The sequence below is a fragment of the Saccharopolyspora shandongensis genome, from assembly GCF_900106995.1.
In the GTDB taxonomy this organism is placed as follows: domain Bacteria; phylum Actinomycetota; class Actinomycetes; order Mycobacteriales; family Pseudonocardiaceae; genus Saccharopolyspora; species Saccharopolyspora shandongensis.
Genome location: NZ_FNOK01000076.1, coordinates 1 through 40,500, shown reverse-complemented (window position 1 = coordinate 40,500; position 40,500 = coordinate 1). Strand labels below are relative to the sequence as shown.

Annotated in this window: 42 protein-coding genes; 16 read left to right on the top strand and 26 right to left on the bottom strand. The window is 70.5% G+C overall.

Features of this window, described 5'->3' with window-relative positions; all coding sequences use genetic code 11:
* Positions 1–273, bottom strand: a 273-nt coding sequence (locus tag BLW84_RS42025; protein ID WP_177226991.1) for a helix-turn-helix domain-containing protein, incomplete at its 3' end; no start/stop codon positions are given.
* Positions 274–385: 112 nt separating this feature from the next.
* Positions 386–1,387: a lipoyl synthase gene (gene lipA / locus BLW84_RS42020; protein WP_093277702.1), complete on the bottom strand. Its 1,002-nt coding sequence runs from the start codon at positions 1,385–1,387 to the stop codon at positions 386–388.
* Between the two features lie 102 nt (positions 1,388–1,489).
* Between lipA and BLW84_RS42015 the strand changes: the two genes are divergently transcribed.
* Positions 1,490–2,323, top strand: coding sequence for a hypothetical protein (locus tag BLW84_RS42015; RefSeq protein WP_143061306.1), 834 nt, complete (start codon positions 1,490–1,492; stop codon positions 2,321–2,323).
* Here BLW84_RS42015 and BLW84_RS42010 read toward each other — a convergent pair.
* Positions 2,316–2,738: a VOC family protein gene (locus BLW84_RS42010; RefSeq protein ID WP_218157694.1), complete on the bottom strand. Its 423-nt coding sequence runs from the start codon at positions 2,736–2,738 to the stop codon at positions 2,316–2,318. The genes BLW84_RS42015 and BLW84_RS42010 overlap by 8 nt on opposite strands.
* 106 nt (positions 2,739–2,844) lie before the next feature.
* On the opposite strand from BLW84_RS42010, the gene BLW84_RS42005 reads away from it, so the two are divergent.
* The gene (locus BLW84_RS42005; RefSeq protein ID WP_093277694.1) at positions 2,845–3,633 is read left to right on the top strand and encodes an MmyB family transcriptional regulator; all 789 of its coding nucleotides are present in this window, start codon (positions 2,845–2,847) and stop codon (positions 3,631–3,633) included.
* A gap of 98 nt (positions 3,634–3,731) precedes the next feature.
* On the opposite strand, the gene BLW84_RS42000 is transcribed toward BLW84_RS42005, so the two are convergent.
* Complete coding sequence (locus BLW84_RS42000; RefSeq protein WP_093277691.1) at positions 3,732–4,223, bottom strand: hypothetical protein; 492 nt, start codon at positions 4,221–4,223, stop codon at positions 3,732–3,734.
* Positions 4,224–4,341: 118 nt separating this feature from the next.
* Here BLW84_RS42000 and BLW84_RS41995 point away from each other — a divergent pair, with 118 nt between their 5' ends.
* Positions 4,342–4,938, top strand: a complete 597-nt coding sequence (locus BLW84_RS41995) for a TetR/AcrR family transcriptional regulator (RefSeq protein WP_093277688.1) — start codon at positions 4,342–4,344, stop codon at positions 4,936–4,938.
* A gap of 49 nt (positions 4,939–4,987) precedes the next feature.
* On the top strand, positions 4,988–5,989 hold the full coding sequence (locus BLW84_RS41990) for an LLM class F420-dependent oxidoreductase (protein ID WP_093277686.1): 1,002 nt from the start codon (positions 4,988–4,990) through the stop codon (positions 5,987–5,989).
* A 42-nt stretch (positions 5,990–6,031) separates the two neighbouring features.
* On the opposite strand, the gene BLW84_RS41985 is transcribed toward BLW84_RS41990, so the two are convergent.
* From BLW84_RS41985 to lpdA, 6 genes are all read right to left on the bottom strand, one after another.
* Positions 6,032–6,505: an ArsR/SmtB family transcription factor gene (locus BLW84_RS41985; protein ID WP_093277683.1), complete on the bottom strand. Its 474-nt coding sequence runs from the start codon at positions 6,503–6,505 to the stop codon at positions 6,032–6,034.
* A gap of 14 nt (positions 6,506–6,519) precedes the next feature.
* The gene (locus BLW84_RS41980) at positions 6,520–7,626 is read right to left on the bottom strand and encodes a serine hydrolase (protein WP_093277681.1); all 1,107 of its coding nucleotides are present in this window, start codon (positions 7,624–7,626) and stop codon (positions 6,520–6,522) included.
* A 74-nt stretch (positions 7,627–7,700) separates the two neighbouring features.
* Complete coding sequence (gene lipB, locus BLW84_RS41975) at positions 7,701–8,447, bottom strand: lipoyl(octanoyl) transferase LipB (protein ID WP_093277679.1); 747 nt, start codon at positions 8,445–8,447, stop codon at positions 7,701–7,703.
* Between the two features lie 43 nt (positions 8,448–8,490).
* Complete coding sequence (locus tag BLW84_RS41970) at positions 8,491–9,378, bottom strand: TIGR01777 family oxidoreductase (RefSeq protein ID WP_093277677.1); 888 nt, start codon at positions 9,376–9,378, stop codon at positions 8,491–8,493.
* A gap of 308 nt (positions 9,379–9,686) precedes the next feature.
* Entirely contained in the window at positions 9,687–11,426 is a 1,740-nt protein-coding gene (gene sucB, locus BLW84_RS41965; protein WP_093277674.1) for a 2-oxoglutarate dehydrogenase, E2 component, dihydrolipoamide succinyltransferase, read from the bottom strand.
* 54 nt (positions 11,427–11,480) lie between these two features.
* Positions 11,481–12,851: a dihydrolipoyl dehydrogenase gene (lpdA, locus tag BLW84_RS41960; protein WP_093277671.1), complete on the bottom strand. Its 1,371-nt coding sequence runs from the start codon at positions 12,849–12,851 to the stop codon at positions 11,481–11,483.
* A gap of 264 nt (positions 12,852–13,115) precedes the next feature.
* On the opposite strand from lpdA, the gene BLW84_RS41955 reads away from it, so the two are divergent.
* Positions 13,116–13,460 (top strand): oxidoreductase, encoded by a 345-nt coding sequence (locus tag BLW84_RS41955; protein ID WP_093277669.1) that lies wholly within the window; start codon positions 13,116–13,118, stop codon positions 13,458–13,460.
* 46 nt (positions 13,461–13,506) lie between these two features.
* Here BLW84_RS41955 and BLW84_RS41950 read toward each other — a convergent pair whose 3' ends face one another.
* Together BLW84_RS41950 and BLW84_RS41945 are read right to left on the bottom strand one after the other, a co-directional pair.
* A complete protein-coding gene (locus BLW84_RS41950; RefSeq protein WP_093277666.1) occupies positions 13,507–14,007 on the bottom strand; it encodes an OsmC family protein in 501 nt (166 codons plus the stop codon).
* A 146-nt stretch (positions 14,008–14,153) separates the two neighbouring features.
* Complete coding sequence (locus BLW84_RS41945) at positions 14,154–15,647, bottom strand: leucyl aminopeptidase (RefSeq protein WP_093277664.1); 1,494 nt, start codon at positions 15,645–15,647, stop codon at positions 14,154–14,156.
* Positions 15,648–15,841: 194 nt separating this feature from the next.
* On the opposite strand from BLW84_RS41945, the gene BLW84_RS41940 reads away from it, so the two are divergent.
* Together BLW84_RS41940 and BLW84_RS41935 are read left to right on the top strand one after the other, a co-directional pair.
* Positions 15,842–17,089: an APC family permease gene (locus BLW84_RS41940; protein ID WP_093277662.1), complete on the top strand. Its 1,248-nt coding sequence runs from the start codon at positions 15,842–15,844 to the stop codon at positions 17,087–17,089.
* A gap of 8 nt (positions 17,090–17,097) precedes the next feature.
* Positions 17,098–17,772 (top strand): ribonuclease FAU-1 family protein, encoded by a 675-nt coding sequence (locus BLW84_RS41935; RefSeq protein WP_093277660.1) that lies wholly within the window; start codon positions 17,098–17,100, stop codon positions 17,770–17,772.
* Between the two features lie 45 nt (positions 17,773–17,817).
* On the opposite strand, the gene BLW84_RS41930 is transcribed toward BLW84_RS41935, so the two are convergent.
* Positions 17,818–18,114, bottom strand: coding sequence for a hypothetical protein (locus tag BLW84_RS41930; protein WP_093277712.1), 297 nt, complete (start codon positions 18,112–18,114; stop codon positions 17,818–17,820).
* 156 nt (positions 18,115–18,270) lie between these two features.
* Between BLW84_RS41930 and BLW84_RS41925 the strand changes: the two genes are divergently transcribed.
* Positions 18,271–19,374: a branched-chain amino acid aminotransferase gene (locus BLW84_RS41925; RefSeq protein ID WP_093277657.1), complete on the top strand. Its 1,104-nt coding sequence runs from the start codon at positions 18,271–18,273 to the stop codon at positions 19,372–19,374.
* Positions 19,375–19,919: 545 nt separating this feature from the next.
* On the opposite strand, the gene cobS is transcribed toward BLW84_RS41925, so the two are convergent.
* From cobS to BLW84_RS41905, 4 genes are all read right to left on the bottom strand, one after another.
* Positions 19,920–20,672, bottom strand: a complete 753-nt coding sequence (gene cobS, locus BLW84_RS41920; protein ID WP_218157693.1) for an adenosylcobinamide-GDP ribazoletransferase — start codon at positions 20,670–20,672, stop codon at positions 19,920–19,922.
* Positions 20,669–21,760, bottom strand: a complete 1,092-nt coding sequence (gene cobT / locus BLW84_RS41915) for a nicotinate-nucleotide--dimethylbenzimidazole phosphoribosyltransferase (protein WP_177226990.1) — start codon at positions 21,758–21,760, stop codon at positions 20,669–20,671. Before cobT ends, cobS begins: the two co-directional genes overlap by 4 nt.
* A gap of 18 nt (positions 21,761–21,778) precedes the next feature.
* The gene (cobU, locus tag BLW84_RS41910) at positions 21,779–22,324 is read right to left on the bottom strand and encodes a bifunctional adenosylcobinamide kinase/adenosylcobinamide-phosphate guanylyltransferase (protein WP_093277655.1); all 546 of its coding nucleotides are present in this window, start codon (positions 22,322–22,324) and stop codon (positions 21,779–21,781) included.
* A gap of 110 nt (positions 22,325–22,434) precedes the next feature.
* On the bottom strand, positions 22,435–23,073 hold the full coding sequence (locus BLW84_RS41905) for a DUF3043 domain-containing protein (RefSeq protein ID WP_093277652.1): 639 nt from the start codon (positions 23,071–23,073) through the stop codon (positions 22,435–22,437).
* A 226-nt stretch (positions 23,074–23,299) separates the two neighbouring features.
* On the opposite strand from BLW84_RS41905, the gene BLW84_RS41900 reads away from it, so the two are divergent.
* On the top strand, positions 23,300–23,665 hold the full coding sequence (locus BLW84_RS41900) for a HesB/IscA family protein (RefSeq protein WP_093277650.1): 366 nt from the start codon (positions 23,300–23,302) through the stop codon (positions 23,663–23,665).
* A gap of 63 nt (positions 23,666–23,728) precedes the next feature.
* On the opposite strand, the gene BLW84_RS41895 is transcribed toward BLW84_RS41900, so the two are convergent.
* Both BLW84_RS41895 and BLW84_RS41890 read right to left on the bottom strand, forming a co-directional pair.
* Entirely contained in the window at positions 23,729–24,061 is a 333-nt protein-coding gene (locus BLW84_RS41895; protein ID WP_093277704.1) for a glyoxalase superfamily protein, read from the bottom strand.
* 223 nt (positions 24,062–24,284) lie between these two features.
* Positions 24,285–24,497 carry an RNA-binding S4 domain-containing protein gene (locus BLW84_RS41890; RefSeq protein WP_093277647.1) on the bottom strand — a complete coding sequence of 71 codons (213 nt, stop codon included), beginning with the start codon at positions 24,495–24,497 and terminating at the stop codon, positions 24,285–24,287.
* Positions 24,498–24,802: 305 nt separating this feature from the next.
* On the opposite strand from BLW84_RS41890, the gene BLW84_RS41885 reads away from it, so the two are divergent.
* Positions 24,803–26,251: an alpha-amylase gene (locus BLW84_RS41885; RefSeq protein WP_093277644.1), complete on the top strand. Its 1,449-nt coding sequence runs from the start codon at positions 24,803–24,805 to the stop codon at positions 26,249–26,251.
* 137 nt (positions 26,252–26,388) lie between these two features.
* Here the strand turns inward: BLW84_RS41885 and BLW84_RS41880 are convergent, their stop codons facing one another.
* The 5 genes from BLW84_RS41880 to BLW84_RS41860 form a co-directional block, all read right to left on the bottom strand.
* Positions 26,389–27,579: a sialidase family protein gene (locus BLW84_RS41880; protein WP_245761755.1), complete on the bottom strand. Its 1,191-nt coding sequence runs from the start codon at positions 27,577–27,579 to the stop codon at positions 26,389–26,391.
* A gap of 132 nt (positions 27,580–27,711) precedes the next feature.
* The gene (gene mmuM, locus BLW84_RS41875; RefSeq protein ID WP_093277639.1) at positions 27,712–28,611 is read right to left on the bottom strand and encodes a homocysteine S-methyltransferase; all 900 of its coding nucleotides are present in this window, start codon (positions 28,609–28,611) and stop codon (positions 27,712–27,714) included.
* 61 nt (positions 28,612–28,672) lie between these two features.
* Positions 28,673–29,569, bottom strand: a complete 897-nt coding sequence (locus tag BLW84_RS41870) for a sugar ABC transporter permease (RefSeq protein WP_093277636.1) — start codon at positions 29,567–29,569, stop codon at positions 28,673–28,675.
* Between the two features lies 1 nt (position 29,570).
* Entirely contained in the window at positions 29,571–30,494 is a 924-nt protein-coding gene (locus tag BLW84_RS41865) for a carbohydrate ABC transporter permease (protein WP_093277634.1), read from the bottom strand.
* A 229-nt stretch (positions 30,495–30,723) separates the two neighbouring features.
* Entirely contained in the window at positions 30,724–31,956 is a 1,233-nt protein-coding gene (locus BLW84_RS41860; protein WP_093277631.1) for an extracellular solute-binding protein, read from the bottom strand.
* 193 nt (positions 31,957–32,149) lie between these two features.
* On the opposite strand from BLW84_RS41860, the gene BLW84_RS41855 reads away from it, so the two are divergent.
* From BLW84_RS41855 to BLW84_RS41845, 3 genes are all read left to right on the top strand, one after another.
* Positions 32,150–33,172, top strand: coding sequence for a LacI family DNA-binding transcriptional regulator (locus BLW84_RS41855; protein WP_093277629.1), 1,023 nt, complete (start codon positions 32,150–32,152; stop codon positions 33,170–33,172).
* 162 nt (positions 33,173–33,334) lie between these two features.
* Positions 33,335–34,921: a glycoside hydrolase family 13 protein gene (locus BLW84_RS41850; protein WP_093277626.1), complete on the top strand. Its 1,587-nt coding sequence runs from the start codon at positions 33,335–33,337 to the stop codon at positions 34,919–34,921.
* Positions 34,922–34,983: 62 nt separating this feature from the next.
* Positions 34,984–35,829, top strand: coding sequence for a M23 family metallopeptidase (locus BLW84_RS41845; RefSeq protein WP_093277623.1), 846 nt, complete (start codon positions 34,984–34,986; stop codon positions 35,827–35,829).
* Positions 35,830–35,977: 148 nt separating this feature from the next.
* Here the strand turns inward: BLW84_RS41845 and asnB are convergent, their stop codons facing one another.
* On the bottom strand, positions 35,978–37,906 hold the full coding sequence (asnB, locus tag BLW84_RS41840) for an asparagine synthase (glutamine-hydrolyzing) (RefSeq protein WP_093277620.1): 1,929 nt from the start codon (positions 37,904–37,906) through the stop codon (positions 35,978–35,980).
* A 276-nt stretch (positions 37,907–38,182) separates the two neighbouring features.
* Here asnB and ctaC point away from each other — a divergent pair, with 276 nt between their 5' ends.
* The 3 genes from ctaC to BLW84_RS41825 all read left to right on the top strand — a co-directional run bounded on the left by ctaC (position 38,183) and on the right by BLW84_RS41825 (position 40,049).
* The gene (ctaC, locus tag BLW84_RS41835) at positions 38,183–39,121 is read left to right on the top strand and encodes an aa3-type cytochrome oxidase subunit II (RefSeq protein ID WP_093277617.1); all 939 of its coding nucleotides are present in this window, start codon (positions 38,183–38,185) and stop codon (positions 39,119–39,121) included.
* Between the two features lie 42 nt (positions 39,122–39,163).
* A complete protein-coding gene (locus tag BLW84_RS41830) occupies positions 39,164–39,562 on the top strand; it encodes a cytochrome c oxidase subunit 4 (protein WP_093277614.1) in 399 nt (132 codons plus the stop codon).
* Between the two features lie 202 nt (positions 39,563–39,764).
* Positions 39,765–40,049 (top strand): Lrp/AsnC family transcriptional regulator, encoded by a 285-nt coding sequence (locus tag BLW84_RS41825; protein WP_093277612.1) that lies wholly within the window; start codon positions 39,765–39,767, stop codon positions 40,047–40,049.
* Between the two features lie 71 nt (positions 40,050–40,120).
* On the opposite strand, the gene BLW84_RS41820 is transcribed toward BLW84_RS41825, so the two are convergent.
* Positions 40,121–40,500 (bottom strand): IS3 family transposase (locus BLW84_RS41820; protein WP_143061305.1); only part of this gene is annotated, 380 nt, incomplete at its 5' end.

The following is a 40,500-nucleotide window of genomic DNA, read 5'->3' as shown; positions in this document are numbered from 1 at the left end:
CCACGTCTCGATCAGCTTCGGCGACGACAGATCGAACTCACAAGCGAGATCGGTCTTCGTCTCACCAGCAAGGAAACGCCGCACCACCTCGAGCTTGAACTCGACGGTGAAAACCCGCCTGGACGGCTTACTCACCAGCGCCGCACCCCCGCGAACCCGCCACCGGCCATACAACCGGGCCACCGCCGGGCGAGACACACCAAGCCTGGTCGCGACCGCACGATCCGCCCAACCGTCATCGAACAACCCTATCGCCGCGGCACGCTGCTCCACGCTCAACGAACTTCGCCCAGCCATACAACCGCTCCCCGGAGATCGGAACTGAATTCCTCAGTCCAACCTCCGGGGACCAGTTCACCCGGCGGTGCCCTTCACGTGGAAAGCGTCAGCGGTTGAGGAGGCTGGTGGCCTCCTGGGCCGCGGTGCCGGCCTGGGCCAGGTGGGACAGGTTCTCCGGCAGCGGCATGCCGCGGTGCACCGTGGCCTTGGCGTACAGGCGGCCGGCGCGGTAGCTGGACCGCACCAGCGGACCCGCCATGACGCCGGGGAAGCCGATCTCCTCGGCGGCCTTGGTGTGCTCCACGAACTCCTCCGGCCGGACCCACCGGTCCACCGGGTGGTGCCGCGGGCTGGGCCGCAGGTACTGGGTGATGGTGATGATGTCGCAACCCGCGTCGTGCAGGTCCTGCAGCGCCGGGCGCACCTCGTCGGGCGTCTCGCCCATGCCCAGGATCAGGTTCGACTTGGTCACCAGGCCGGCCTCGCGGGCCAGCGTGATCACCTTCAGCGACCGCTCGTAGCGGAATGCCGGGCGAAGCCGCCGGAAGACGCTCGGCACCGTCTCCAGGTTGTGCGCGAGCACCTCCGGCCGCGAGCCGAACACCTCGGCGAGCTGGTCCGGCTCCGCGTTGAAGTCCGGGATCAGCAGCTCGACGCCGGTGCCCGGGTTCATCGCGTGGATCTGCCGGACCGTCTCGGCGTACAGCCACGCGCCGCCGTCGGGCAGGTCGTCGCGGGCGACCCCGGTGACCGTCGAGTAGCGCAGCCCCATCGCCTGCACCGACTCGGCGACCCGGCGCGGCTCCTCGACGTCCAGCTCGGCCGGTTTCCCGGTGTCGATCAGGCAGAAGTCGCATCGGCGGGTGCACTGCTCTCCGCCGATGAGGAACGTCGCCTCGCGGTCCTCCCAACACTCGAAGATGTTGGGGCACCCCGCTTCCTCGCAGACGGTGTGCAGGCCCTCGCGGCGGACGAGGCCCTTCAGCTCTTGGTACTCGGGGCCCATCCGTGCGCGGGTCTTGATCCACGACGGCTTCTTCTCGATAGGCGTCTGGCTGTTGCGGGCTTCCAGCCGCAGCAGCTTCCGGCCCTCCGGCGCGACAGTCACGTCGACAGGCTACGCCCCTGACACAACCGGTTCGAGAAGGTGGGAGGGGTCACTACCAGGCGCTACGGGTTCGCGCGATCTCACGCGTCATACTGCACAGTCGTGTCGACAACCTCTTGGGCAGTTCGCCTCAGATGGGCGCCGTGGTCCCGCGTCGTGCGGCTGCACCTCGCCGGAGATCGCTGGCCGCGGCTGAGCGAGGGGCCGATCTCGGTGGCGCTCCGGCTGGCCTGGCTCCTGCTGCTCGTGCCCGTGCTGCTGGGCTGCTGGCTGGAGCTGCTGCTCGTCCTGGTGCTGCTGCCGTTCGCGCTGATCGCGCGGGCCGCCGGGACGGGATGGCGGTTGGAGGTCAGCAGCCGGGGTTGCCGGGCGGGTGTGATCCGGGTGGGCGGCCTGGCCGCGGCTCGCCGGCTGCGCCGGGTCCTGCGCGAGCATCTGGGCACCCATCCGGGGCTGGACGACGCGCGTGCTCTGCTGGCGGCCGAGCAGGCCGAGCTCCAGCCGGTGGAGATCAGCGCGCGGCGGTGGCGGCTGGTTTCCCACCAGCTCAGCCCCTACGGGCGCCGGCGCTGGTTCCTGTGGCGCCGCAGGCTGTCGTTCGAGGACGCGATGGACAGCCTGCCCAGCGGTTTCGGCGACGATCCGATCTCGGCGATCATCGCCATCCCGTTCCTGCTCTGGTTCGCGGTGCTGTTCACCGGCGCGACGCTGGAGCTGCTCGCGGAGATCGCGGTGCTGCCGCTGGTGTTCGTGCTCAAGCTCTGCCACGTGCTGCCGTGGCCGGTGGAGCTCGTGCGGCAGGGCTCGGTCGAACCGCAGGCCCAGGTCCGGGGCATGGTCGCGTCGGTGCGTGCCCGGCGGGCGCTGACCGCCGGGCACGCACTCCGGTTGCCGCTGCCCAGCCTGGTGCGACGGGCGCCGCAACCGGTCAGCTGAGCTCGTGGGCCGCGGGCCGGTGGTGGACGTACTCGATCACCGCGCCGTCCGGGTGGCGGACCGTGAAGCCCTCGCCGACGGGGGCGCGGAACCGCTGCTGGACGAATTCCAGCCCTTCTGCCCGGAACCGCTCCTCGTAGGGGTCGATGTCGGGGACCAGCAGGGTGCCGACGGTCCGGCGGAACGGCGCCAGCGACTCGTCGGTGCCCGCGATGATCAGGAAGCCGCCGACCGCGGTGAGCGCGAGGTCCTTCTCCGGGTACGGCATGACCATGTCGCGCTCGACGCCGAGCAGCCGCTCGTACCAGGCCGTGGTCGGTTCGAGCTGTTCCGCGGCGACGAACACCCGCACGAACGTCCGGGGCTGCGGCAGGTTCGAGGAATCGGGGTCGCGGCGCCAAAGCTGTTGGGGCACGGGCAGTTCCTTTCGGTTCCGGGTGGACGCGACCCAGCCTGTCCGGCTGCCGGGATGCCGACCAGCAGCCGGTTCATGCGGTGATCACAGGTCATAGGCTGGCGACGTGAGCACCGCAGCGGACCCCCGGCGTCGCGAGCTCGGCGCGTTCCTGCGCGCGAGCCGGGAGCGGCTCGATCCGGCCGATTTCGGGCTCCCGGCGACCGGGCGGCGGCGGACGCCGGGGCTGCGCCGCGAGGAGGTCGCGGCGGCCTCCGGGGTCGGCCTGGCCTGGTACACGTGGCTGGAGCAGGGGAGGGTGCGGACCTCGCGCGAGGTGCTGCAGGCCCTCGCCGGTGCCCTTCGGATGGGGCGCGACGAGCGGCGGCACCTGTTGGCGCTGGGCGGTTTCGTGTCCGACGACGCCGACGACGACGGGGTGGTCGAGCGGCTGCGGCCGATGCTGGACAGCTGGCCGCTGACGCCGGCGCTCGTGCTGAACCACCGGTTCGACGTCCTGGCGGGCAACGACGCGTACGCGACGGTGTGGCCGGAACCGGAACTGTCCGGCCGCCCGAACCTGCTGCTGGCATTCGCCGGGAGCGAGCGGCTGCAGGACCTGCTGGTGCCGGAGGAGCGGTTCCTCTACGAGCTGTTCCTCCGGTTCCGGGCGCGTGCCGACCGGTTCCCGGGCGACGACGTCGTGGACCGGTTGCAGGAGCTGCGCCCGGACCTCGCGCACTGGTGGAGTTGCCGGGCGGTCCGAGAGTTCGGCGGCTGGCCGGTCACGGTGGCGGTCGACGGCCGCCGGCTGCGCTTCGAGTGCTCGCTGCTGCAACCGGACGGTTCCGCGCTGTTGCTGGTGCAGGCTCCGGCGGACGCGGAGACCCGCCTGTGGATGCAGCACCGCGCCTGATCGTCGGGGAGCTGTTCCCGCTGGTCAAAGAGTCGTGAGTACTTTGGATCGCTATGGCGCTCCAAAGTGCTCACGAGCGGTGACCGGCTCCGGGGCGGTCAGAAGCTCGGGATCAGCTTCCGCAGTCGGCCGCCGATGCACTGCGGGGACGGCTCTGGGGTGATGCGCACCAGCTGCCGGAACGCGCGGCCGACGCGGGCCACGTCATCGACCGGTTCGGTGTGCTCGGCGAGTCCGGCGGCGACGGCGAGCAGCCGGTGCTCGCGGGCCATGTCGCTGCGCAGCACCGGATCCGATTCGTGCCGGTCCAGGAGGTCGCGGAGCACGGGATTGGCCTCCGCGGTGCGGCGCCACGCGGCGGTGACGGCCTGAACCCGGTCGGCGTGCGGGGTGTCATCGGTTTCGGCGAGCGCGACGCCGATGCGGCCGGTCAGCTGCTGGGTCCACTTGTACTGCAGGGCGCGCAGCGCATCGGTGGCGTCGAGGAAGGGCGCGGGCACATGGGTGAGGGCCTCGGACGGGTTTCGGCTCGCGTCGTCGAGCACCGTCTGGATCGCCTGTTGCCGCCGGCGGAAGTCGTTCCAACTCATCTTCGCTCTCCGGGATCGGGCCCGGGGTGATACCCCAGGTGTGCGGCATACCGAGAGTATGTTGGTGTACCGACGGTACCACGAGTCCGTACCGCCGGTATGTCATAGGGTTGTGAGCATGGCGACAGCTCGACCACGACGCGTGGAGTACTCGGAAAGCACCAGGCAGGCGCTGGTGGACTCCGCCGTCGAGCTGTTCACCGAGCACGGCTACGCGGGCACCTCGCTGGACGAGATCGCCAAGCGCGCCCGGGTCACCAAGGGCGCGCTCTACCACCACTTCGGCGGGAAGCAGGCGCTGTTCGAGGCGGCCTTCGACGCGGTGGAGACGAGCATGGTGGCTCGCCTCGCCGAGGTCATCTCCACCGGCAGCCCCTGGGAGGCCACCCGGTCCGGGCTGCGGGCCTTCCTGGAGGTCTGCCTGGAGCCGTCCTACCAGCGCATCGTCGTGCAGGACGGGCCCGCGGTGATGGGCTGGGAGCGGTGGCGGGCGGCGGAGGAGGCCTACACCTTCGGCGTTGTCCGGGGCGTGGTCGGGACGCTGGTCGAGTCGGGGGAGATCGCCCCGCTGCCGGTTGAGGCCCTGGCCCGGGTGGTGTTCGGCTCGCTGTCGGCGGGCGCCACCGCGATCGCCGGATCGAAATCGCCCAAGCAGGCCCGCGCCGACATCGGCGAGTGCATCGAGCGGGTCCTCGACGGGCTGCGGAACACGTGATCGGGCGGCGGTCGGCACGGGCACAACCCCGCTACTAGCCTCGGGAACCGTGAGCGAACACTTCAAGTTGCGGATCTTCACCGAGCCCCAGCAGGGCGCGACCTACGACGACTTGCTGCGCGTGGCCAAGCACGCGGAAGCCACCGGCTACGACGCGTTCTTCCGCTCCGACCACTACCTGAAGATGGGGGCGGTGTCCGGCGAGCCCGGCCCGACCGACGCCTGGGTGACGCTGGCCGGGCTGGCCCGCGAGACCAGCCGGGTTCGGCTCGGCACGCTGATGACAGCCGGCACCTTCCGGCTGCCCGGTCCGTTGGCGATCTCGGTCGCGCAGGTCGACCAGATGTCCGGCGGGCGCATCGAGTTCGGCCTCGGCACCGGCTGGTACGAGGAGGAGCACGCCGCCTACGGCATCCCGTTCCCGCCGCTGAAGGAGCGGTTCGACCGCTACGCCGAGCAGCTGGAGATCATCACCGGGCTTTGGGGCACCCCGGCCGGCAAGCACTTCAACTACGACGGCCGGTACTACCGGATCGAGGAGTCGCCGGGGCTGCCCAAGCCGGTGCAGCAGCCGCGGCCGCCGCTGCTGATCGGCGGGCAGGGCAAGAAGCGGACGCCGGAGCTGGCCGCCCGGTTCGCCGACGAGTTCAACCTGCCGTTCGTCGGCCTGGACGCGGCGGCGGAGCAGTTCGAGCGGGTGGCGGCGGCGTGCGCCGCGATCGGCAGGCCGCAGGAGGAGATCGTGCGGTCCGCGGCGCTGGTGCTGTGCGTCGGCAAGAACGACGCGGAGGTCTCGCGCCGGGCCGACGCCATCGGCCGGGAGGCCGAGGAGCTGCGCCTCAACGGCCTGGCCGGGACGCCCGACGAGGTCGTCGCCAAGATCGGGGCCTGGCGGGAGCGCACCGGCATCACCCGGCTCTACCTCCAGGTCCTCGACCTCGCCGACCTCGATCACCTCGACTTGGTCGCCGCCGAGGTCGCCCCAGCTCTGACCTCCGCGCCGGACCTACCCGGTGGGTTCCCGCGATTTCGATGGAAATCAGAGCTCTGATCTCCATTGAAATCGCGGACCACGGGTCGGGTGCCCCCTGGGTCAGCGCGTTGCGAGTTGGCCCGCGATGTCGGAGGCCGCGGTGAGCAGGATCAGGGCCGGGATCGTGGCCTGGGCGCGCAGCCGGTAGGTGCCGCGTTTGTCCTGCTCCACCAGGCCGCACGCGGTCAGGCTCTTCAGGTGGTGGTAGAGCTGCCCGGTGGAGCCCAGGCCCGCCGCTTCCTGTAAGGCGGCGGCGGGCTGGGAGCCCTGCTGGGCCAGCAAGCGCACGATCGCGGCCCGGGCCGGGTGGCCGAGCGCGGCAAGCACGTCCGTGCGCGGGCCGTCGTCCATGCCGAGCACCCAGGCCGGGTCGACGTGGATGCGCCACTCCAGCTCGACCGGTTCGACCAGGCTGCCCTGGTACTGCACGACGCCGCCGCTGGGCTCGACCTCGTCGACCCGTCGGGTGCCTTCGAGGGCGGCGACGCGCTCTTCCAGCGCGGCGATCCGCCGGTGCAAGTCCTCCGATGTCACCGGACGAGCTTGCCTCAGCCGGCCAGCGCCCGTGCAAGCCGGTCCCGCCACTCCGGCTGCTGCATCGCCAGCAGCAGCGGCAGGCCCGGATCGCCGGTGCCGACCTGTTCCAGCGCGATGTCGCCGTGCGCGAGCAGGGCGCCCCACGCGACCGTGCCGTCCTGGCGACGCACCGACATCCCGCAGGTCAGGACTCCGGGCAGGCTGCCGCCCTTCATGCCGATCCCGAGCACGCCCGGCGGCAGGTGGCCGCTGAGCGGGCGTTCCAGGTGGGTGCGGGCGGCCTCGGCCGGGACACCGCCGGTGGCGATTGCGCGGTGCAGCGAGGCCAGCTGCCTCGCGGTCGACGACATCGTCTTCGAGCCCCACCTGAGCTGCTGGCCGTACGGCGGCAGGCCGTCGCGCATCAGCCGGTCCAGCACGCGTTTGCGCAGGTCGGCGTCGTTGCTGTAGCGCTGCTCCAGGGCGTAGCCGAAGATTCGCCGGGCCGGGGTGGGCAGCTGCGCCGGTGGCGCGAACTCGGGCAGCAGGAACAGGTACTCCGCGCACATGGAGCGGATGTCCGGCCGCGCCCAGCCGCCGGCCGCCGCGGCCTTGCGCAGCGCGGCGTCGCCGAGGCGGTTGCGCAGGAAGTCGGGGACCGCGCTGTCGCTGAACATGATCATGGCCGAGGCCATGTCGTCGAGCGTGACCCGGTGGTCGGGGTCCGCCGCGTACAGGCCGGTGGAATCCGTGGGGATGCCGAGGTGCTTGAGCGTGGTCGCGTGCGCATAGCCGTCGGTCGGCACGTAGCAGCGTTCCCAGTCGCCGAGGCGGATCTGCTCCTTCGGGTCCAGCTCGCCCTCGGCGACGGCGGCTGAGTAGGCGGCCAGGTGCACGACCTTGACGGCCGAGGCGAGCGGCTGTGCGGCGTCCGCGCGGTGCAGCAGCCGGTTGCCGCGCCCGTCGTCGACCACGAGGCCGAGCCCGTCGCGGTTCGCGCTGATCCAGGTCAGCCAGCCCTCGGGAGTCGCCAGGTCAGGCGGGGTGGTGGCCGGTTGCGCGACGGCCGAGGGCGCGGCCAGCAGCAGCGGCATGGCGGCCCCGGTGGCGGCGAGCAGGCGGCGGCGGGACAGCGGCATGACATCCACTCCTCTAGTAGTCCGTAATTCCAGAATACTAGAGAAGTGGATTTTCGTTCGTCAGCTGGCCCCGATCAGCGCAGGCTCGGGTCCAGCGAGAGCGTCACCCCGGCCGCGGTCGGCTGCTCGCGCGGGATGTTGCGCTCGCTGACCGGCAGCGTCCCGTCCAACGCGTCCCGCACGGCCTTCTCGACCAGCGGCATCGCCTCGGCCACCTCGACCGTCCGGCCGAGCTCCGCGCTCAGCGAGGTGGTGCCCGCGTCGGCGATGCCGCACGGCACGATCCGGTCGAAGTTGGTCAGGTCGGCGTTGCAGTTCAGCTCCAGCCCGTGCATCGTGATGCCGCGCTGCACCCGGATGCCGATGGCCGCGATCTTGCGCTCCTGGCGGCCGTCGTCGGCCGGCAACCAGACACCGCTGCGGCCCTCGACCCGGCCCGCGTTCAGCCCGAACTGGTCGCACACCCAGATCAGCGCCTGCTCCAGGCGGCGGACGTAGTCGACCACGTCGATCGGGTCCGCCAGCTGCACGATCGGGTAGCCGACGATCTGCCCCGGGCCGTGCCAGGTGATCTTGCCGCCGCGGTCGACGTCGATGACCGGCGTCCCGTCCGTCGGGCGGTCCTCCGGCGAGGTGCGCTTGCCCGCCGTGTAGACCGACGGGTGCTCCAGCAGCAGCAGGGTGTCCGGGTTCAGCCCCTCGGCGCGGCCGTTGACCAGCTCGCGCTGCAGGTCCCAGGCGGAGAGGTAGTCGATGGTTCCCAGGTTGCGCACGGCCATCGGATCGGCGGATGCGCGGCACGAAGTGTTGGCACGACTCACGCGGCCAGGCTACGCCCCGGGTCCAGCGGAGACGCCCGAAGGCTCACGACGAGACGGCCGCCGCCAGCGCCGCCCCGATCGACGGGTGCTGGAACGCGAAACCCTCCGACTCCAGCACCGTTGGCAACGCGCGCTGCCCGGTCAGCGCCTGGTCGGCGAGCTCGCCGAGGGCGATCCGGAGCGCGAAGCCCGGCACGATCCACGGCGCCGGTCGCCCCAGCGCCTCGCCCAGCGCGCGGGTGAACTCCGCGTTGGTGACCGGCGCCGGGCCGGTGAGGTTGACCGGGCCGGACACCTCGGGCCGCTCCAGCACGAACCGGATGGCGCCGACCTCGTCGTCCAGCGAGATCCACGACATGTACTGGGTGCCGCCGCCGAGACGACCGCCGAGCAGCATCGAGAACAGCGGCCGGAGCTGACCGAGCAGCCCGCCGGAAGGGGCGAGCACCAGACCGGAGCGCAGCCGCACCACGCGCACGCCGGCGTCCGCGGCCGGCTTGGTCGCCGCCTCCCAGTGCTGGCACAGGTCGGCGAGGAAGTCGGAGCCCGGCTCGGACGTCTCGGTCACCGGCTTCGAACCGCTGTCGCCGTAGAACCCGACGGCCGACCCGTTCGCCAGCACCGGGACGCCCTGCTCGGCGACGGCCTTGGCGAGCACCTCGGTCGGCCGCACCCGGGTGTGCACCAGCTGCCGCTTGCGCTCCGGGCTCCAGCGCCTTTCGCCGATGCCCGCGCCGCAGAGGTTCACGACCGCGTCGGCGCCGTCCAGCGCGTCCGCGTCGAGCTGCCCTCCTTCCGGATCCCAGCCCCGCTCGTCGGGGGCGGTCGGGAGCCGGCGAACCAGCCGGACCACCTCGTGCCCGGCCTGCCGCAATGCGGCTACCAGGGACGTGCCGATCAACCCGGACGAACCGGCCACAACCACGCGCATGCCAGGAATCGTCCCGCACCGGCGGGCGCGGTGCGAGCGATTCCGCCGGGATCGAAGCGAAAGGGCCGCCCACCGAAGAGGTGAGCGGCCCTTTCGCTATCGCCGGATCACAGGTTCTGCTTCATAAGCTGCGGTAGCCGCTTGCGGTGTGGGACGCAGCTTGCACCGCTGCGGGTTCTCAGACGTCTTCTCGCGAGGACAGCCCCGACGTGGTGAATTGGCATTCATGAGGTCGGGGATCCCACAGCGAGAAGGCGCCTGAGGTTCCGCCACCTGCACCGCTGAGCAAACCGCCTTCGAAACAGCTCTTACAGGCCGAGGTCGGCCTCGAAGGCGCCTTCTTCCAGTCGCTGCTTGAGCGTGGCGAGGAAGCGGGCGGCGTCCGCGCCGTCGACCAGCCGGTGGTCGTAGGTCAGCGCCAGGTAGACCATCGAGCGGATCGCGATCGTGTCGCCACCGTTCTCGTCGGCGACCACCACCGGGCGCTTCACCACGGCGCCGGTGCCGAGCATGCCCACCTGCGGCGGGTTCAGGATCGGCGTGTCGAACAACGCGCCGCGGCTACCGGTGTTGGTGATGGTGAAGGTGCCGCCGGAGAGCTCGTCCGGCTTGATCTTGTTGTTCCGGGTCCGCGCCGCCAGGTCGGCGATCTTGCGGGCCAGCCCGCCGAGGTTGAGGTCCCCGGCGTCGTGGATCACCGGCGAGACCAGGCCGCGCTCGGTGTCCACCGCGACCGACAGGTGCTCGGCACCGTGGTAGGTGACCTGCTTGTTCTCGTCGTCGATCGAGGCGTTCAGCTTCGGGTGCAGCTTCAGCGCCTCGGCCGCGGCCTTGGCGAAGAAGGGCAGGAACGACAGCTTGACGCCCTCGGCGGCCTCGAAGTTCGCCTTGGCGCGGTCCCGCAGCCGGGCGATGCGGGTCACGTCGACCTCGATCACCGTGGTCAGCTGCGCCGCGGTCTGCAGCGACTCGACCATCCGGCGGGCCAGCAGCTGGCGCAGGCGGGACATCTTCTGCGTCGTGCCGCGCAGCGCCTTGGCCTCCGCCGACGGCTCGGCGGACGGCACCGGAGCGGCCGGTGCAGCGGCGGCGGGGGCGGCAGTGGCGGCCGGCGCCGGAGCCTGCTTGGCGTCGATCGCGGCCTGCACGTCCTGCTTGCGGATCCGGCCGCCGACACCGCTGCCCTTGATCGCGGACAGATCGATGCCGTGCTCGTTGGCCAGCTTCCGGACCAGCGGCGTCACGTACGGCGCACCGCCGACCGAAACCGGCTCGACAGGCGCGGCCGGGGCCGGAGCCGCAGGCGGCGCGGCCGGAGCGGGGGCCGGGGGCGCAGGCGGGGCCGGCGGCGCGGCGGGAGTCGGCGCGGCAGCAGCCGGAGCCGGAGCCGGAGCCGGCGGGGCGGGCGGCGCAGCCGGGGCCGGAGCCGCGCCAGCGGCGCCGATCACGGCGAGCTTGGCGCCGACCTCGACGGTGTCGTCCTCACCGGCGGCGATCTCCAGCAGCGTGCCGGCCACCGGCGACGGGATCTCGGTGTCGACCTTGTCGGTGGAGACCTCCAGCAGCGGCTCGTCGACCTCGACGGTCTCGCCGACCTGCTTGAGCCACCGGGTCACGGTGCCTTCGGTGACGCTCTCGCCGAGCGCCGGCATGTTGACGTCCGTGCCGGTCGCGCCGCCGGCCGGAGCCGGGGCGGCAGCGGGAGCGGGCGCCGGGGCCGCCGGCTGCGGCGGGGCGGGCTGCTCCGCGGCGGGTGCCGGGGCTGCGGGCTCGGCCGGGGCGGCGGCCGGAGCGGGCGCCGCTGCTTCGCCGCTGTCGGCGATCACGGCGAGCTCGGCGCCGATCTCGACGGTGTCGTCTTCCTGGGCGACGATGCGCTGGAGCACGCCGGCGGCGGGCGACGGGATCTCGGTGTCGACCTTGTCGGTGGAGACTTCCAGGAGCGGCTCGTCGACCTCGACGGTCTCGCCCTCCTGCTTGAGCCACCGGGTGATCGTTCCCTCGGTGACGCTCTCGCCGAGTGCCGGCATCTGAACGGAGAAGGCCATCTGTTGCTGACTCCTCGTGGTGTGGCGGGGTGCTGGCTGACTATGGAGCCGACGTCAGCCGTGCACGTGCAGCGGCTTGCCGGCCAGGGCGAGGTGTGCCTCGCCCAGGGCTTCGGTCTGGGTGGGGTGGGCGTGCACCAGGGGAGCGACGTCCTCTGGCAGTGCTTCCCAGTTGTAGATCAGCTGCGCCTCGCCGATGAGCTCACCGACGCGGTCGCCGACCAGGTGCAGGCCGACCACCGGGCCGTCCGTGGCGCGGACCAGCTTGACCGCGCCCTGGGTCTTGAGGATCTGGCTCTTGCCGTTGCCGGCCAGGTCGTAGGTGAACGTCTCGACCGAGCCGTACTGCTCCTTCGCCGCGGCCTCCGTCAGGCCCACCGAGGCGACCTCGGGGTGGCAGTAGGTCACCCGCGGGATGCCGGCCTCGTCGATCGGCTGCGGGTTGAGTCCCGCGATGTCCTCGGCGATGAAGATGCCCTGCTGGAAACCGCGGTGCGCCAGCTGCAGGCCGGGCACGATGTCGCCGACGGCGTAGACGCCCGGCAGGTTGGTGCGCAGCCGCTCGTCGGTGCGGACGAAGCCGCGCTCCATGTGCACGCCGGCGGCGTCGAAGCCGTGCCCGGCGGTGTTCGGGCCGCGGCCGACCGCGACCAGCAGCAGGTCGGCGTCGTAGGTCTCGCCGTTCTCCAGGCTCACCGACACACCCGCGGCGGTCGGGGTCGCTCCCGTGAACTTCACGCCGGTCTTGAACTTGATGCCGCGCTTGCGGAAGGCCCGCTCCAGGCGCTTGGAGACGAATTCGTCCTCGTTGGGCACCAGGTGCGGGAGGGCTTCGACGATGGTCACGTCGGCGCCGAAGGAGCGCCACACGCTGGCGAACTCGACGCCGATCACGCCGCCGCCGAGCACGACGACCTTCTCCGGGATGAAGTCGAGGTTCAGGGCCTGCTCACTGGCGATGACCCGGCCGCCGAGCTCCAGGCCCGGCAGCGTCTTGGAGTAGGAGCCGGTGGCCAGGACGACGTTCTTGCCGGTGTACCGGGTGCCGTTGACCTCGACGGTTTTGGCGTCGACCAGCGTCCCGGCGCCCTCGACCAAGGTCACCTTGTGGGCCTTGGCCAGGCCCTGCAGGCCCTTGTACAGGCCGGCGACGACGCCGTCCTTGTACTTGTTGACGCCGTCGATGTCGATGCCCTCGAGGGCGGCGCGGACGCCGAACTGGTCGGCGTCGCGGGCGGAGTCGGCCACCTCGGCGGCGTGCAGCAGTGCCTTGGTCGGGATGCAGCCGCGGTGCAGGCACGTCCCACCGAGCTTGTCCTTTTCGATAAGGACGACGGACAGGCCTAGCTCGGCCGCGCGGAAGGCGCAGGCGTAGCCGCCCGAACCGCCGCCGAGAATGACCAGATCGGCGGACGTGTCGGTCACTTCGCACTCCTCGACAGGCATCGTTGACTAGCTGATGGCGTCGCCGGAACAGGACGTTCACGGGCGCCTGAGAGCCATCTTGTCACCACACGACGGGCGTACGCGACGTGGGCCGGGTGATCTGCGCTGCACTGCCGTGGATCACAACCGCGAGGTCGGCGCCGATCAACCAGGAGTGAACGCTTTTCACACACGCCCCATGTGGGCGATGGCATCATCGAAACGTCTGCTGTTCCACATCCGGAGCGACGGGAGGCGAGTCCGGTGGGCCTGTTCGACCGGTTCCGCAGGAAGCGTTCCGGTGTGATGCGCGGCGCAAGCTCGGCGGACACCGAGCACCTGATCGGCTGGGCCGCGCAGCGCCGCGGCGTCGAGGGGTACCTGGAGCCGCGCACGACGGTGACCGAGACGACGCTGATGCTCATCGCGCACGACGGTGAGTGGACCCGGCGGCGGGTGGACGGCCCGGCGGCGGCGCACCGGCTGACCCGCAAGATCGGCATCCCGCTCTACGAGGTGGCCAAGGTCGGCTACCCGCAGCGGATGCGGGACTACCAGGCCCGCCAGCGCATCCTCCGCGACCGCGATCGCAAGGCCTCCGACGGCTAGGGCCGTTCGCCGTGGATGCAGGGCGAGTCAGGAACGGCTTCGATCGTCAGTTCGCGATTCGGGTGGTCGGGGTGCAGTTGACCGGGAAGGTCACCGACTTCGCGATGTAGCAGAGCTCGTGGGCGCGCTCGTGCAGCGCCTCCGCCACGTCCACGCTCGCCCGGTCGGCCACCGTGACCTGGGGCGCGAGCCGCACCTCTTCGAACTGGCCGGAGCCGTCGGGGTTCTCGGCGAGGATCCCGCGCGCCTGGTCGTGGTAGCCGGTGACCACCACGCCGCAGTCCGCGGCCAGGTGCAGGAACCAGAGCATGTGGCACTGCGACAGCGATGCGACCAGCAGTTCTTCCGGGTTGTACCGGTCCGCGTCGCCGAGGAAGACCGGATCCGCGGATGCGTCGATGGCGTCCTTGCCCGCCGCGCGCACCTCGTGGGTGCGTTCGTAGCTGCGGTAGGAGCTGGTGCCCTGTCCGGTGTTGCCGGTCCACACCACGTCGACCTGGTAGCCGTGCCGGGCCGTGCTGGGCGCGGCCGGTTTCGTATCGGTCATCGACCCATCGTGACACCGCGGTGCGGGGCAGTGGTGATCCTTTTGAGTTTCACGTCACAAATACGCCACCTCGGCGGAGTAGGACTACTCGCCGCGCGGGGCCGTGGATCGGCGGACCCACGACCCCGTCGGGACGGGTGCTCCGGTCAGCCCCGGTCGGCGATGTCGGCGAGGACCGCCGCGATGGTGCGGACCGGGACGCCCGTGCCGCCCTTGGGCGTGTAGCCCCACGGCGCGCTCGTGTTGTACGACGGGCCCGCGATGTCCAGGTGCGTCCACTGCACGCCGTCGGCGACGAACTCCTCGATGAAGATGCCCGCGGCGAGCATGCCGCCCCAGCGGTGCCCGGTGATGTTCGCCAGGTCGGCGAGCTTGGAGTCCAGGTCGCCGCGCAGCTCCTCCGGCAGCGGCATCGGCCAGCCGCCCTCGCCGACGGCCTGCGACAGCCGCGCCACCCGGTCCCGGAAGTCCTCGCTGCCCATCACGCCGGGCGTGCGCTTGCCCAGCGCCACCACCTGCGCGCCGGTCAGCGTGGACGTCTCGATCAGGTAGTCCGGCTCGTCCTCGCAGGCGCGGGTGATGGCGTCGACCAGGATCAGCCGGCCCTCGGCGTCGGTGTTGAGCACCTCGACGGTCTTGCCGCCGTACATGGTCAGCACGTCGCCCGGGCGGTACGCCGTGCCCGACGGCATGTTCTCGGCCATCGGCACGGTCGCGGTGATGTCCAGCGGGTAGTTGAGCCGGGCGGCCAGCAGCATGGTGGCGATCACCGCGGCGGCCCCGGACATGTCCGAGGTCATCTCCTCCATGCTCGCGGCGGGCTTCAGCGAGATGCCGCCGGTGTCGAAGGTGATGCCCTTGCCGATCAGCGCGACCTTCTTGGCCGCCTTCGGGCCCTTGTGCCGCAGCCGCACCAGGCGCGGCGGGCGGGCGGAACCGGCGCCGACGCCGAGGATGCCGCCGAAGCCCTGCTTGCGCAGCGCGTTGTCGTCGAGCACCTCGACTTCGAGGCCCGCGGCGCGCCCCAGTTCGGCGGCGCGCTCAGCGAAGGACGCCGGGAACAGGTCGTTGGGCGGGGTGTTGATGAAGTCTCGGGCGGTGTTGACGGCCTCGCCGATCGCGGCGGCGCCCTTCAGCGCGTGCGCGTTCGCGTCCGCCTTGGCGTCGCCGACCAGGAAGTCCACCTTGGACACCGGGGCGTCGCCCGACTGCGACTTGTACTCGGTGTAGGCGTAGGCGCCCATCACCGTGCCCTGCACCGCGGCCGAGAGGTCAACAGCGGACAGCGCCGTGGCGGCGTGCTCGACGCCGCCGAGCGCGCGGGCCGCGGCGCCGGACGCCCGGCGCACCGCTTCGCCGGAAACCCCGCCGTTGGCCGCGGGCTTGCCCAGCCCGACCGCCACCAGGATCCCGGCGCGCAGCTTGTCGCCCGCGGGCAGCTTGACGACCTCGTCCGCCTTGCCGGTCGCGCCCAGCGAGACGAGGACCTTCGCCAGGTCTCCGCCGTACGCGGCGGCGACCTGGTCGGTGCCGGGCGCGAGCCGCAGGCCGTCGGTGCCCTGGACGGTTCCGACGACGAGCGCGTCCGCGGTCAGCTTGGCCACCGCCGTGTCGGTGAGGGCGAGTTTCGGGGTCGTCACGTGGTCATCCTCCGGGTAACGCGTCAACGCTGCGGTGTCAGCAAAGCTCTTCGCACTCTAGAACGCTCGGCAACTGCGAATTCGACCAGGACAGCGGTCGGCGTTGCGGTGCGCTCGGGCACTCGGTCGTGACTACTCTCGCGTCAGCCGACAGGCGGCTGCACGCATCGGCGTTCGTCTGTAAGGGTGGTCCCGTGGCCCAACAGGTTGAATCGGCCGGCCGACTCGCATCTGGCCTCGGTGCGATCCCGCTCGCGCTCGGCGGGATGCTCGGCGCCGGGGTGTTCGTGGCACCGGCGCCGGCGGCCGCCGCGGCCGGACCATGGCTGCCGTTCGGGCTGCTGATCGCGCTGGCGGCCGTCGTGTGCTCGGCGTCGTCGACCGCGTACCAGGCCGAGGCCTACCGCGTGCCCGGCGCGGTTTACGTGTGCGTGCGGGCCAGGGTGGGCGTGGTGCCGTCGCGGGTCGGGGCCAGCGCCTACCTGGCCGGGCAGGTCGCCGGGATGGCCGCGATCGCGCGCGTGCTGGGCGACTTGTTCCTGCCCTCGGCCGCGCCGCAGGTCGCCGCGGTAGCGGTGCTGCTGGTCGTGCTCTCGGCGACGGCGGGGCTGCGGATCCGGGGCGCGGCCGCCTGGATCTGGCTCGCGCTGACCGTCGCGGTGCTCGGCCTCGTGGTGGTCACCTGCTTCGCGATCGAACCCGTGCCGCCGATTGCGGCCGGGCGCCCGCTGGCCGACAGCGCGGTGGGCATCACCGGCGCGGCCGCGGTGCTTTTCTTCGCATTCCTCGGCTTCGAGCGGTTGACCGCGCCCGCCGCGGAGCAGGACCGGTTCGCCTGGTCGTCGATGAAGCGCGGCATCGCGATCTCGTTGGTCGCACTCGTCGTGGTGCTGTCGGCGGTGACCGCTGCGCTGGTCCACCAGCTGGGCTGGTCGCGGTTGGCGTTGACGCCGATGCCGATCCGCGAGGTGCTGACCGCCGCCGCGGCCGCCGATCTCGCGCCGCTGGTCGGCGTCGGCGCGGCGGTGGCGCTGCTGCCGGTGCTGCTGGGCGCGCTGGAGTCGTTCCGCGGGACGGCGCTGGCCCTCGTGCACGACCGAGACCTGCCGAGCCTCTTAGGCCGCACCGGCAGCGCCGGGACGCCTTACGTGCTGGACCTGGCTGCCGGTGTCGCCGCTGCGGCGATCGCACTGCTGGTGGAGCCCATTCCGGCGATGGCGTTCGCGGCCTGTTGCATGCTCGTGCACTACGCCTTCGCGAACGCCGGTGCCCGGCTGCTGCTGGCGGACGGCGGGCCCTGGCCGATGCGCGGGGCCTGCCTGGGGATGGGGCTCTCCGTCGTACTGGCTATGAGCATGCCGATTTCTGCGATGCTTGCGACGCTTGTTGTCGTTGTTGTCGGTCCTTTGGCGACGGGAGGTGTGTCCCGTCGCTGGAGATGAGGCGGGTCATGCTCAAGACGAGTGTTGCCAACATTCCCCTGAAATCCACCGGCGTATCGCATAAGTGGGCGCCTGGCGACGAAGTTCACTACAACTTCTGGCGGCTGGACGGTTCGCTCGGCACCGTCCACCCGGCACGGGTGGTCGAGGACGACGGCGCCCACCTGCTCTGCTGGGTTCTGGACGGGACGCCGATCCGGGTCACCACCTCCCCGGACGGTCGCTCGCCGCGCCAGATGCCGTTGGCGGAGCGCTTCAACGGGCCGCGGGTGCCAGCCAGGTCGACCTGGCACGGCACCTCGACGCTGCGCCTGGTGTACGAGCACCGCTGGGCGTCGGTCTGGTGGTTCTTCGAGCCCGATGGCACCTTCCGCAACTGGTACGTCAACCTCGAAGTGCCGCTGGGCCGGGACGCCACCGGCGTCCGGCGCGTCGACGGCGTGCTCGACGTCGAGGTGTTCCCCGACGGCTGCTGGTCCTGGAAGGACGAACACGAGCTCGCCGACGCGCTGGCCGCGGGCCGGTTCGACGAGCAGCACCTGGACCGGCTCCGGTCGGAGGGTGAGCACATGATCGCGCTGGCCGAAGCGGGCCGGTTCCCGTTCGACGGGACCTACTGCGACGCCGCGCCCGATCCGAAGTGGGCACTTCCGTCCCTCCCGGAGGGACTGCTGATCGCCTGATGCACCCGGGCCGGGTGCCTTCCCGAAGGCGCCCGGCCCGAGGTGTCAGAGCGAGATGAACAGCAGGATGCCGATGACGGCGACCAGGGCGCCGATCCCGCCGACCGAGCCGCCGCGCAAGTCCTTCGGGAAGAACGACTTGTGCTTGTTGCGCCACCAGTAGGCCCAGCCGGCCGCTCCGGCGATGCCCAGGATCAAGCCGAAGATGTCGAGCCACGAGTAGCCGAGCATCACCAGCATGCCGCCGCCCAGCGGCAGCAGCGCCGCCAGGGTGGCGGCCAGCACGTCTTGCGACGTCGTCGTTGGCCCCACCGGGACCGGGGTGTTCTGGGCGTGCGTCATGGTCACATCATAGGCGTCGGCAGGTACGGTTCCACCGCCTCGCATCACGAACGGTGGCGTTCCTTCAGCGGTGAGTAAGCGGACGACGGATATTTGGACGACCAAGTTCCGTAGATCGGGTTTCCACTGCTCCGAGGCGCGCGATACGGTACGCGCATGACTGAAGCGCTGTCATTCACCCGGACCCCCAACCCGCAACCGGCCAGCGACGAGCGCCGTGCGGAAGTATTGGCGAATCCGGGATTCGGACGGTACTTCACCGACCACATGGTGACCATCAAGTGGACGGACGAACGCGGCTGGCACGACGCCGCCGTGGAGCCCTACCACTCGCTGCAGCTCGACCCGGCGACCTCGGTCCTGCACTACGCGCAGGCGATCTTCGAGGGGCTGAAGGCCTACCGCCAGCCCGACGGTTCGATCGCGGCGTTCCGCCCCGACGCGAACGCGCGGCGGTTCCAGCGTTCGGCGCAGCGGATCGCGATGGCCCAGCTGCCCGAGGAGTTGTTCGTCGAGTCGCTGCGCGAGCTGATCGCCGTGGACGGTGCCTGGGTGCCGACCGCCGAGGAGAGCTCGCTCTACCTGCGGCCGTTCATGATCTCCACCGAGATCGGCCTCGGCGTCAACAACCCGGCCAACGCCTACCTCTACGCGGTGATCGCCTCGCCGGCCGGCTCGTACTTCGCCGGCGGCATCAAGCCGGTCACCGTGTGGTTGAGCCACGAGTACGTGCGCGCGGCCCCCGGCGGCACCGGCGCGGCGAAGTTCGCGGGCAACTACGCGGCGTCGTTCGCCGCGCAGGCCGAGGCCGTGGAGAAGGGCTGCGACCAGGTGGTGTGGCTCGACGCGTGCGAGCGGCACGTCGTCGAGGAAATGGGCGGCATGAACCTGTTCTTCGTGTTCGGCTCGGGTTCGGACGCGCGCCTGGTGACCCCGGCGCTCAGCGGCAGCCTGCTGCCCGGCGTGACCCGCTCGTCGCTGCTGGAGCTGGGCAAGGAGCTCGGCATGCAGGTGGAGGAGCGGAAGGTCACCGTCGAGGAGTGGGAGAAGAAGGCCGCCACCGGTGAGCTCACCGAGGTCTTCGCCTGCGGCACCGCCGCGGTGATCACCCCTGTCGGCCACGTCAAGCACCGCGACGGCGAGTTCACCGTCGCCAACGGCCAGCCGGGCGAGGTGACGATGAAGCTGCGCGAGCGCCTCACCGGCATCCAGCACGGCACCGTCGCCGACACACACGGCTGGATGACCAAGCTCGGCTGACGGCCACGGGTTGTCCGCAATTTCAATGGAATTGCGGGAGTTGTCCACAGCCTTCGGCGTGTCGGGTGTCGGCACGCCGAAGGTCCGCAATTTCCATTGAGCGTTTTTCATCCTGGTGAGCCCGCAGTCGCGGGTCGCAAAGCTGCACGTCGATGGGGTGTCGCATGCGCCGCAGGCGCATAGCCCACCTACGACACCTGCACCGCCGCGGGTTCACGGCGCCCACCCCTTCGGGGCTCCCTCGGCGAGGACGGCCCCTCCGCCGTGTATCGGACATACATCAGGAGGGGCACCCACAGACCAGGGAGCCTCTGAGGTTCCGCCACCCGCACCGCCACGCAGAACGAGGTTGGAAAAACCTCATTGAAATCGAACCTTCGATTTCATGTGCCTTTTTCATCCTGGTCCGCGGCGTCAGGCCAGGTCTCGAATGCGCAGGGGTCGTGAGTGCCCATGGTTGCCATAGCAGCCATGGCCACTCACGACCCAGGACACAGGCCTTCCGCGTAGAGGATGAAAAACGCTCGATGGAAATTGCGGTCCGGTCAGGCGATGGGTGTGGCGAGGACCGCCGTTGTCGCGAGGACTGTCGTTGTCGCGAGTTCGGAGGCGGCGCCTAGGACGTCTCCGGTGATTCCGCCGAAACGGCGCCGCGTGTGCCAGGTGAACGCGAGCAGCAGGGCCGCGGCGAGGACGACGGCGAGGGCCGCCTGCCAGCCGAAGCCGACGCCGGCCACCGCGAGCAGGGCGAGCCACCAGGCGGTGACGAGCCACGTCGGCTGGCTGCCCGCCACCAGCGCACCCATGCCTTCCGGGCGCGCGGCAGGCACCCCGGTCCGGCAGCACAGCACGAATCCGGCGCGACCGACGGCGCAGGCCAGGACGAGCGTCAGCGGCGCGTGCACCAGCTCGGCGAGGCTGGCCGCCTGGACGCCGAGCACGAGGATCAGCGCGACCACCGCGAACGGCCCGGCCCCGCCGTCGCGCATCACGGTCAGCGCGCGCTCCGGCGGCCCGTAGCAACCGAGACCGTCCACTGTGTCCGCCAGGCCGTCCACGTGCATGCCCCGCGTGACCAGCACCAGGACGCCGACGGTGAGCAGCCCGGCCAGCAGCGGGGGAGCGCCGAGCGCGGTCAGCGCCCAGAGCGCGGCGGCGCCGAAAGCGCCGACCAGCGCGCCGACGAGCGGAGCGAAGGAGATCGCCTGGCGGCAGGTGGGGTCGTCGACGCGCTGCGCCGGTACCGGCAGCACGCTCAGCCACGACACCGCCAGGCGCAGGCCGTCCAGCACCGTCACGCCGTCGGGCCGGTGGCCTCGGTCGGACCGACGACGCCGGCTTCGGCGAAGGTGGCCATTTCCCGCAGCACCCGCACCGCGGCGGTGACCACCGGCAGCGCGGTGAGCGCTCCGGAACCTTCGCCGAGCCGCATCTGCAGGTCGAGGATCGGGTTGAGGTCGAGGTGGTCGAGCACCAGCGGCCCGCCCGGTTCGGCGGAGCGGTGCCCGGCGAGCCACCACTGCCGGGCGCCCGGCGCGAGCTCCTCGGCGACCAGCGCCGCCGCGCCCACCACGACCCCGTCCAGCAGCACCGGCGTGCGCCGCACGGCCGCCTGCGCGAGGAATCCGGCCAGCGCGGCGATGTCGGCGCCGCTGGAGGTCCGCAGCAGCGCCACCGGGTCGTTGAGCACCTTCCTGGCGCGGCGCAGCGCGTCGCGGATCGCGGCGGTCTTGCGCATCCAGGCGTTGTCGTCGATGCCGGTGCCGCGGCCGACGACAGCCACCGGCTCGGTTCCGGTGAGCGCGGAGATCAGCACCGCGGCCGGGGTGGTGTTGCCGATGCCCATGTCCCCGGCGATGAGCAGGTCGGCGCCGGAGTCGATCTCCTCGTCGGCGATGGTGCGCCCGGCGTTGATCGCGGCGTCCACCTCGGCGGCGGTGAGGGCGTCCTCCCGGTCGATCGAACCCGACCCGCGACGCACCTTGTGCGCGCTGACCACCGGCGGTGTGTCGGTGTTGACCGCCATGTCCACCACGCGCACCGTCGCGCCTGACCCGGCGGCCAGCGCGTTGACCGCCGCGCCGCCGCTGAGGAAGTTGCCGACCATCTGGCCGGTCACGTCGCTGGGGTAGGCCGAGACGCCGTGCGCCGCGATGCCGTGGTCCCCGGCGAAGACGATCACGCGGGGGCGGGCGAACGGGCGCGGCGGGCAGGTGCCCTGCCGGGCCGCCACCCAGACGCCGAGTTCCTCCAACCGCCCCAGCGAGCCGGCGGGCTTGGTCAGCTGCTCGTGCCGGGCGACCGCCTGCCGGCGGGCCTGCTCGTCGGCAGGCGGCACCGCCGGGAACCCGATCGGGCCGGACTGGTTCTGGTCGTCGGTGGACAAGCGAAAACCTCCGTTGAATCAGCGCAGCCGGAGCGGGAGCCCGGCGACGAGCAGGACGACCTCGTCGCAGACCTCGGCCAGCCGGGCGTTGAGCGAGCCGAGTTCGTCCCGGAACAGCCTTCCAGACCTGGTCGCGGGAACGACCCCGAGGCCGACCTCGGCGGAAACGAGCACGACCCGCGCGGAACACCGGGCGACGGCCTCGACGAGCGCGGCGCAGTGCCCGGCCACGACGTCGAGAGCGGCCGGATCGCGATCCCACGCACCGGCGTCGTCGAGCACCCCGGTCAACCAGGTGGCCAGGTCATCGACCAGCACCGTCGCGCCGGGAGGTGCCCCGGCCAGCACGCGCAGCAGCGAATCGGCGTCCCCGGCCTCGACGGTCTGCCAGGTGTCGGGCCGCCGGGCGACGTGCGAAGCGATCCGCTCGGCCCACTCGAGGTCGTCCGGATCCCGCCGCGCGGTGGCGACGTAGGTGACAGGCGCATCGGCCTGCGCCAATCCCTCGGCGTGCGCGGACTTGCCGGACCGAGCCCCACCGAGCACCAGAGTGCGCACACCCACCAGCTAGACCTCCGGTCCCGTACCTACGACGTCGCCGCGACGCTACCCGGAACCAGGCGTGGAAGATCGGCTCGCCTCGGCCGGGTGCGACGCCCGCGGTAGTGCCGGGATCAAGCGACCTTGGCGATGTCCTTGGGGGTGTAGCGGGGGCGGGGGACCCGGAGCTTGCGGATCTGCATCGCCCGGGTGAAGGCGTACCAGCCCAGGGAGAACGGGCGGTCCTTGGCGTCCGGGTACTTCGCGCGGACCCGCTTGTTCACGTAGCGGCCGAGCAGGGTGCCCTCGACGACCATCATCACCAGCAGCACCATGCAGAACAGCGTCGCGTACTGCTGGATCACCAGGTTCTGCGCCAGCGTGGTGGCGAACACGATCAGCACCAGCGGCATGAACAGGCCCATCAGGTGTCGCCGGGTGTCGACGAGGTCGCGGACGTACGCGCGCACCGGGCCCTTGTCGCGGGGCATCAGGTAGCGGTCGTCGCCCTGCATCATCCGCTCGCGGCGTTCCTTCGCCGCCTGGCGGCGCTCGTCCTTGTTGCCGCGTGCCCGCTTGACCGCCTCGCGCTGGGTCTTCGGCGGCGGCGGGACCGGGCCGCGCCGCTTGCCTTCCGCCTCCCGGCGCTTCGGCGTCGGCTTCCCCTTCTTGGGGGTGTGATTGGGGGCATGCTCCGCCGCAGCCGGACCGGTCTCGGTATCGGACTCGGTGGTGGCGGTCTGCTCAGCGCTGCTACGGCGAAGGAACCTCACTCCAACAGGGTATTCGACGCCACGGCCGGGGCTGCAGCAGACCGGACAGCTACGGCGGAACAGACATCGGGCGGCCACATCACACCAGCTAGGCGGGTGGCTGTGCCACCATGGGCGGAGGAGACAAGACAAGCTCCCCCGGGCGGCGCCCGTGGGAATAGCCCGAGCCCTGGTGTGGTTGCACCACACGCCGGAATCGGATGAGCGAGACCTCTAGGGAGAGTCCATGACCGCGCCGAACACCACGACCGAGAGCGAGGCGCCCGCCCACGGTGTCACGTTGACCGACTCGGCTGCCCACAAGGCCAAGGCCCTGCTGGAGCAGGAGGGCCGCGACGACATGCACCTGCGCATCGCCGTGCAGCCCGGCGGTTGCGCGGGCCTGCGCTACCAGCTCTTCTTCGATGAGCGGAGCCTCGACGGAGACGTCCGGCGCGACTTCGAGGGCCTGGGCGTGGTCGTCGACCGGATGAGCGCTCCCTACCTGCAGGGCGCGGTGATCGACTTCGTCGACTCCATCGAGAAGCAGGGCTTCACCATCGACAACCCGAACGCCGGTGGTTCGTGCGCCTGCGGCGACTCGTTCCACTGATCGAGCAAGCCGATCTGGCATGAGGCCGGTGCCCGTGGGCACCGGCCTTCTTGCTTTTCAGGCTCAAGCCGGCGGCGCGCCCACCCGCAGCCGGTTGCCGTCGGGGTCGCGCAGTTCGATCTCGCGGCCCCAGTCGGCGTGCTCGATCTGGGCGCCGAACGCCTCCGCGACGGCATCCAGGTCGCGAACCCGGAGGTACACCAGCGTGTCCGGGCGGGCGTCGCCCTCGTGCTCGGACAGGAACAGCTTCAACGCGCCGCGGGCCACCTCGACGAAGGCGGGCAGCCCGGGTTCGAAGCGGTGTTCCCACTGCGCGGCGAAGCCCAACCGCTCGTACCACTCGACCGCGGTGGCGGCATCCGCGACGCGGAGGATCGGGATGACTTCCTCGTTCATGCCGCCATCGTCCCAGCCGGCGCCGCCGGTCACGCGGGATCGGGCAGACCCGCGATGTAGGCCGTGATAGCTCACCTGTGCCCCGGACGAGCTGCCGGATCTCGGGGTGGCCTGCACGATCGTCGGCGGCCGCATCGTGCACGAGGCGCTGTGACCGCGAAGGGCGCCCTTGCCGAGTAGTTCGGCAAAGGCGCCCTTCGTCTTCCGCCTGAGGTAGCGGCCGTCAGCGGGTGACCACCCGGACGATCTCGCCGCCGAGGAGCACCTCGTCGCCGTCGACCAGCTGCTTGCCGCGGCGGGTCTCGACCGCGCCGTTGACCTCGACCTGGCCGTCCTCCAGCAGCTCCTTCGCCTCTGCTCCGTGCTCGACGAGGCCCGCCAGCTTCAACAGCTGTCCGAGCCGGATCATGTCGTCCCGGATCTCCACTTCGCGCATGCCGCCATTGTCCGCCGCGCGCCCGGTACGCGGCCGGGCCGGGCACGGCGCTGCGCTCGGTGCACGCACGGTCACCCAGTGCTGCCGGTTTGCCGCTGAGCGGTGTTGTGGCTGCGGAAATGGCGTCTCCTCGCGCTGCCTTGACCGAGATCGATCCGCCTCGTGTCCACATTGGACCAGTCAAGCATTGTTGCAATAATTTGCAAGGATTTAAGCAGGTGAATGCTGGTTCAGATGGTGTATTGACTTAACATCTGCAAGAAAATGTGATCGTAGACGACCCGCTCGACGCAGAGGAGGTTGTCATGCGAATGCCGTTGTTGCTGCTGGCCGCGGTGCTCGGCGGCACGGCCCTGGTGCCCGCCGCGGCGGACCTGCCGGCGGCGCCCGCCACCGCGCCGGTGCGCGGTCCGATCGTCCAGATGTTCCAGTGGCCGTGGGATTCCATCGCGCAGGAGTGCACGAGTTTCCTGGGCCCCAAGGGATTCGGCGCGGTGCAGGTGTCGCCGCCGCAGGAGCACGTGGTGCTCGCCGACGCGGGCTACCCCTGGTACCAGGACTACCAGCCGGTGAGCTACCAGCTGCGGTCCCGGCGCGGCAACCGGGAGCAGTTCGCCGCGATGGTGCAGACCTGCAACGCCGCGGGCGTGCAGATCTACGCCGACGCCGTGGTCAATCACATGAGCGGCACCGGATCGGCCGGCAGCGGGCCGGGCAGCGGCGGCTCGTCCTACTCGAAGTACGACTACCCGGGCGTCTACTCGGACGCCGACTTCCACGGCTGCCGCCGGGACATCGCCAACTACGACGACAAGTGGGAGGTGCGCAACTGCGAGCTCGTCGGGCTGGCCGACCTCGCGACCGAGTCCGAGTACGTGCGCAACACCGAGATCGCCTACCTCAACGACCTGGTGGGCCTGGGCGTTTCCGGGTTCCGGGTGGACGGCGTCAAGCACCTGCCGCCGGAGGACGTCGGCGCGATCTTCGGGGCGCTGCAGGACGTTCCGGGGACGGGCGCCAAGCCGTACGTCTTCCAGGAGGTGATCGCGGACGGCACCACGACGGCGGGGGAGTACGCCGGCAACGGCGACGTCACCGAGTTCGCCTACTACGGCACGGTCGCCAACGCGTTCAAGAACGGTTCGCTGGCGGGGCTGGCGAACCTGCCGGACCAGATGCCGCTGCCCAGCGAGCAGGCCGTGGTCTTCATCGACAACCACGACACGCAGCGCAGCTCGCCGACGCTGACTTACAAGGACGGCGTCGCCTACGACCTGGCCGTCGCGTTCGAGCTGGCCTACCCGTACGGGACGCCGCAGCTGATCTCCAGCTTCGCCTTCGACAACCCCGACGCCGGCCCGCCCGCCGCCGCGGACGGCACGACCGAGGCCGCCGGCTGCGACAACTCGGCGTGGGTGTGCGAGCACCGGCGCACGATCATCGCGGGGATGGCCGGGTTCCACGCCGCGGTGCAGGACGCGGAGCTCACCGGCTGGTGGGACAACGGCAACGGGCAGATCGCGTTCGGCCGCGGTGACGCCGGGTTCGTCGTGATCAACCGGGAAGGCGGCGAGCTGTCGCAGGCCTTCCAGACGTCGCTGCCCGCGGGGACCTACTGCAACGTGATGACCGGCGAGCTCTCCGGCGGGTCGTGCACCGGCGATGCGGTGGAGGTCGGCGGGGACGGCAAGTTCACCGCCACCGTCGCCGCCAACTCCGGTGTCGCGCTGCACGCGGGCGCGAAGCTCGGCTGAGCTCCCGGAACCGATTCGTCCACAGTGGATGCGGGGCGCCCGTGGCGGCGCCCCGCGTTCGTCACCCGGGCGGGCGCCGCGCGGTGGTGATCTTCCGGACGACCACCGGCGTGACGGACTTTCCGCGCCAACGGATTTCAGCGCGCCAGGTCGTTCTCGCTGAACCTCGCGTAGCGGATCGTCTGGTTCGCGTCGCCGGAACTCTGCGAGCCCGCCTCGTAGAGCAAGCCGGCCCAGCCGCCGCCCAGGTTGATCAGGTCCGAGTAGGCCGACCAGGTCGCGTCCACGACGGTGCCGACCTCCTGCCAGGTCGCGCCTTCGTCCGACGACGTGCGGATGCGCATCGTGTGGCGGCGGTGGTCCATGTCCGGATTCGTGTTGTACGGCCCGGAGAACAGGATCAGGTTGCGCGGGTCGCCCGCCGTCGTCGCGCGCAGGCGCACCACCGAGCCCTGCACGACCGGGCCCTTCAGCTGCGGCACGACCTGGAACGGCGCGCGGAACGTCTCGCCGCCATCCGCGCTGACCGCGTGCGCCCGGTTGCCCTCGGCGATCGTCGTCCCGGAGTTGTCCTGGTTCCGGGCCGCCGCGTAGATCTCGGCGTCGACCGTTTCCAGCAGACTCAGCTCCTGCGGCTTGATGGCCTTGCCGGTCCGGTCGTCCAGCGCGCCGAGCCGCCAGTTCGTCCCGCCGTCGTCGCTGTAGACGATCCCGGCGCCCTTCACGCCGCCCTGGCCCTCGAAGTTGATGCCCGCCACCATGCGGTTCACGTGCTCGCCCCGCGTCATCTGCAGGCCGTGGCCCGGACCGGTGGCGTACCAGGTGTTCCACTCCGGCTTCGTCAGCTGCGGCTGGGCCACCGGCTTGGCCCACTGCGTACCCTGCGGGTTCGTGCTGTGCTGCAGGAACGGCGTCCGGGTGCAGCCGTTGCCGTTGCACTGCGGACCCGGGTTGTGCGTCGTCAGCAACGAGATCCGGCCGGTGGCGCGGTCCACGATCGGCACCGGGTTGCCGCGGGTGTCGCCGGCGCCGTCGGTGACCAGCTCCAGCGCCCGCCACGTCTTCCCGTCGTCCGTCGAGCGCTTGAGCACCACGTCGATGTCGCCGGTGTCGTCGCAGTTGTTGTGGCGGCCTTCCGCGAACGCCAGCAACGTGCTCCGGTCCTGGGTGCGCACCAGGGCCGGGATGCGGAAGCAGTTGTAGCCGCCCTCGCCCTTCGTGAAGATCGTCTTCCCGGCGATCGCCAGGGGTTCGCTGGTCGCGGTCGTCTGGGCGGCGCCCAGCAGCAGCAGTGCGGCCCCGGCCGCCGCCCCCGCGAGCTTCGTCATCCGGCGCATGCGCGTCCTTTCGCCGACGAACGGATAACGCATTGCACCGCAGATCCGGTATGTCGGAAAAGAACTTGCCGTTGAACTGTCCGGTAAATGTTTGGCCGGGGTGGCGATCGGCCCAGTACCGGCTCAGTCGGCCGGATCAACCAGCGCGTCCGCCACAGCCGCGATGTCATCCGGGCGCACCCGGCAGCAGCCGCCGATCACCTGGGCGCCCGCCGCGCGCCAGCCACGGGCCTCCTCGGCCGACAGCCGGGTGCGGCCCGTCCACTCGCGCCGCTGCGCATCCCAGCCCTCGCCGCTGTTGGGGTAGACGACGATCGGCTTTTCCGTTGCCGCCCGGGCGATCTCGATCGCGGGCAGCACGTCGTCCGGCGCCGAGCAGTTGACGCCGACGGCGATGATCGCGTCGCTGCTCTCCGCCACGGCGAACGCCTCCGCCAGCGGCTGGCCCGCGCGGGTCCGGTCGCCGCTGATGGTGAACGACAGCCAGGCCGGGACGTCCAGGCCGGCGATCGCGTCCACCAGCGCCTCCGCCTCGTCCACGTCCGGAACGGTCTCCAGCGCGAAGACGTCGGGGCGGACCTCCGCCAGCACCTCCAGCCGCGGCCGGTGGAAGTCCTGCAGCCGCCGCTTCGTCAGGCCGTAGCGGCCCCGGTACTCCGAGCCGTCGGCGAGCATCGCGCCGTACGGACCGATCGACGCAGCCACCCAGCGGTGCCGGCCTGGCTCGACCTCGCCGGCCAGCCGGGCCAGCTCCACGCTCCGCCGCATCAGCTTCGCCGCGTCGGCGCGTTCGATGCCGTGCTCGGCGAAGCCCTCGAAGCTCGCCTGGTAGCTCGCCGTCGTCGCGATCTCCGCGCCCGCCCGGAAGAACGCGGCGTGCGCCGCGACGATCTCCTCCGGCGCGTCCGCCAGCAGACGTGCCGACCACAGCGCGTCGGACAGGTCGTGGCCCTGCGCTTGCAGCTCGGTGGCCAGGCCGCCGTCCAGGATCACCGATGCGCCGCTGAGGCTGAACGCGTTCATGCCACCCACCCTAGTGCGGATCGGGCCGCGGGCCGGACAAGCGATCACGCTCCGTCGCGGCTCAGCCCTTGACGCTGCCCGCCGAGAGGCCGCTGACCAGGAAGCGCTGGACCAGGTAGAACACGATCACCGCGGGCACCGCGACCAGCACCGAAGCGGCCGCCAGGTGGCCCCACTCGGCGCGGTTCTGCTGCACGAACACCTGCAGGCCCACCGCCAACGTCTTCGACCGGTCGCCGGCCGACAGGAACGCCGACGCGAACGCCACCTCGCTCCAGGCCACGATGAACGAGTAGAACGCCGTCACCGCCAGCCCGGGTTTGGCCAGCGGCAGCACCAGCCGCCAGAACACGCCGAACGGCGACAGCCCGTCCACCCGGCCGGCTTCGTCGATGTCGCCGGGGATCCCGTCGAAGTAGCCCTTGAGCATGTAGGTGCAGAACGGGATCGCGGTGCTGCAGTACACCAGCACCAGCCCGAACGCACTGCCCTGCAGGCCCAGGCCCAGCAGGATGTTGTAGAGCGGCACGATCAGCACCGCGAACGGGAACATCTGCACCACCAGGAACGACAGCAGCAGCCAGCGCCGCCCCGGGAAGCGGTACCGGCTCGCCGCGTAGGCGGTGGTGGCCGCCAGCAGCACCCCGAGCACCGTCGTCAGCGCCGCGATGAGCACCGAATTGCCGAACCAGCTCAGGAAAGCGCCCTTGGCGCCGGCGAGCACGTCCCGGTAGTTGTCCAAACTGGACTCGTTGAACAGCGTCGGGGTGGCCTCGATCGCCTTGGCGTTCGGCTTGAACGAGACCACCAGCACCCAGAACACCGGGAACACCGCGATCAGCGACGCGACGATCAGGGCCGAGTGCAGGCCGATGCTCGCCGCGGTGGACCTCCGGCGCGCCCGGCCCGGCTCGGCGGCCGCGGGCGCCGCCCGCAGCGATGCTGCTTCGATGGTCATGTCAGAGCACCTCTCCCCGCCGGGCCATCGCGCGGCGGTAGATCGTCGCGAACACCAGCAGCACCGACAGGATCAGCACGCCGTAGGTGGAGGCGATCGCGTAATCCCGGGTCGCGCCGGCGAAGAACCGCTCGAAGGCGTAGCTGACCAGGATCCGGGTGTGCGGGTTGTTCCCGGTGATCAGGTAGATGACCGGGAACATGTTGAACGTCCAGATCACGCCGAGCAGCACCACCGTGCCGGACACCGGCTTCAGCCCCGGCAGCGTCACGTGCACGAAGCGGTGCCACGGCGCCGCGCCGTCCATCTCCGCGGCCTCGTACAGGTCCGCCGGGATGGCCTGCAACCCACCCAGCAGCGCCACCATCATGAACGGCACGCCCAGCCACACGTTCACGACGATCACCGACACCAGCGCCAGGTCCGACTGCCCGAGCCACACCTGCGCGGGCAGCCCCACCGACTCCAGCGCCCAGTTGATCAGCCCGTACTCGGCGTTGAAGAGGTACCGCCAGGCGAACGCGCTGATGAACACCGGCACGGCCCACGGCAGGATCAGCAGCACCCGGTACAGCCCGCGCAGCCGCATCCGCCGGTTGAGCAGCATCGCCAGCGCCAGCCCGATCGCGTAGTGGCAGGCCACGCACGCGGAGGTCCAGATCAGCGTGCGCACCAGCGTCGACCAGAACGAGCCGTACGCCGGATCGCCGGAGAGCACGTTCAGGTAGTTCGCCGGCCCGACGAACTCGTAGCTCGCCTCGCGGTCCAGCACCGGGTTGGCGATGTTGGTGTCGTTGATGTCGGTGAACGAGAAGAACAACCCCTGCAGCAGGGGGAACACCACGAGCAGCGCGAGCACCGCGACGACCGGCGAGACCATCGCGTAGACGAACCAGTGCCGCGCCAGGAGATTCCGCAACCGCATTGAAGCCGCCTCAGGACTTGTTGGTGGATTCGGTTGTCTTTGCCTTTGAAGCGGCGCAGCCGCTTGGCCCACCTACGGCGCTTGCACCGGCGGGTTCTCAGACGTCGTCCGGCGAGGGCAGCCTGGTCGTACGTAAGTCGGGGCTCCCGCAGTCCAGGCGGCGTCTGTAACTCCCGCAGGGGGGCGCTGCCCGCACCGCCACGCGAAAGGAGTCTGGAAATACTGGTATTCAGCGCAGCGCGTAGTCGGTCAGGACCGAGGTCTTGTAGGTCTGCGCCGTTTCGTCCAAGGCCGTCTGGACGTCTTTGCGCCCGGACAGGATGTCGGCGTAGGAGGTCTGCAGCGGTTCGAGGAGCTCGCTGTTCTCCGGGATCCACGGCCGGGAGTGCGCGTTGGTCGCCAGCGGCCGGAACGCGGACACCACCGGGTTCTGCGCCACCGCGGGCACGTCGTAGGCGGACTTGCGGGTCGGCAGCAGGCCGAGCTTCTCCGCGACCTTCGCCTGGTTCTCCGCGCTGCTCATGCACTGGACGAACTTCACCGATGCCTCGGTGGCGTCGCTGCCCTGCCGGATCACGTAGTCGTGGCCGCCCACCGGCGACGGCGTCGCGGAGCCCGGAACCGGGGCGATGCCGAGGTTCGACGGGTCGGCGAACGGCTCCGATTCGGTGAACTCCGAGACCGCCCACGGCCCGTCGATGACCATCGCGACCTCGCCGCTGGTGAACGCCGCCTTCATGCTGCTGTAGGAGTTCGGCTGGTCCAGCGCGGTGCGGGCGGCCTTCGCGTCGATGAGGTCCTTGGCGACCTGCACCCCGCGCACCGCCTCCGGCGCGTTCACCGTGATCAGCCGCGCCTCGGTGTCCACGAGGTCGCCGCCGAAGGCGTAGATGAACGGCAGCGAGTAATACTCGTCGTTGTTGATGAACAGTGCTCGGTCGCCGCCGAGCTTCGGCGCGATGGCATTCAGCTCGTCCCAGCTCTTCGGCGGGGTCACGCCGGCCTCCGCGAGCTGCTTCTTGTTGTAGAACAGCGCAAGCGCGTCGGTGACCTGCGGGACGCCGTAGGTCTTGCCCTGGTACTTGGTGGATTCCAGCGGTGCGGCGAGGAAGTCGCCGGTGTCGGTGGCCAGCGGGGTGCCGGAGAGGTCCTGGATCAGCCCGGCCTGCGCGAGCTGCGCGACCCAGCCGACGTCGGCGCGCAGCACGTCGGGGCCCTGCCCGCCCTGCGCCGCGGTCTTGTAGTTGTTCAGCGCCTGGTCGAAGGCGACCGCCTCGACGCGCACCTGGTAGCCGCCGGTGCGGCCGCACTCGGTGGCGACCTCGCCGAACACCGCGCTCTCCGCGGATCCGCTGGTGTCCCAGAAGACGACCTCGCCGGCGTTCCCGGCGTCGCTCCCGCAGCCGGCGGTGAGCGCGCCGACCAGGCCCAGGGCGGCGGCGACCGTGGCCCTTGATCTCATGTCCGGACCTCCTGTTTGCAAAAATTTGCGAACGACTGGCGTTAAATTCCATACCCGAAATGTGACGCAAGTCAAGGTGTTCAGGTATAAATGGGTCGCGGGACAGCGAGGTTCGTTGCGCAGTGATTGCAAAATATTTCGGCCGTGTGCAGGATTGTGTCGGCAGACGGTCCCGGTGCGGAGGAGCGGAGCAGTGGCGGGTCTGGCCGATATCGCCCAGGCGGCAGGGGTGAGCGTGTCCACGGTGAGCCGGGTGCTCAACCGCAAGGCCGGCATCAAGGAGGAGACCCGGCAGCGCGTGCTCGAAGTGCTCAGCCAGATGCCGCACACCGCGCGCGGCGTCGGCGCCCTGCGCCGCACCGGCGTCGTCGGCCTGCTGGTGCCGGAACTGTCCAACCCGGTCTTCCCGGCGTTCGCCGAAGCCCTGGAAAGCCGCGCCGCACTGGCCGGTTACGCGACGCTGCTGTGCAACACGCGCGCCGCGATGACCGAGCGGGAGTACGTCCGGATGCTGGTGGCGCGGGGCGTCGAGGGCATGATCTTCGTGTCGCCGGAGATCGCCAACCCGGACAACGACGAGCGCAAGAGCCGCAACTACTACGAGGAACTCGGCGCCGAAGGCGTTCGGATGGTGTTCGTCAACGGCGGCGCGCCGAGCCTGGACGTCCCGGACATCACCGTCGACGAGCACCTCGCGGGCTACGCCGCCGCGACGCACCTGCTCGAACTCGGCCACCGGCGGATCGGTTTCGTCAGCGGCCCGGCCCGCGCGCTCCCGTCCCGGCTGAAGCGGGCCGGCTGGTCCGCGGCGCTGGAGGAGGCCGGTGTCGAACCGGTCGCGGAGCTCGTCGCGAACGCGCCGTTCGGCGCGGAGGGCGGCGCCGAGGCGATGGGGCGGCTGCTCGACGGCCCGCGGCCGACCGCGGTGCTCTGCTCGTCGGACGTCATGGCGCTCGGCGCGATGCGCGAAGCCAAGCGCCGCGGGCTGAGCACCCCCGAGGACCTCTCGGTGGTCGGCTTCGACGACATCCCGCTGGCCGCGTACTGCCAGCCCGCGCTCACCACGCTGGCGCAGCCCATCCACGACATGGCCGCCGCGGCGGTCGACGAGCTCGCGCGCCAGCTCGACCCGGACGAGCCGGGGCGCGGCTCGGCGGGCTTCAGCCGAATGTTCCGCCCGAACCTCATCGTCCGGGAATCCACCCGGCGGATCTGACCTCGACGAGGTGGCGTTTTCGCGCGAAACCGTCACCTGGCGTGCGTGGGAACGCCGTTTTCGCGCGAAAACGGCGCCTCGCGACCTGCCCGATCTCGCCCACCGAGCGGCCCGACCGCTGCGAAGGCACGACCTGAAGCAAGTCCGAAGACGGGAGCAGGGATGTCTCAGAACTGGTGGCGGGATGCCGTCGTCTACCAGGTTTACGTGCGCAGCTTCGCCGACAGCGACGGCGACGGCATCGGTGACCTGGCCGGGGTGCGCGACCGGTTACCGCACCTGGTGCGGCTCGGCGTCGACGCCGTCTGGCTGACCCCGTTCTACCCGTCCCCGATGGCGGACGGCGGCTACGACGTGGCCGACTACTGCGACGTGGACCCGATGTTCGGCACGATGGCCGACTTCGACGAGCTGCTCGCGCAGGCGCATTCGCTCGGGCTGCGGGTCCTGGTCGACGTGGTGCCCAACCACACCTCCGACCGGCACCCGTGGTTCGCCGAGGCGCTGGCGGCCGCTCCCGGCGCCGCGGCCCGGGACCGCTACGTCATCCGGGACGGGCGGGGCGCGGCCGGTGAACTCCCGCCCAACGACTGGGAATCCATCTTCGGCGGTCCGGCGTGGACCAGGCTCGCCGACGGCCAGTGGTACCTGCACCTGTTCGCGCCGGAGCAGCCCGACCTGAACTGGCGCAACCAGCAGGTGCGCGAGGATTTCCGGAAAGTGCTGGCGTTCTGGCTGGACCGCGGCGTCGACGGCTTCCGGATCGACGTCGCGCACGGCATGATCAAGCACCCGGACCTGCCGGACACCGGGCTGGACAAGCAGATCTCCCTGCTGGGGCGCGGCGAGCTGCCGTACTTCGACCAGGACGAGGTGCACGAGATCTACCGCGACTGGCGGCAGCTGCTCGACTCCTACGAGGGCGCGCGCATCGGGGTGGCCGAAGCGTGGGCGTCGACCAGCGAGCGACTGGCGCGCTACGTCCGGCCCGACGAACTGCACCAGGCGTTCAACTTCGCGCTGCTGGAAGCGCCGTGGTCGGCGGCCGGTTTCCGGACCGTGGTCGAGGAATCGCTGGCCACCACGGCCCGGGTGGGCGCCACCACGACGTGGGTGCTCGGCAACCACGACGTGCCGCGACCGGTGACCCGCTACGGCGGCGGCGAGCTGGGAATCCGGCGGGCCCGCGCCGCCGCCCTGTTCAGCTTCGCCCTGCCCGGCTCGGTGTACGTCCACCAGGGCGAGGAACTCGGGCTGCCCGAGGTGCTCGACCTGCCCGACGAGGCGCGGCAGGACCCGATCTGGGAGCGCTCCGGCCGCACCGAGCGGGGCCGCGACGGCTGCCGGGTGCCGATCCCCTGGTCCGGCGAGCGGCCGCCGTTCGGCTTCAGCTCGGCGGACGGTTGGCTCCCGGCGCCGGGGGAGTGGGCGGAGTCGACTGTGGCCGCGCAGGACGCCCGCGACGGCTCGGTGCTGCGGAACTACCGCGACGCTTTGGCCCTGCGACGCGGGAATCCGGCGCTCGGCGACGGCGCCTTGCAGTGGCTGGACGCACCGGGAGAGGTACTGGCCTTCCACCGGGAACCGGGCTTCGCGTGCGCGGTGAACTTCGGCGACTCGCCCGTCGAGCTGGACCTGCCGGGAGACCTGCTGCTGCGCAGCGACGGCGCGGCCGACTGGAGCGGGACGCTGCCCGCCGCCACCGCGATCTGGCTGTCGACGGGAAAGATTAACCGCGAATCCTCCTAATAGGTCTGTTCTTGACCGACCCGCCGTGGTCGCATGAATCCCCCTGGTACAGGAGGTGGTTCATGTTTCGACGATTAGGCACGGGCCTGGCGGCGGTGGTGCTCGCCGCGCTCGGCGTGGTCGGGTTCGGGCAGGCGCCCGCGTCCGCCGCACCGAACTTCCAGGTCCCATTCCAGTGCGGGCAGACCCTGACGGCCGCGACCTTCAGCGGTCACAACCCGCAGTACTCGGTGGACTTCCAGAAGTCCGGCATCACCGGGATGCCGGTGCTGGCCTCGGCGGCCGGCACCGTGACCCGGGTGGCCAACGAGGGCAACGTCAGCTACGGCCGCTGGGTCGAGATCGACCACGGCAGCGGCTGGCGGACCCGCTACGCCCACCTGTCCACTCAGAGCGTGTCGGAGGGGCAGAAGGTGAGCCTCGGCACGAAGATCGGCACGGCGGGCGCGACCGGCGGCGTCACCGGCCCCCACCTGCACTACGAACAGCGGCTCAACGGCGCCGTGGTCAAGGCGACGCTCAACGGCGTCGCGGTGCCCTACTACGGCCACACGTCGTTCACCAGCAAGAACAACTGCAACGGCAACCCGTACTCGCCGACCGAGGTGTGCGGGGCCGGCTACAGCGTGATCGACGAGGCGGGCCTGTCCGGCGCGGGCACGGTCTACCTGCTCTACAACGCCTCGAACAAGAACAACTGCGTCGTGACGCTGAAGGCGACCTCGCTCGGCACCGCCTCGCCGACGGCGGCGTTCCTCGAGGTGCAGGGGAAGACCCGGGCGACCGACTCCGGCAACTTCACGTACTACGCGGGCCCGGTCCGCCAAGAGGCGGGCACGACCTGCGTCAAGTGGGGCGGCTCGGTGGGTGACAAGTCCTACGCCAGCCCCTTCGAGCACTGCGGCTGACCAGCAGTGCACGACCCGTGCGCGTTTTGTGCTGCTATGGCGACACAAAACACGCACGGGCACAGCCAGGCGGAACGTTCATCCGCACCGGCCCGACAACCGAAACGGCCCGCCCACCACGAGGTGAGCGGGCCGTGTCGCCGAATCGTCAGAGGCGGACCGGGTAGTGGGGCTCCGGGACCTCGGGGGACAGGCGGCCCTCGATGAAGATCCCGTGCCACAGCATGAACACCAGCAGCGCCCACAGGCGGCGGCTGTGGTCCAGCACCCCGGAGCGGTGCTCCTCCAGCAGCTGCAGCACCGCCGTGCGGTCGAGAAGGTGGTCGGTCTGCGACTGCTGGACGATGTTGCGCGCCCAGTCGTGCATCTCGTCGCGCAGCCAGTGCTTGATCGGCACCGGGAACCCGAGCTTGCGCCGGTTGATCACGTGCGCGGGCACCACCTGGTACATCGCCTGGCGCAGCGCGTACTTCGTGGTCTCCCGGGTGATCTTCTGCTCCAGCGGGATGGTGCTGGCGACCCGGAACACCTCCGGGTCCAGGAACGGCACCCGCAGCTCCAGCGAGTTGGCCATCGTCATCTTGTCGGCCTTGACCAGGATGTCGCCGCGCAGCCAGGTGAACAGGTCCACGTGCTGCATCCGCGTCACCGGGTCCCAGCTCGCCGACTGCCGGTAAGGGCCGGCCGTGACGTCCTTGTGGGACACGCCCGGGTCGAAGCTGCGCATCACGTTGCGGAGCTGGTCGTCGCGGAAGATGCGCGCGTTGCCGTAGTAGCGCTCCTCCAGGCTCAGCGCCCCGCGGCGCAGCAGGTCCTTGCCGCGCACGCCCTCCGGGATGGCGGTGGAGACCTTGCCCATCGCCTTGCGCAGCGCGCCCGGCACCTTCTCGAACGGTGCCAGCGACAGCGGCTCGCGGTAGATCGTGTAGCCGCCGAACAGCTCGTCGGCGCCCTCGCCGGAGAGCACCACCTTGACGTGCTGGCGCGCCTCCCGGGCGATGAACCACAGCGGCACCAGCGCCGGGTCGGCCACCGGGTCGTCGAGGTACCAGATGATCAGCGGCAGCGTCTCCATCATCTCCTCGGCGGAGACGGTGCGGACCACGTGCTTGACGCCGATCGCCGCAGCCGACTCGGCGGCCACGTCCACCTCCGAGTAGCCCTGCCGCTCGAAGCCGGTGGTGAAGGTGATCAGGTTCGGGTTGTGCTCCTTGGCCAGCGCCGCGATGGCCGTCGAGTCGATGCCGCCGGAGAGGAACGAGCCGACGGTGACGTCCGCGCGCATGTGCTTGGCGACGGAGTCGCGCATCACGTTGACGATCTCGTCGTGCAGGCGCCGCGCGTCGGCGTCGGTGTTGACCGGCCGGGAGTGGAAGTTCGGCTGGAAGTACCGCTCGGTGACCAGCTGCCCGCCCGGGGACACGGTGAACGAGGTGCCCGACTCGATGCGGCGGATCTGCCGGTGCAGCGTCTCCGGCTCCGGCACGTACTGCAGCACCAGGTAGTGCTGTAGCGCCTTGTGGTCCAGCTCCTCGGCGATCCGCAGCGTGCTGGCCAGGCTCAGCAGGCTCTTCTTCTCGCTGGCGAACGCCACGCCGCCCGGCCCGGCCGCGTAGAACAGCGGCTTGATGCCGAACGGGTCGCGCGCCCCGAAGACCACCTTGCGCTCGTTGTCCCAGATGAGGAACGCGAACATGCCGCGCAGCCGGCCGACCACCGACGTACCGAGGTAGTGGTACGCGGCGACGATCACCTCGGTGTCGCCGTCGGTGCTGAACCGGGCCCCGAACCGCTCGATCAGCTCGGCGCGCAGCTCCAGGTAGTTGTAGATCTCACCGTTGAAGTTGATGGTGTAGCGCTGCGGGGTCTCCGGCGGGCCCCAGGTCAGCGGCTGGTGCGAATGCTCCAGGTCGATGATCGACAGCCGGTTGAAGCCGAAGACCACCTCGCCGCCGTGCCAAGTGTCGCTTTCGTCCGGGCCCCGGTGTCGTTGACACGGCAGCGCATTGGCCACCGCGTTAACGGCGAAGCCGGCGTTCTCTTCGGTGGGACAAATGAGTCCAAGCAGGCCGCACACGCGTCTGGTGCACCTCTTCGAATCGGCGGTGTCGTCTTCAGCCCCCCACAGCTGGCCCCAGTATGCCGTCTGTCCGGCCGCGCGCTGCACGCGCGGGGGCCCGCCGAGGTCGCGCCCGGACGTCCGGCAGCGATCTACGCCCCCGGAGCAGTATCGCGGCTACACCTGGGCTAGGCTCTGCGCAGGATTCCGGCGGCAGATCCCCGGTGTCGTCTCAGGACGAGGCCGGGATCACCAGGTCGCAGTGGAGAGCTTTGCACGAGGAGGCGTCGCGCAGTGGGCCTGAAGGAGGGGACCCGAGTGCCACGGCTGGTCAAGGTCGCTGGTTTGATCGGCCTGGTTGGTGTCGCGGCCACGGGCTGCACGACCGACGAGGTCCTGCGGTTCGGCTGGCCAGAGGGTGTCACCCCGCAGGCCGAGGCGATGCGGAACCTGTGGACCTGGTCGGTCATCGCGGCACTCGCGGTCGGTGTGTTGGTGTGGGCGCTGATCTTCTGGACAGTCGCCTTCCACCGCAAGAAGAAGAACGACGAAGAGCTCCCGCGGCAGTTCCAGTACAACCTGCCGCTCGAGCTGATCTACACGGCGATCCCGTTCGTGCTGGTCGTTGTGCTGTTCTACTTCACGGCGGTCACCCAGAACACGGTGCTGGCCAAGCCGGCCAACCCGGACCAGCGGGTGAACGTGGTCGCGTTCCAGTGGAACTGGGAGTTCAACTACCCGGAGTACAAGACCCCGGACGGGCAGCCGGTGCGCACCATCGGCAGCAGCAGCGAGATCCCGCTGCTGGTGGTCCCGGTCAACGGGCGCGTCGAGTACAGCATCTCCGCGACCGACGTGATCCACTCGTTCTTCGTTCCGGAGTGGCACTTCAAGCGGGACACCTTCCCGTACCCGAACAAGAACAACCAGGACAACGTCTTCCAGAACACCATCAAGCGCGAAGGTTCCTTCGTCGGTCGGTGCGCGGAGCTGTGCGGCACCTACCACTCGATGATGAACTTCGAGGTGCGGGCGCTGTCGCAGGACAAGTTCGACCGGTACATGCAGCTGCGGACGCAGGTCAACCCGCAGACCGGCCAGCCGTACACCGCCGCCGAGGCGCTCAGCTCCATGAACTGCGGCGAGCTGTGCACCCCGCACGCGGTGACCGGTGTTCCGTTCAACACCGAGCGCACCGGCGGCGTGCCGTCCGGTCAGGTCGGGGCCAAGTAGGAGTGCCCTCGGCAGGGCGTACGGCGTGAGAGCGAGGACTCCATGAAGGTCGAATCCAAGATCTTCAACTACATCACCATCTTCTTCTTCCTGTCCGCGATCGTGTACGGGGTCTGGGCCAAGGAGCCGGTCGGCACCGTGGCGCTGATCCTGGTCGGTGGCCTGTCCCTGATCATCGGCAGCTACTTCTCGTTCGTGGCTCGCCGCATCGAGGACCGGCCGGAGGACAACCCCGACGCCGAGATCAGCGACGGCGCCGGCGAGCTGGGCTTCTTCAGCCCGGGCAGCTACTGGCCGGTGGGCCTGGCGGCGTCCGCCGCCTTCGCCGGTCTCGCCCTGGCGTTCTTCCACGTGTGGATGATCGTCATCGCCGTCGGCATCGTGCTGATCATGGTTGCGGGCCTGGTGTTCGAGTACCACACCGGTCAGAGCGACCACTGACGAACGCACCGATCGCAGGCCCCCGAGTCCACCGGACCCGGGGGCCTGCGCCGGTTTAGCGGCGATTTCGCCAATCGGTTGGCGCGGCGGTGCGAGCCGAGTCCCGCACCGCATGCGGCTGGCGCCGCATTCCGGAGCAACCCGATAGGATCTTTTCCAGCGTCCTTCGAGGCCGCGAAACCCGCAGCAGGAGGTTTTTGCCGTGATCACCGCGATCGTGCTGATCCAGACCGCCGCCGACCGCCTGACCGAGGCGGCCCAGGAGATCGCCGACCTGGACGGCGTGGACGAGGTCTACTCCTGCGCGGGCGACGTCGACCTGATCGCGATGCTGCGGGTGCCCCGCCACGAGGACCTGGCCGAGATCGTGCCGGGCCGGATCAACAAGGTCGAGGGCGTCCTGGGCACCGACACGCACATCGCGTTCCGCTCCTACTCCCGCAAGGACACCGAGGCCGCGTTCTCCATCGGCCTCGAAGACCAGTGATCGACTGACGACGAAGGGCACCTGCTACCGGTTGAACTGGTCCCCGGGAGTTGGACTCGTTAAGTAAGAGTCTAGGCAGCGAGGGTCTGGGCCCGGTATTGCACCGGGCTCAGGCCCTTGCAGTGTGTGTGGCCCCGGTCGGTGTTGAACCACGTGATGTAGTCATCCAGCGCGGTGGTGAACGCCTCAACGCTGAGATAGCGGGTGTGGTGGAACACTTCTTCCTTGAGGTGGCCGAAGAAGCTCTCGATGACGGCGTTGTCGTGGCAGTTGCCTGTGCGGGACATCGACTGGGTCGCGCCCACTCCGGCCAGCAGGTGCCGCCAGGAACGATGCTGATACTGAAATCCCTGGTCGGAGTGCACCAACGGTGCCTGGCCCTGCTCCAGAGTCGCCAGCGCGTCGCGCAGGGACGAGTTGGTCAGCTCCAGGTTGGGTGAGGTACTCGTCG

What these genes read in the sequence shown, in the direction of transcription:
- mmuM (WP_093277639.1), bottom strand. Translation starts at nt 28,611, where the DNA reads ATGAACGCGTTCAGCCTCAGCGGCGCATCGGTGATCCTGGACGGCGGC.
- BLW84_RS41995 (WP_093277688.1), top strand. Translation starts at nt 4,342, where the DNA reads ATGGCGACAGCTCGACCACGACGCGTGGAGTACTCGGAAAGCACCAGG.
- BLW84_RS41870 (WP_093277636.1), bottom strand. Translation starts at nt 29,569, where the DNA reads ATGACCATCGAAGCAGCATCGCTGCGGGCGGCGCCCGCGGCCGCCGAG.
- BLW84_RS41935 (WP_093277660.1), top strand. Translation starts at nt 17,098, where the DNA reads ATGCTCAAGACGAGTGTTGCCAACATTCCCCTGAAATCCACCGGCGTA.
- BLW84_RS41970 (WP_093277677.1), bottom strand. Translation starts at nt 9,378, where the DNA reads ATGCGCGTGGTTGTGGCCGGTTCGTCCGGGTTGATCGGCACGTCCCTG.
- BLW84_RS42000 (WP_093277691.1), bottom strand. Translation starts at nt 4,223, where the DNA reads ATGAGTTGGAACGACTTCCGCCGGCGGCAACAGGCGATCCAGACGGTG.
- BLW84_RS41895 (WP_093277704.1), bottom strand. Translation starts at nt 24,061, where the DNA reads ATGAACGAGGAAGTCATCCCGATCCTCCGCGTCGCGGATGCCGCCACC.
- BLW84_RS41950 (WP_093277666.1), bottom strand. Translation starts at nt 14,007, where the DNA reads ATGACCGATACGAAACCGGCCGCGCCCAGCACGGCCCGGCACGGCTAC.
- BLW84_RS41880 (WP_245761755.1), bottom strand. Translation starts at nt 27,579, where the DNA reads ATGACGAAGCTCGCGGGGGCGGCGGCCGGGGCCGCACTGCTGCTGCTG.
- BLW84_RS41865 (WP_093277634.1), bottom strand. Translation starts at nt 30,494, where the DNA reads ATGCGGTTGCGGAATCTCCTGGCGCGGCACTGGTTCGTCTACGCGATG.
- BLW84_RS41830 (WP_093277614.1), top strand. Translation starts at nt 39,164, where the DNA reads ATGAAGGTCGAATCCAAGATCTTCAACTACATCACCATCTTCTTCTTC.
- BLW84_RS41845 (WP_093277623.1), top strand. Translation starts at nt 34,984, where the DNA reads ATGTTTCGACGATTAGGCACGGGCCTGGCGGCGGTGGTGCTCGCCGCG.
- BLW84_RS41980 (WP_093277681.1), bottom strand. Translation starts at nt 7,626, where the DNA reads ATGCCGCTGTCCCGCCGCCGCCTGCTCGCCGCCACCGGGGCCGCCATG.
- BLW84_RS41930 (WP_093277712.1), bottom strand. Translation starts at nt 18,114, where the DNA reads ATGACGCACGCCCAGAACACCCCGGTCCCGGTGGGGCCAACGACGACG.
- BLW84_RS41925 (WP_093277657.1), top strand. Translation starts at nt 18,271, where the DNA reads ATGACTGAAGCGCTGTCATTCACCCGGACCCCCAACCCGCAACCGGCC.
- BLW84_RS41900 (WP_093277650.1), top strand. Translation starts at nt 23,300, where the DNA reads ATGACCGCGCCGAACACCACGACCGAGAGCGAGGCGCCCGCCCACGGT.
- BLW84_RS41885 (WP_093277644.1), top strand. Translation starts at nt 24,803, where the DNA reads ATGCGAATGCCGTTGTTGCTGCTGGCCGCGGTGCTCGGCGGCACGGCC.
- BLW84_RS41890 (WP_093277647.1), bottom strand. Translation starts at nt 24,497, where the DNA reads ATGCGCGAAGTGGAGATCCGGGACGACATGATCCGGCTCGGACAGCTG.
- sucB (WP_093277674.1), bottom strand. Translation starts at nt 11,426, where the DNA reads ATGGCCTTCTCCGTTCAGATGCCGGCACTCGGCGAGAGCGTCACCGAG.
- BLW84_RS41860 (WP_093277631.1), bottom strand. Translation starts at nt 31,956, where the DNA reads ATGAGATCAAGGGCCACGGTCGCCGCCGCCCTGGGCCTGGTCGGCGCG.
- BLW84_RS41850 (WP_093277626.1), top strand. Translation starts at nt 33,335, where the DNA reads ATGTCTCAGAACTGGTGGCGGGATGCCGTCGTCTACCAGGTTTACGTG.